Raw genomic sequence first — 55203 nt, 5'->3', positions numbered from 1 at the left:
CTCGGAGACGTGCAGGGTGATCGAGAACAGGCCGTGGCGGGAACGTCGGAAGGTGGCCACTCACTCGTCCTTCTGCAGCGTCGCCCACAGCCCGTAGCCGTGCATGGCCTCGACGTCGCGCTCCATCGCCTCGCGGGAGCCGGAGCTCACCACCGCGCGCCCCTTGGAGTGCACGTCCATCATCAGCGCCTCCGCCTTGGCCTCGGAGTAGCCGAAGTGGGTGCGGAACACGTAGGTGACGTAGGACATCAGGTTCACCGGGTCGTTCCAGACCAGCGTGACCCACGGGGTGTCCGGGGTGGTGAGGAGGTCGGTCTCCGGACGCTCCAGCTCGGTGGGAGCGGTCGCGACCACGGACAGCACGACAGGCACCCCGGCAGTCTAGGCGGGCTCCGGATGGCTAGATTCGCTGCATGGTGAGCACAGCGCTGCTGACGGACCACTACGAGCTGACGATGCTGCAGGCGGCCCTGTCCGACGGGACGGGCGAGCGCGCCTGCACCTTCGAGGTCTTCGGCCGACGCCTGCCCGAGGGGCGCCGGTACGGGGTGGTGGCCGGCACCGGCCGCGTCCTGGACGCCGTGCGCGACTTCACCTTCGACCCCGAGCTGCTCGACGGCCTGCGGGGGGTGCTGGACGAGCGGACCCTGGACTGGCTGGCCGGGTACCGCTTCGGCGGCTCGATCGAGGGGTACGCCGAGGGCGAGCTGTGGTTCCCCGGCTCCCCGATCCTCACGGTCACGGGCACCTTCGCCGAGGCGGTCGTGCTGGAGACGGTCGTCCTGTCGATCCTCAACCACGACTGCGCGATCGCCGCGGCCGCCTCCCGGATGGCCCAGGCCGCCGGCGAGCGGCCCCTCATCGAGATGGGCTCGCGGCGCACCCACGAGCAGGCCGCGGTCGCGGCCTCCCGCGCGGCCTACCTGGCCGGGTTCACCTCGACGTCGAACCTGCAGGCCGGGGCGTCCTACGGCATCCCCACCTCGGGCACGTCGGCGCACGCGTTCACGCTGCTGCACGACACCGAGGCCGAGGCGTTCGCCGCGCAGGTCGCCGCGCTCGGCGTCGGCACGACGCTGCTGGTCGACACCTACGACATCACCGCGGGCATCGCCACGGCCGTGGAGGTCGCCGGGCCGGGCCTGGGCGCGGTCCGCATCGACTCCGGCGACCTCGCGGTCCTGGCGGTGCAGGCCCGCGAGCAGCTGGACTCCCTGGGGGCCACCTCGACGCGCATCGTCGTCTCCGGCGACCTCGACGAGTTCGCCCTGGCCGCCCTGCGCTCGGCCCCCGTCGACGGGTACGGCGTGGGGACCTCGCTGGTGACGGGCTCGGGGGCCCCCACGGCCGGGCTGGTCTACAAGCTCGTCGAGGTGGAGGGCCGGCCGGTGGCGAAGCGGTCGACGTCGAAGGTCACCCAGGGCGGCCGGAAGGTCGCGGTCCGCCGGCACCGGCCCACCGGCACCGCCACCGAGGAGGTCCTGGGGGTCGGGTTCACCCCCGAGCGCGAGCCGAACGACCGCCCGCTGCAGGTGCCGCTGGTGCGCGACGGCGTGCGCGTCGAGGGGCTGCCGGACCTGGCCACGTCCCGCGAGCACCTGCGCCGGGCGCTGGTGACGCTGCCGTGGGACGGGCTGGCGCTGTCCAAGGGCGACCCGGCCGTCCCGACGACGGTGCTGGGCCCGCAGCGGGCGGGGGTGCGCCCGTGAGCCGCCGCGCGCTGGTGGTCGTGGACGTGCAGCGCGACTTCTGCCCCGGCGGGTCGCTGGCGGTCGCCGGCGGGGACGAGGTGGCCCGCGCGATCAGCGCGCTGCTGGCGACGGACACCTCGACCGGCCGGGGCATCGCCTACGACCACGTCGTGGCCACCCAGGACTTCCACGTCGACCCCGGCGACCACTTCTCCGACACCCCGGACTTCGTGGACAGCTGGCCGGTGCACTGCCGCGCCGGGACGAGCGGGGCGCTGCTGCACGACGACCTGGACACCTCCCGGGTGGAGGCGGTGTTCCGCAAGGGCCAGTACGCGGCGGCCTACTCGGGGTTCGAGGGCGTCAGCACCCACCTGGACCCCGAGGGCGGGGAGGTCGTCACCGGCCTCGCGGACTGGCTGCGCGGCCGGGGGGTCGAGCAGGTCCACGTCGTCGGGATCGCCACCGACCACTGCGTGCGGGCGACGGCGCTGGACGCGGCGCGGGCCGGGTTCCGCACGACCGTCCTGCTGGGGCTGACGGCGGGGATCTCCGCGGACGGCGTCGAGCGGGCCCTGGCGCAGATGCGCGAGGACGGGGTCACCCTCGTGGGTGACCCCGTCCTGGGGTGAGTCGGCTCGGGCCGGGTCAGCGCCGCTTCACCACGACGGTGCGGGCGAGCTTGTCGTGCAGGGCCTGCCGCCGCTGGTCCCAGCACGGCCAGAGGAAGTCGATGAGGTACCACAGGCCGACGATGGAGCCGAGCATGTCGCTGCCGATCCAGCGCACGACGGCCTGGCCGAAGGTCGGCAGCCCGGGACGCTGCCAGTCCCGCACGCGCAGGCGGCAGATCGCCTTGCCCGGCGTCGCGCCGTAGAAGCGGATCGTCAGGATCGTGTAGACGGCGCTCACCACCACGGTGATGAGGGTCAGCTCCCGCTGGGCGGCCAGGTAGGTCGTGTTCCGGGCCACGTCCGAGAAGGCGGTGAGCCACCCCGTGCCGCCGGTCAGCATGTCCTGCGTGACCGGTTCGACGATCGCGTTCATCGTGCGCAGCGGCGCCCAGCCCGCCAGCGAGGCGATGACCGTGACGAGCAGCGCGTCGATGACACGGGCCACCAGGCGCAGTCCCAGGTTCCCCAGCGCCTGCCCGTCGGGCGTCGCGATGGCCCGCACCCCCGGGGCCGGGTACTGCGACGGCGGGTACTGCGGGTGGGCGTGCTGCTGCGGCGCGTACGGCTGCTGGTGGGGCTGCTGCGCGTGCGGCTGGTGGACGGGGGCCTGGGCGTGGACGTGCTCGGTCCACTGCGCCCCGTCCCACCAGCGCAGCTGGGACCGGGAGGGGTCGGACGGGTCCGGGTACCACCCGGCGGGCGTGCTCATGGGTGTCAGGGTGCCAGTTCCTCGAGGGGCCGGTGCTCAGGCGACGCCGAACTCGGAGGCGTCGATGCCCACGGCCTGGCAGATCTCCCGGACGGCCCGCTGCTCGGTCGGGTCGAAGTCGCCGTCCGCGCCGCCGATGACGACACCGACCTGGACGACCGCGCGCGCCTGCTCGGGCTTGCTGCGCAGCTTCCCGACGGCCTGCAGCGCCTCGATCTTGCCGAAGTCGTAGTCGGCGGTGAGCTTGCCGCACCACTTGTCGAAGGACTCGCGCAGGTCACCGGCGTTGAAGACCGACAGCACGTCGTTGCTGGCGATGAACGCGGCGGTCTTCTGCCGCTCCTCCGGCTCGATGCTGCCGTCGGCGGCGGCGATGAGCGCGCACGTGGCCATCGAGGCCTCGGCGAAGTCCTTGCTCTTGAACTGACCGACCTTCGTCTTCAGCTGGTCGCCCGCCAGCAGGCCCTTGCTCTTGAGGTTGTCCAGGAATCCCATACCCGGCCAACGGGCGTGCGGGGCAGCGGGTTCCTCAGCTGAAGCGGCGCACGATCTCGGAGTTGCGGTCGGCCAGCAGCTGGCGCAGCGTCCGCCGGACGAACAGCGCGTCGGCGACCCGGCCCAGGACCCCGTAGGGGGACCGCCACGACATCCGGTCGGTCATGATCGTCATCTGCGGGCCCTCGGGGACGTACGAGTGCTCGTGCCGGAACTGCGCGAACGCCCCGGCGGACATCTCGTCGACGAACCGGTGGGGCCGGTCCAGCTCGACGATGTGCGAGGTGTGGGTGACGGGGAACCCCAGGATCCGCAGCCGCCAGCGCACCTTCTCGCCGAGCTCGATGCGGCCCGTCGTCCGGCCCGCGCCCTCGACCGCGCGGACCCCGAACCGCTTGCCCGCGACCCGCTCGACGTCGAGGTCGAGCGACATGTCGAAGACCTCCTCCACGGGGGCGCGGACCATGGTCCGCTGGACGATCTCCGGCATCCCAGCAACCTAGACCATGGCCAGGAGGTGGTCCCGGCGGCGCCGCAGCACGTCCACCGACGCCGACGCCGACGGCGGGCCGGGGACGGCCGCGCGCAGCTTGGAGTACACCGAGGCGTGCGGCAGGGCGCGGCCGGCCGCGACCCGCCCGACGAGGGAGTGGATCTCCTTGCGCAGCAGCGCGGCCGTGTGCCAGGCCGCGTCCTCCTGCTCCGGTTCGGCCTCGCCGGTCGCGTCCTGGTCGGCGGGCTCGACCGGCCGGGCCGTGCGCTTGCGGATCTCGGCGTCGCGCTGGGACAGCAGCGCCGCGGTCTGCTCCGGCGACAGCAGCCCGGGCAGCCCGAGGAAGTCCTGCTCCTCGACGCTGACGGCCGGCAGCTGGCCGCCGGTGACGGCCTTGCCGCCGTGCAGGACGTGCGCGAACTCGGCCTGCGCCTCCAGCGCCTCGTACTCCTGCTTCTCCCCCGGCTCCCGCTCGGGCGCCGGCAGCAGGTCCAGCCCGCCCTCGTCGACCTCGTCGGAGGACACCGGCGCCGGCGGCGGGATGACGTGGTTGCGGTCGGTCTCCATCTCCGCGGCCAGCGCCAGCAGCGGGCGCACGGCGGGCAGGAACACCGTGGCCGACTCCCCCGGCGCCCGGGACCGCACGACGCGCCCGACGGCCTGGGCGAAGAACAGCGGGGTCCGGTACGACGTCATCCAGGCCAGGCACGCCGCGCGGGGCACGTCGACGCCCTCGGAGATCATGCGGACGCAGACGACGAACCGCTGGTCGCTCCCGGCGAACTCGGAGATCTTCTGCGACGCCTTGGGGTCGTCGGACAGGATCAGCGCGGGCTTCTCCCCCGTGACCCGCTGGACGATCTTGGCGTAGGCGCGGGCGTCGTCCTGGTCGGAGGCCAGCACGAGGCCGGCGGCGTCGTGCATGCCGTGCTCGCGCAGGTGGTTCAGCCGCTCGTCCATCGCGGCGATGACGTGCGGGACCCAGTCCCCGCGCGGGTCCAGCGCGGTCTTCCAGGCCAGCGACTCCACCGACTTCGTCGTGGCGTCGGACAGGGAGGCCGCGACCACCTCCCCGGCGGAGTTCCGCCACCGCGAGACGCCGGTGTAGGCGGCGAAGACGACGGGCCGGACGACGCCGTCGGCGAGGGCGTCCTTGTAGCCGTAGGTGTAGTCGGCGACGGACTTCAGGCCGCCCTCGGACTCCACCGAGTCGTCCTCGACGTAGGAGACGAACGGGATCCGCTCGTCGGCCTTGGTGCGGAACGGCGTCCCCGTCAGCGACAGCCGGCGGCGGGCGTCGCCGAAGGCCTCGAAGACCGCCTCGCCCCAGGACAGGCCGTCCCCGGCGTGGTGGATCTCGTCCATGACCACCAGGGACTTCTTCGCGGTGGCGCGGGCGCGGTGCAGCATCGGGTGCCCGGCGACCTGGGCGTACGTCGTGACGTAGCCCTTCATGTCCGGCCGGACGGGCCCGACGGCGTTGGTCATCGTGGGGTCCAGCTCGATCCCGGCGCGGTGGGCGGCCTCGGCCCACTGGGTGCGCAGGTGGTCGGTGGGCGCCACGACGACGACGCGGTCGACGCGCCGGGTGTCCAGCAACCGGCGGGCCAGCGCGAGGGCGAACGTCGTCTTCCCCGCGCCCGGGGTCGCGGTGACGAGGTAGTCGGCGGGTTCCTCCCGCCCGGGGTCGAAGTACCGCTCCAGCGCGGCGTTCTGCCACGCCCGCAGCGGCCGGGCCGCGGGGACGCCGGGAGCGTCGACCACGGGGCCGGGGGTGGTGTCGGCCAGGGCCAGCTGGGGTTCGTGTTCGGTCGTGCTCATGGGTCCGTCCACCGTAGACGACGACCGCGCGTGCTCCGGCGTGGCGACTCGCCGGGCGTTCAGCCCTTGCCGTCGCCCTTGCCGCCGCCGGACAGGCTCTCGTAGATCTCCTTGCAGGTCGGGCAGACCGGGAACCGCTTGGGGTCGCGGCCGGGGACCCACACCTTGCCGCAGAGCGCGATCACGGGGTCGCCCGACAGGGCCGACTCCATGATCTTCTCCTTCTTCACGTAGTGCGCGAAGCGCTCGTGGTCGCCGGGGGACGCCTCCTCCTGGACCTGCTCCTCGCGGTCCAGGACCGCCGTGCGCGAGGGGGCCGTGGGCGCCTGCGGCTGGGGCTGGGTGCGGAACGGGTCGTCGGTCGGCGAGCTCATGCGGCGATGGTACGACGGGCGCGCCGGGCGCCTAGTTCATCGAGACGTCGCTGGGGAAGCTCGCGACGAGGGCGAGGTCGCCGCCCTGGCGGCGCAGGACGTCGCCCCACAGGTCCTGCGGGGCGTCGCTGAAGGCGTCGCGGGCCTCGGCGGGCAGCACGAACCAGGCCCCCTCGGCGATCTCCCCCTCGAGCTGGGCCGCGCTCCAGCCCGCGTAGCCGGCGAAGATCCGCAGGCCCGACAGCTCCGCGACGATCGACTCCGGCGGGGTGTCGAGGTCGACCAGCCCCACCGACCCGAGCCCGACGGACCCGAAGACGCGCCGCACGCCCTGCGGGTCGGGCCGGTCCCCCGGGACGGCGACCAGGCCCAGGGCGGAGTCCAGCGCCACCGGCCCGCCCTGGAACAGCTTGCCGGGGGCGGTGGCGAACCGCTGCCAGCCGGGCAGCACCGCGGCGACGTCGACGTCCAGCGGGCGGTTGACGACGACCCCGAGGGCCCCGTCGTCGTCGTGGTTGAGCACCAGGACCACCGACCGGGCGAAGTTGGGGTCGCTCAGCGAGGGGGTCGCCAGCAGGAGACGACCGGTCAGGCTCGCGGTCTCGCTCGTCACCTCCTCATCATGACGCGCCGTCGACGCCCGGGCGAGGGAACGGGCGGGCCAGCGGCACCGGGTCGCGCGTGGCGCGCGCGTACTGCGCCGGCCACGGCACCTCCCGCGCCGCGTGCAGGGCGACGGCGGCGCGCTGCGGCCAGCGCGGGTCGGCCAGCAGCGGCCGGGCCAGCAGGACGGCGTCGGCCTCGCCGCTGACCAGGACCTGCTCGGCCTGGGCGGGTTCGAGGATGAGCCCGACGGCCGCGACGGGCACGCCCGCCTCGCGCCGGACGCGGCCCGCGTTCGGCACCTGGTAGCCGGGGCCGACGGGGATCTCCTGGCGCGGGTCGTTGCCCCCGGAGCTGGCGTCGACGAGGTCGGCGCCGTGGGCGGCGAGCTCGCGGGCCAGCGCGATCGACTGCTCCACGTCCCAGCCGCCCTCGACCCAGTCGGAGGTGCTGATCCGCACGAGGACCGGCTTGTCGGCCGGCCAGACGGCGCGGACGGCGTCGAGGACCTCCAGCAGCAGCCGGACGCGGTTCTCGAAGGAGCCGCCGTGGGCGTCGGTGCGCTGGTTGGACAGCGGCGAGAGGAACTGGTGCAGCAGGTAGCCGTGGGCGGCGTGCAGCTCGACGACGTCGAACCCGGCGGCGTCGGCGCGGCGGGCGGCCTCGGCGAAGGCGCGCACGACCGCGGCGATCCCCTCGGCGTCGAGCTCGCGCGGGACGGCGAGGTCGCCGTGCGGCAGCGCGCTGGGGCCGACGGTCTCCCAGCCGCCCTCGGCGGCCGGGACGGTCCCGGAGCGCTCGTCCCAGGGCCGGTGGGTGCTGGCCTTGCGGCCGGCGTGGGCGAGCTGGACGCCGGCGGCCGCGCCCTGGCCGTGCACGAAGTCGACGACCCGGGCCCAGGCGCGGGCCTGCTCGTCGTTCCACAGCCCGGCGTCGTACGGGCTGATCCGGCCCTCGGGCAGGACGGCGGCGGCCTCGGTGAGGACCAGCCCGGCGCCACCGACGGCGAGGCCGCCGAGGTGGACGAGGTGCCAGTCGTTCGGGACACCGGGGGCGGCGACGGGGTCGCAGGAGTACTGGCACATGGGCGAGACCCACACGCGGTTGGGCAGCGTGGTGCCGCGCAGGGTGATCGGGGTGAAGAGTCGACTCACCCCGGGGACGCTACCCCGTCGCCTTCTTGAGAACGATTCTCTACAGTGGGTGGGGTGAACACCTGGCTGCTGGTCCCCGCCGAGGAGGTCGGGCTGCTCGCGCGGCTGCGGCCCGCCGTCCGCGGCACCACCCACGGGGTGCTCGTCGCCCTCGACCGCACCCCGCCCGTGCCCGGCGCCCAGCTCGGGCTCGCGCACGACGGCGTCCTGCGCTGGTTCGGCGGCGGCCTCACCGCCGCCGAGGTCGCCGTCCTCGTCGAGCACGTCCGGCACGGGCGGTTCGCCGCGCTCGGCCCGGCGCTCGCCCACCGCCGGCTGGCGGCGTCACCGTCCTGACCGGACGGCCCTCAGGACCGGTGGCGGCGCTTGTCCTCGTACATGTGCCGGTCGGCGCGGGCCAGGACCTCCGCCGTCGACTCCGACAGGTCGTCGGCCACCAGCCCCACGCTGCACCGCACGGACACGCGCGACCCGTCGGGCAGGTCCACCAGGACCCCCGACACCGCCTCGCGCAGCCGCTGCTCCAGCGCCCGCGGGTCGACCTCGGCGGAGGTGTCCACCAGGACGATGAACTCGTCACCGCCGAAGCGGGCCACGGTGTCGCCCGCCCGCGAGACCCCCGCCAGCCGCTCCGCGATCCGCACCAGCGCCCGGTCCCCCACGAGGTGGCCGTGCTCGTCGTTCAGCTGCTTGAGGTCGTCGACGTCGCAGAACGCGACGAGCGGCGCGTCCCCGGACCGGCGGGCCCGGGACCGCGCCAGCTCCCAGCGGTCCTCCAGCAGCCCCCGGTTCGGCAGGCCCGTGAGGCGGTCGTGGGTGGCGCGGTGGGTGAGGTCGCGGGCCCGCTCGACGTGCTGGGTCACGTCCCAGCACGACAGGGTCAGCGCGTCCGCGCCCCGGCCCGCGGGGCCGATGAGCACCTCGACCGTGACGACGCCGCCGTCGCCGGACAGGAAGCGCCACTCGTGCGCGGTCCGGTCCCCGCCGGCACCGCGGTCCAGCGCGGCGAGCACGTCGGGCAGGTCGTCGGGGTGGACGAGCCCGGCCACCGGCCGCGGGGCCGTCGGCACCGCGAACAGGTCGGCCGCCGCCCGGTTGAGCCACGTCGCGCGCCACCCGGGAGCGCCGTCCCCGGTCGCGCGCTCGACCAGCACGGTCGCCAGCGGCGAGTCCTCCACGAGGCGCCGGTAGTCGGCGTCCTGCACTGCGTTTCCCCCCCGCCGTCCCGGCACGGTCGGCCGGTGTCACCAGACGGTACGAGGTGCGAGCACGACCTCCCCCCCGAGTTCCGGAATGTCGCTGACACGGCGGACACGTTGCGACACAGCGTGTCCGGGTGTGACTCAGCGAGACGGGATTCCGGTCGGGGTGGCCGTCGCGCACGCCTGCAGCAGCGGTCGGCTCGCCCGCGCCGCCAGCAGCACGAGCACCGCCGCGCCCACCGCGGCCCCGGCGAACCACAGCACCCCCACCGGCGCCGACTGCAGCAGGGCGATCACCGGCGAGACGATGAGCAGCGACAGCGCCGCCGCCCCGCCCATCGTCACCACCAGCGGGACCCACGTCTCCCGCGCCCGCGCCGCGTGCAGGACCGCGACGTCCGTCCCGGCCAGGTGCAGCATCCGGTACCGCGACCGGGAGTCCAGCACCCGCGACGCCTGCGTGACCCCCGTCGAGACGGCCGCCAGGACGGCGCAGATCACCAGCGTGACCGACGTGCCCGTCCCGATGTCCGTCATCAGCGCGTCCTGCGGCCCCTGCCGCATCCCCGGGGTCACGCTCAGGCAGCCCGCGACGAACGTCACCAGCGAGATGCCCCCCACGCTGCGCCACACCGACTTCGGGTCCTCCGTCATCCGCCGCGCCGCCAGCAGCGTCGGGACGGTGCGGGCCCGGGCGCCGAGCACCCGCCCCAGCACCGAGACGAACAGCGGCCCCACGAGGTTGAACACCGCGAACGCGCCCCCCAGCAGCCCCACCAGGACCAGCGCCGCGAAGGCCGCCCCCTGGCCGAACAGGACGCTGCTGGCGTTGAACGCGACCACGAAGCCCCCGCCGAGCAGCAGGACCGGCAGCACCCGGGCCCAGCTCAGGCCCTTCTGCGGCAGGCGCTGCGCCACCCCCAGCGGGGTGATCGCGACCCGCCGCAGGCTGACCGCCGACGACACCAGCGCCACCAGCAGCACCGAGAGCGCGACGGCCAGCACGGGCCCGGCCCCCAGCCGCAGCTCGGCCACGTCGAAGGTGCGGCCCTGGAAGCGCAGCTGCGCGACCAGCGGCAGCGCCGCCAGGTCCAGCACGATCCCGGCCACCGCCCCGGCCAGGGCCTGCGCCCCGGCGTCCAGGAGCGCGATCGCCCCGATCTGCCCGCTCGTGGCCCCCGCCAGCCGCAGCCGCGCCAGCCGCTCGTCGCGGCGCGCGACGGTCAGCCGGGCCGCCGCCGCCCCCAGGGTCGCCGTCGGCACCACCAGCAGCGCCACGGCGATCCACGACAGGAACCGGTACGTGCCCTCCTCGTCCCCGGCCCCCGGCGCCGCGGCCCGCGCGTCGAAGGCCTGCACCCCGCCGGCCACCGTGAGCACCACCCACGTCGTGACGGCGAACGCGGTGACGGCCAGGACCGTCGGGAGCCTGGTCTCGGCGTGGGTGTGCCGGGCCAGCGACCACCAGATCCGCGTCGTCGCGCTCACCGGGCCACCTCCACGGGGGCGGTGAACTCCGACACGACCCGGCCGTCGCGCATGGCCAGCGTCCGGTCGCACCAGCGCGCGACCCCCGCGTCGTGGGTGACGACCACGAGCGCCGCCCCGTTCTCCCGGGCCACCGACGTCAGCAGGTCCAGCACCTCCCGGCCGGTGGCCTGGTCCAGCGCCCCGGTGGGCTCGTCGGCGAAGACGACCTCGGGGCGCCCCACGAGGGCCCGCGCGATGGCGACGCGCTGCGCCTGCCCGCCCGACAGCTCCCCCGGGCGGCGCTCCATCCCGGCCAGGCCCAGGCGGCGCAGCAGCCCGCCCGCCCGCTCCACCGCGGCGGCGCGACCGAGCCCGCCGAGCATCAGGGGCAGCGCGGCGTTCTCCTCGGCGGGCAGCTCGGACAGGAGCTGACCGGACTGGAAGACGAAGCCGAAGCGGTCGCGGCGCAGCTTGGTCCGGGTGGCGTCGCCCATCGCGACGAGGTCGTCACCGGCGAGGGCGACCGTCCCGGAGGTGGGCCGGACGATCCCGGCCAGGACGTGCAGCAGGGTCGTCTTGCCGGAACCGGAGGGGCCCATGACGGCGACGGACTCACCGGCGCGCACGGTGACGTCGACGCCGTCGAGCGCGCGGGTCGATCCGTAGGTCATGACGAGGTCGCGGGCGTGGAGGAGGTCCATGTCCCGAGCGTCCCGCGCGGCCCGCCGGCCCCGCGTCGGAGCGGGGACGGAACCGCGGGCCCGGGGGTCCGCCCCCGGGCCTACGCCCGCGGGAGAGGGCCGGGGACGACGAAGGCCGCCCCGGTGGACCGGGACGGCCTGCGTCGTGGTGGTGGAGATGGCGGGAATCGAACCCGCGTCCGTCAGCGTGGTACCAGGGCTTCTCCGGGTGCATCCTGTTCAGCGGTCTGCTCGGCCCCGATGCTCATACAGGCATGTCATCGCCGGGCCCAGCCGCGTTGGTTGTCCCCCTCGCGTACGCGACCTCCGCGAGGGGTGAGCTCCCTAGTCGATGCCAGGACCCGGGGCGGGAGCGCACCCGGGCTGACAGAGTCGCGCTCGCTCAGGCGGCGAGGGCGAACTCGGTGCGCTTGGAATCGGCACCTATTGGTTTGCATGGATCGTTGACGAGATGACCATGCATCCTCGACCCGCTTCCCCTGGCTCGACGACCAACGTCGAAACCTGTCATCCCCGTGTTGAGTTGTGCGTCCAGCTTACCCTGCAACGCGGCCCCCGTCGTCCGCATTCCCGGGCCGGCCGCCGGCCGGGCCTCACCAGGAGCCGCCCCCGCCCCCGCCGGCGCCGCCCCCGGTGTACGTCGGGCCGCTCGAGGAGCCCGTCGACGAGGGCGGCGCGGCGCTGAGCGCGTCGGACGTGCTCGCCGAGAACCCGCCCATCGTCCCGGCGAACAGCGCGACGTTGAACGTCGAGCCGTCCACCGCCCGCCCCGAGTACCACGGCGGTGCGGGGACCGGGGCGTGCAGCGACCGGGCCCCCGCGGCCCACGCCCCCGTCGCGTCCAGCGCCACCGCGTACGGGACGAGCCGGGTGAAGCGCTCCGGGGCCGCCGACCGCGTCAGGGTCGTGGCGAACTCCCCCGCCCGGCCGCGGACGTGCGCGCCCGCGGCGGTCAGCGGGTCCGCCGTGACCAGCCCCACCACGGTCAGGACCAGCCCCACCACCGCGACGGCGACCCCCACGAGGGCCCAGGACGTCCACAGCGCGAGCAGGACCGTCGCGACCGCCCCGGCCAGCGCGACCAGCAGGCCCGCACCGGCGCGCCGCAGCGCGAGCCGCGCCGGGCGCGCGGAGAACAGCCCGCGGGCCACGGCGTCGTCCTCCAGCGCCTCCCGGGTCAGCTGCGTCCCCGTCCGGGCCGTGGTCCGCACCGTCGACAGGGACGTGCGGGAGCCGCCGGCGAACACCGTCGCCAGCAGCCGCTGCTCGGCCGGGCGCAGCGGGTCGCGCGCCTCGAGCCGGTGCAGGGACCAGTCGTCGCCGTCCCCGACCTCCTCGATGGACAGGTGCCCGCGCTGGGCGAGGTCGAGCAGGGTGGCGACGACGTCGACGTCGCGCGCGCCGCGGTGCACGACGGCCCCCACCACCCCCGGGGGCAGCTGCGTCACGTCGACCGGCGCGCCCGGCGCGGCCGGGTCGCGGCGCCGGCGCAGCCCCAGCATCGCCAGCGCCCCGGCGAGCAGGACGGCCGCCGACGCGCCCAGCGTCGCGGGGGTCGCGGCGAAGGCCCGCGCGGGGCTGAAGGTGTCGAGCAGGATCGGCGGGGCGGGGTCCAGCGCGCCCGCGGGCACGGTGGCCGAGACCGTCACCCCCTCCTCCTCGCCGAGGCCGGTCTCGACGAACGCGGTGGTGCCCGGGGCCGTCGCAGCGGCCGTCGTGCCGCAGGGGCGGGTGCTGCCCTCCCCGCCGGCGGTGCACCGGGCCTCCAGCAGCGGGGCGGGGGCGCTCAGCGACACCTCGACGCGGTCGATCGGCACCTGCCAGCCGGTGCCCACGGCGTCCCAGGCGATCCGGGCCGAGCCGTCGGGCCGGGCGTCGGCGACGGCCGGGACGGTGTACGTCAGCACGTACGTCTGCTCGCCCCGCACGTCCTCGGAGTCGGGGTCGCCGATCCGCACGTCGAGGAAGTCGCCGTCGGTCTCGGTCCCGACCTGCGTGGGGGCGCCGCTGGGGCTCTCGACCCGCAGGTCCCGCACGGGGTAGCTGCGGTCGTGCGTCCGGTCGTGGCGGGCGCGGACGGGGACGACCCGTTCCAGGCCGTGGTGCCCGTCGTCGCCGAAGTCGTAGACGATCTCCTCGCGCACCCGCAGCGAGCCGTCGCGCTCGACGGTCAGGCCGGCGGTGACGGAGACGACGCGTTCGCCGTCGGCGGCGGCGGCCGGGAGGGCCAGCGGGCCGACGAGGACGACGGCCGCGGCGAGGGAGCCGAGCAGGACGCTGCGCATGCCCCGATCACAGCCGGTGATCGGGGTGCGCGCATCAGCAGATCGTCGTCAGCGGTTCCGACGCTGGGACATGGCGCGCTCGGCCTCGCGCTTGTCCTGCTTCTCGCGCAGGGTGTGCCGCTTGTCGTAGTTCTTCTTCCCGCGGGCCAGGCCGATCTCGACCTTGACCCGGCCGTCGACGAAGTACAGCGCCAGCGGCACGATCGTCAGGCCCGACTCGCGGACCTTGCCGGCCCACCGGTCGATCTCGGCGCGGTGCAGCAGCAGCTTGCGCTTGCGCCGCGGCGTGTGGTTCGTCCAGGTGCCCTGGACGTACTCGGGGATGTGCACGCCCTCCAGCCACATCTCCCCGCGGTCGATGTGGGCGAACCCGTCCACGAGGGAGGCCCGGCCCATCCGCAGCGCCTTGACCTCGGTGCCCATGAGGCTGATGCCGGCCTCGTAGGTGTCATCGATGAAGTAGTCGTGGCGCGCCTTGCGGTTGCTGGCGATGTTCTTCCGCCCGGTTTCGCGCGGCACGTCGTCCCTCCTCGGGTGGTGGCTGAGCCTTCCAGTCTAGGTGCCGGGGACCGGCGCCCGCACGGCGGTTCTCAGACCCTCAGCCACCGGCGGAGGCTGAACAGGGAGGCGATGACCGCGAACACGACCCCGACGCCGACGATGATCGGCGCCGTCTGCGTCAGCACGTCCCCGGTGTCGATGAGCCGGGTCGTGAACCCGGGCCGGTTCTGCAGCCGGGACACCCCGAAGTTCACCATCGCCCACAGCGCGGTCGAGGCCAGCACCCCGCCCAGCAGGCTGGCGACGACGCCCTCGAGGACGAACGGCAGCTGGATCAGCGCGCGCGAGGCCCCCACGAGCCGCATGATCGTCGTCTCGCGGCGACGGCTGAACGCGGTGAGGCGGATCGTGGTGGAGACCAGCATCATCGAGCACAGCAGCATCAGCGCGGCCAGGCCGAGCGCGATGTTCGTGGCGACGTTCAGCACCGTGAACAGCGGCTGCAGGATGGCCTGCTGGTCGGGGACGTCCTCGACGCCGGGCGAGGAGAGGTAGTCGGCGCTGACGTCGAGGTACCCCTCGGGGTCGACGAGCCGGACCCGGAAGGACTCCGGCAGCTGGTCGGCGGTGATGTTGTCGGTGATGGAGGTGTTCGTCGTCTCCTTGAAGTTCTCGAACGCCTCCTGCTTGGACTCGTAGAACACCCGGTCCACGCGCGGGTCGGCCTGCAGCTGCGCCTGCAGGGCGGCGCGCTGGTCGTCGGTGACCGCCCCGGCGGGGCAGCGGTCCACCGGGGAGTCGTCCCCGCACAGGAAGATCGAGACCTGCACCCGGTCGTACCACTCCCCCTTGAGGATCCCCACCTGCTTCTGCACGAGCAGGCCGGTTCCGAAGAAGAACAACGACACCATGGTCACCAGGACCACCGCGATCGTCATCGTGAAGTTGCGCCGCAGCCCGGCGCCCATCTCGGACAGGACGAACCCGAGGCGCATCAGCGGCCCGATCCGTAGACGCCGCGGTCCTCGTCGCGCACGACGCGGCCGTCGCGCAGCTCGACGACCCGCTTGCGCATCTGGTCGACGATGTCGTCGTCGTGCGTGGCCATGAGAATGGTGGTCCCCGTGCGGTTGATGCGGTCGAGCAGCTTCATGATCCCGACGCTGGTCTCCGGGTCGAGGTTGCCGGTGGGCTCGTCGGCGAGCAGGATCGCGGGCCGGTTGACGAACGCGCGGGCGATCGCCACCCGCTGCTGCTCACCGCCGGACAGCTCGTGCGGGCGGCGCTTCTCCTTGCCGCCCAGCCCGACCAGCCCCAGGGTCTCCGGGACGGTCTGGGCGATGACGTGCCGGGGCTTGCCGAGGACCTGCAGCGCGAACGCGACGTTCTCGAAGACCGTCTTGTCGGCCAGCAGCCGGAAGTCCTGGAAGACCACGCCGATCTGGCGGCGCAGCTGCGGGACCTTCCAGGACCGCAGGCGCCCCACGTCGCGGCCGTTGACCTGGACCGACCCGCTGCTCGCCCTCTCCTCCTTCAGCACCAGCCGCAGGAAGGTCGACTTGCCCGACCCGGACGGCCCGACGAGGAAGACGAAGTCGCCCTTGTCGATCTGGAGGGTCACCTCGGCGAGCGCGGGGCGGTGCCCCTCGCCGTAGAGCTTGCTGACGTGCTCGAAGGTGATCATCACTCACACCCTAAGGTCTGTGGCTGAGCGTGAGCGCCCAGCCGGTCGGTCAGCCCTCGCGCTGCTTGCGCCACCGGATGCCCGCGTCGAGGAAGCTGTCGATCTCCCCGTCGAAGACGCCGTCGGTGTTGCCGACCTCGAAGTTCGTGCGCAGGTCCTTGACCATCTTGTAGGGCTGCAGGACGTAGGAACGCATCTGGTTCCCCCACGACCCGGAGTCCTCGCCCTTGAGCGCGTCGAGCTCGGCCTGCCGGTCCTGACGGGCCTTCTCCAGCAGCTTGGCCTGCAGGACGCGCATCGCGGCGGCCTTGTTCTGCAGCTGCGACTTCTCGTTCTGGCAGGTCACCACGATCCCGGTCGGCAGGTGGGTCAGGCGCACCGCGGAGTCGGTCGTGTTGACCGACTGCCCGCCCGGGCCCGAGGACCGGTACACGTCGACGCGGACGTCGTTCTCGGGGATCTCGATGTGGTCGGTCTCGGCCACCACGGGCAGCACCTCGACCCCGGCGAACGACGTCTGCCGGCGGCCCTGGTTGTCGAACGGCGAGATCCGCACCAGGCGGTGGGTGCCCTGCTCGACGCTGAGGGTGCCGTACGCGTAGGGCGCGGCGACCTTGAAGGTCGCGGACTTGATGCCGGCCTCCTCGGCGTAGGAGGTGTCGTAGACCTCGCTCTTGTACCCGCGGCGCTCGGCCCAGCGCAGGTACATCCGCATGAGCATCTGCGCGAAGTCGGCCGCGTCGACGCCCCCGGCCTCGGCGCGGATCGTGACCAGCGCCTCGCGCGGGTCGTACTCCCCCGACAGCAGGGTGCGGACCTCCAGCTCGGCCAGGGCCTTGCGGATCCCGGTGAGCTCCTCCTCGGCCTCGGCCAGGGAGTCGGCGTCGCCCTCGGACTCGGCGAGCTCCACGAGCACCTCGAGGTCGTCGATGCGCCCGCCCATCTTCTCGATGCGCTCCAGCTCGGCCTGCACGTACGACAGGCGGCTCGTCACGCCCTGCGCGCTCTCGGGGTCGTCCCACAGGTCCGGCGCGGCGGCCTGGTCGTTGAGGTCGGCCAGTTCCGTGCGCAGCCCCTCCAGGTCCGACACCTCCCGGATCGACGCGTACGTCGTGCGGAGGGCGGAGATCTCGGCGGGGAAGTCGGTGGCCACGACCGACGAGTCTACGTCCGTGACCGGGCCGGCGGGTCGGGCGGCTGCGCGGGCCGGGGTCCGGGCGGCGGTTCAGGCCGGGCGGGTGAAGGCCGCCGCGCCCAGCTCCCGCTCCCCGCCGGTCACCGCCCGCAGCACCCGGTCGGCCACCTCCTGCGGCGCCAGCCCCGCCGGCAGCCGCGGCGCCGTCCCGGCCACCGGCCGCGTCGCCAGTCCCGTCTCGGTGTGCGGGGGCCGCACGTCCAGGACCCGGAACCGCTCCTCGCGGGCCAGGGCCCGCACGAACGCCGACAGCGCCGCCTTCGCCGCCGAGTAGGCCGCCATCCCCGGCTGCGGCCGCTCGGCCACCACGGCGCTGACCACCACCGCGAACGGGTCCCGCCCGGCCCGCAGGTGCGGCACCGCGGCCCGCAGCAACCGGATCGGGCCGATCGCGTCGGCCAGGAACAGCTCGTCGAGCAGGTCGTCGTCGGCCTCGGTCGCCGGCCCGAAGGCCACCACCCCCGCCGCGTGGACCAGGCCGTCCAGACCACCCAGGTGCGCGACCGCCTCCTCCACGAGCCGCTCCGGCTCCCCCGGCAGGCGCAGGTCCGCGGCGACCGCCCGGGTGCCGGGCACCTCCCGCGGCGCGCGGCTGCTGACGACGACCCGCGCCCCGGCGCGCAGCAGCCCCTCGACCAGGGGCGTGCCCAGCCCACCGCCCGCGCCCGTCACCAGCACCCTGGCCCCTTCGAGGTTCACGCCGTCACGCTGGCACGGTCACCGCAGGTCGGCGACCGCGGACGAGCGGGCCACCACCTGCACCCGCGCGAACCGGGCCGGCACGAACGCCGTGAACGGCGGGGCGGTGACCAGCACCAGCTCCACCCGCGCCGTGCGCCCGTCCGCCGTCCCCGTCCCCGCGCCCACCACGACCCCCGCCAGGTCGGCGTGCGCGCGCAGGTGGTCACGGGCGCTCGCGCGGACGGAGGCGTCGGTCAGCAGGACGTCGCCGTGCGCGTAGTAGCGGTCCTCGTCCAGGGCGTCGGCGGCGTCGCGGGCGCAGGCGTCGGCCAGGGCGTACAGCCGCTTGCGCTGCAGGTGCACCGCGGAGGCCGACACCACGACGAGGACGAGGACGACCGCCAGCAGCCCGAAGGCGAGGGACAGCAGCGCGATGCGGCCCTCGTCGCCCCCGGCGCGGTCCCCCGGCCCGCTCACGGGGCGAACCGGTCGACGACGGCGACGCGGCGCACGCTGACCGGCACCTCCAGCGGCACGACGCCGCCGAGGAACGCCGGCACCAGCGGCAGGGCGACGTCGACCCGGACGGTCGCGGCCACCTCGCCCTCGGGGGTGCGGCACGGGTCGGCCGAGCAGCGGACCTGCAGGTCCGCCGCGGTCGGCGGCAGGCCCTGGTCGGTGACGGCGAGCGCGACGGCCTCCCGCACCCCGCCGTCGGCGGCGCCGGTGGCGACGAGCCGGGCGGCCTGCCCGGCCCCCGACTCCGCGGCGAAGGTCGCCGCCTGGACGCGGCCGAGGGTGAGGACGAGGTAGGCGACGGGGACGAGCAGCAGGACCCCGACGGCGAGGAACTCGACGGCGGCGCTGCCCTCGTCGCCCCGCGCGCCGGCCCCACCGGTCACGACGCCTCCACCAGCGCGTGCCCGCGGACGGCGAGGGCGCGCGGGCCCAGGAACCCCAGCACCGGCAGCGGGGCCACCACCTCCACCTCCACGGCGGGACGGCCCGCGATCCGCGTGCGGCGCGCGGTCACCTCCCGCGCGAACCGGGGCGAGAGGGAACCGCTCAGCAGGTCCCGGGTGCGGGCGGCGCCGTCGGCGGTGGAGTGCCCGCGCAGCGCCGCGAACCGGGCGCCCTCCCCCGCGCAGTCCGCGGCCGTCGCCCGCACGTGCTGCACGACGGCGAGCTGGACGACCGCGGCGAAGAGCAGGCAGAGCAGACCGGCGACGGCGGCGAACTCCGCGACGGCCGACCCCTCGTCGCGCCGCGAGGTCACGCACGGGGTCACGCACGGGGTCACGCACGGGGTCACAACTGCCCGACGACCGCGTCCATGGCCGCGGTGAACAGGGCCGCGAGCCGGGGGCCGGCGACGGCCCACAGGCCGACGACCAGGCCGGCGGTCATGATGGTGACCAGGACCCAGCCGGGCACGTCGCCGCGGTCGTCGTCGGTCAGGGCGTCGGTCAGGGCGTCGGTCAGGGCGTCCAGGTGGTCCTTCAGGGCGTGCAGCACGGTCTTCTCCTGCGGGTTCGGGTTTCTCGGGTTCTCTGGGTTTCTCTGGGTTTCTGGGACTCGGGGTTCCCCGGGTCCGGGGTTCCCCGGGGTCTCAGCGCGCCAGGTCCAGCTGGGCCAGGCCGGGGTAGACGGCGAAGACCACGACGGTGGGCAGGATCCCGAAGACGACGGGAACCATCATCCGGACCTCCTGCCGCCCGCCGGTCTCCACCAGCCGCCGGTGCTCGGCGTCGCGCGCGTCGGCGACCTGGGCGCGCAGGACGTCGGCGAGCGGGCTGCCGGCCTCCACCGCGACGCAGATCGCGTCGACGAACCGGCTGAACGGCGGCACCTGCCAGCGACCGGCGAGGTCGGCCAGCGCGTCCAGCAGCGGCGTGCCGGTGCGGACGCGGCCCAGCGCCCCGCGCAGCCCGGCGCACAGCGGGCCGTGCCCGGCGGCGACCCGTTCGAGGGCGGCGGCGACGTTCTCCCCCGCCGCGACCGACAGCGCGAGCAGTTCGGCGACGGCGGGCAGGTCCGCGACGAGCTCGGCGCGGCGGCGGCGCACGGCGCGGGCCAGCAACTCGTCGCGGGCCAGGGCGCCACCGGCGGCCCCCACGACCATGGCCGCGACGACCGCCACCGGGTTCGCCTCCGCCCCGGCCCACACCGCGGCCAGCGCCGCCGTCGTCGCCGCGCAGGCCCACAGGACCTGCTGGGCGCGGTACCCGGGGAGGTCGACCGCCGTGTGCGGGGTCAGGACGGTGAGGCGTGCGGTCACGACGCGACCGGAACCCGGGCGGTCCCCCACCAGGGCCACCAGGCCCCGCAGCAGGTCCCGCGACCGGGTGCGCCGCGGCGCGAGGTAGGGCACGACCCGCGCGGCCAGGGACGGTTCGCGGCGCCACGGGACACCGGCCACCACCAGGGCCGCGCCGAGGCCGGCGAGCAACCCCGCCCACACCCCGGCGTTCACGACAGCACCCGCCGCGGTTCGGGCAACCGCCCCAGCCGCAGCATCACCCGGTAGGAACCGGCCGACACCGCCGCCCCGACGGCCAGGACCAGCGCGCCGGTGGTGTCGCCGTACGCGGCGAGGGTCCCGGGCCGGGTGGCCAGCAGCCCCAGCACGATCCACGGCGCGGCGACGGCCAGCCGCGCGGCCGAGACCGTCCAGCTCTGCCGGGCCCGCAGTTCCCCGCGGGTCCGGACGTCCTCGCGCAGGTACCCCGACAACGTCCGCAACGTCGCGCCGAGGTCGCTGCCGCCGACCTGGCGGGTCATCCGCAGGGTCGCCGCGAGGCGGTCGAACACGGGATCGGCCAATTCGGCGCGGAGCCGGTCGAGCTCGGTCTCGAACGCCCCGCTGGCGCGGTGCGCGGCGGCGAACCGGGCGAACGCGGGACGGAACCGCTCCGGGCCGCGCACCGCGAGGGAACACACCGCGTCCGGCAGCGCGGCCCCGGCGCGGACCGCGGCGGCGAGCGCGTCGACTGCGTCGGGCCACTGCGCGGCGGCGTCCTGGCGCCGGCGCGCGACGCGCCCGCGGGCCAGTTCCACCGGCGCCCACGCCGCGGCGCAGGCCGCACCCAGCCCCAGGACGGGCAACCCGGTCAGCGCCGCGACCACGAACCCCGCGACCAGCCCGGCGAGGACGAGGGCGGCCACGAACACCGGCGACGGCACGTCGGCCCAGCCCGCGGCGTCGAGCAGGGTCCGCAGCCGCCGCCGGGGACGGCGGGTCCGGGCCGGGCGTCCCCAGCAGGACCACCACAGGCAGAAACCCCCCACCCCGACCAGCGCGCCGACCGCGACGCCGGTCACCGCGCCCCGCCGAGGAGTTCGGCGAGGTCGAAACCCACGCGGGCGAAACGTTCCCGGTGCGGCGGCCAGCCCGAACCGCGCACCAGCCGCCCGTCGCGGGTCCCGAACACCTCCGCGGTCTCCACGACCCCGCCCTCGCTGCGGCCGGTGACCGCGACGACCTCGCGCACCCGGCGGCGGCCGCCGGTGTCGAGCTCGGCGTGCACGACGAGGTCGAGGCTGGAGGCCACGGCCGGGACGACGAAACCGCTGGTGACGTTCTCCCCGGCCAGCAGCGGCAGCGTGCACATCTTCGCGACCGCGTCGGCCGCGGAGTTCGCGTGGACGGTCGCGGCGCCGGGCAGGCCGGAGTTCAGCGCGATGAGCAGGTCCAGGCTCTCGGCCTGCCGCACCTCGCCGACCACGAGGCGGTCGGGCCGCATCCGCAGCGCCTCCTTCACCAGGCGCCGCAACGGGATCTCCCCGCGCCCCTCCAGGTTCGGCTGACGGCACTGCATGGCGACGACGTCGCGGTTGTGCAGCTGGAGCCCGAACGAGGGATACCACGGTATGTCGCAAGACGGCCCCCGCCGGTGGTGGAACACCGACGAGGGCCTTGATCCCACCCCTGCAGCAACAGGAACAGGACCCGACATGAATACTCGCACGCCCGCCACCGCTCCCGAAGGCACCGGGCTCCGTCCGGAGCAGTGCCAGCACGACGACACCGCGGAGTGGCGTCGCGGCTACAAGGACGCCATCGCCGACCTGCGCGGCCTCGGCATTGAGATCCCGTCCTTCCTCCCGCCCAGCGCCGCCGCCTCGGGCACCTGCCCGACCTGGTGCACCGTCGACCACAGCCCGCACGGCCTGAACTCGGACATGACGGTCCACTCCGTGACGCTGCTCAACCAGACCGACGCCCGCTTCCACGACGACTACCGCCTCGTGCAGGTCTGGTGGCATCAGTCGGATGAACGCGGCGGCATCCACTGCCGCCCGCACGTCTTCCTCGACCTCGACGTCATCGAGGCGGAAATGACCGCCAAGGAGGCGCGGGCGTTCGCGGCGACGCTGACCCGGGCCCGCAAGCAGCCGGAGATGGTGACCGCCTTGGAGGCCGCCGCCAGCATCGTCGAGTCCGCTGGTCGTGCCCGATGAGCGCCGTTGAGGCACCGGTTGCCGCACGCGCGGCAGAAGCTGCCGTCGCCCACCGGTCCCGCTGGGCGACCTTCGCCCTCGTCTGCGCCGTCGTGGGTGCCCTGGTGGGGCTGTGGATGCTGCAGCAGGCCGTCACCATGAGAACGGCGTGGGCGCCGGCGGCGCTGCTGGTCGTGGTGAACGCCTGGATCGGCTACCTCGGGTGGCGTTGGCGCCGGTAGGGCTGGACGCGCTGCGGCAACGACTGCCCCAATGAGGCAGTCGTTGCCGCACACGACACGCCCGGCTGCGCGACACGCCCGACGACTTCCGGTCGTTTTTGTTGCCACGAGCTGCACCGAATGGCACTGAACTCGACCGTTCTCAACGCTTAGGGCACACCGGCGCACGCCAGCGCACACATCCGCACCCCCGAAACCCCTGTTGCACAAAGCGACGCCTCCAAGGACGGGACGAGCAGGAATCGCATTGATTGACGGGAGTGATTCGACCCCGGAACCATCTTGTGCCGGCTTTTGACACGACCCGCCTGTGCTCGAATAGACATGTCGTACCGAAACCCCCCTGGTGGGGGCAGACAGGAGAAAGCAGTGACCGAGATCCGATTCGCCGGCAAGCGATGCGCCGAGCTCCGCCGCGGAATGCGGATGCGCCGCGAGGAACTCGCCTACCGCATCAACCGCAGCAACTGGTCCGTCATCGAGTACGAACTCGAGCGCAAGCAGCCGCCGCTCGCCGTGGCCGCCACCATCGCCGACGTCATGGGCGTCCCCCTCGACGAGCTCCTCGTCCGCGACCGCGCGGCCACGGCCACCGAGGCCATCGCCTGATGAACCGCGACGCCTGGATCGCCCAGTTCGTCGCCCAGGCGCCCGAGCTCACCGATGAGCAGAGGGCCAAGCTCGCCGTCCTCACCCGGCCAGTCAGCCGGCGCAACGCTGCCTGACGACCGCACGACGCACCGCTCGACGGTCCGGTTCTTGCGTAACTCCACAGTGAAGACGGTGCGATACGCCACCCGCAACACATGACCTCGGGTAGAGGTGGCGACACCAACGGCGAGCCCACAAAACGCCCCAGGTCAGGGGAAGAGGCGCCAGGAACGGCACCGCTAGCGAACTACCCAAGGCCGGCCACCACACCGACCTGCCCCCCGAACTTGCAAGACAGTCCCCCCGGAACCCCCAGTGTCCATCCCTGGACCCGCGGGCCATCGCAGAAGCGGAAACCGCCATGCCTCACAAACACCGAACGGCGCCCCCCGCCAGGAGCGCCGCCCGAACCACCACGAACCCCACCACCGAAGTTCCCCTCCAGAGTAAGGGGTTAGACCACGCCGCCGCCATGCAGCGCGTGGATGGATCCCTCGTCGTCTACGTCACCGTCTCTGAGACTGCCACCGGCCGCATCAGCCGCCGCGTGTTCCTCAGCCTCGACGCAGCCGAGAACGCCGTCCTCCGAGCCTGGGACCGCGGACACCCCGCCGAGGTCGTCATCGGCACCCTGACCGCCCTCAGTGTAGGAGGCGATCTTTAGTGATCGAACTGGAGCGCGTTCCCATCGACAAGCTCTCCTGGTGGCTGGCCGGCGAGGAGCACGGCTACCTTGCCGGCGCGCGAGTCGCCGAGGACGAGTTCTTCGCACCCATCGAGCAGGCCGCACGCGACAGCGTCCGTCGCTACGCCACCAACCCCCCGCGCGACGAGCTCGAAGAACTGCGCGGAAACCCCGACCACGCCCAGGCCATCCGCGAATACTGGGAACTCACCGGACTCCGCATCCGCCAGCCGCAACCCACGCCTCTCACCATGCGCGACCGGGAAGCACTCATCCAACGGTGCCGAGCCAGCTGGGGACTGCCCACCGTAGAGGCGGTGGCCGCATGAACCGTAACGCTGTAGCGGATGTAACGGTCAAATCGGAGAGCGCAGGAGCGCAGCTCCTCAACGACGTCGACACCTTCCTCCGCCGCTTCGTCGCCTACCCCAGCGACCACGCACGACGAGCACACGTCCTTTGGGTAGCCCACGCGCACCTCATGGGCGCATGGGAATCCACCCCCCGCATCGGCTTCCTCTCCAAAGAGCCAGGCAGCGGAAAGACCCGCGCGCTGGAAGTCACCGAGCTTCTCGTCCCCCGCCCCATCCACGCAGTCAATGCCACCCCGGCGGCGCTATTTCGCAAGGTGTCAGACAAGGAAGGCGCCCCCACGATCCTGTACGACGAGATCGACACCGTCTTCGGCCCCAAGGCCAAGGACAACGAAGAGATCCGCGGCATGCTCAACGCCGGCCACCGCCAGGGGGCGACCTCCCTGCGCTGCGTCGTCAAGGGCAAGTCCGTCGAGGTCGAGGAGATGCCCGCCTACTGCGCGGTCGCTCTCTCCGGCCTGGGTGACCTCCCCGACACGATCATGACGAGGTCGGTGGTGGTGCGGATGCGCCGCCGCTCCCCCGACGAGCGCGTGGAGCCTTTCCGCTACCGCGTGCACGCCCCCGAGGGACACCACCTGCGGGACCGCCTCACCGACTGGGCACGGGCCGTAGAGCCTCAGGTGACCGACGCCTGGCCCGAGATGCCCGAGGGCATCCAAGACCGCGCAGCGGACGTCTGGGAGCCCCTGCTGGCTGTAGCGGATGCGGCCGGCGGCCACTGGCCCGTGGACGCCCGGGTTGCGGCCACCACGATGCACGGAGAGATGGGCGAGCGAGCCCAGACCATCGGCATCACCCTCCTCATCGACATCAAGGCCATCTTCGACCGCCTCGGCGAGCAGTCGATCTTCAGCGACGTCCTCCTCGACGAGCTGCATCACATCGAGCTGTCCGGCTGGGACGACTTCTTCGGCAAGCCCTTGGACTTCCGCACCCTGTCCAAGCACCTCAAGGGCTACGGCGTCAGCCCCACCGCCATCCGCAAGGGAGAGGACGTCCGACGCGGCTACAAGCGTGAAGCGCTGGTCGACGCCTGGTCCCGCTACCTCCCGGCGTCCTCCGATAAGTCCGCTACAAGCGCTACACCGCTACAGGCGCCCCCTCCCGCGCCCGTGCCCACGCCCCCGACGCTCGCCTTCGACGAGCACGACCAGTGGAAGCCCACCCCCGGCGTGTGGGCAGACGGCACCCCCATCCCGGAGGAGCCCCTCGAGTACGAGGAGTGGGGCGCCGCGTGATCCGCCCCGACGCCCTCCGAGCCTTCTGGACGCTCTCCAAGGCCCTCGACGACGTCGACGGTCGCGTCCCGTGCCGGGGTCGCACCGAGGACCTGTACGCCGACGACCACCGCGCACGCCGGCAAGCCGCGGCCCTCTGCGCCGACTGCCCCGTCCTCGCCCAGTGCGGCGCCTTCGCGGACGCCAACGGCGAGAGGTTCGGCATCTGGGCCGGCGTTGACCGCACCCCCACCCAACCCGCCCGGAGGAGGACCGCATGACCTACCGGCCTCCTGAGGCTTACGTCCATGGCGTCGGGGCCCCCGCTGTCATCGTCCCTGGCCGCGTCGCCGCCTGGCTCGAGCAGCACGCCGGCCTTCAGAGGATCCGCATCGACGTCCGCGGCGCCGACCCCGAGGTCGACGCCGTCCTCGCCGCCCTCCGCCTCGCGGCTCTCACCTGGCGCGGTACCGCCTGCGGAACGACTCAGGGGAACACCGAGGAACAAGCCCCACTGTCTGCAGACATGAGCACCAGCACCGCCGCCGCCCGCCTCGGCATCACCGAACGCGGCGTCCGCCTCGCCATCACCCGAGGCCGACTCACCGCCCACCAGGTCGACGGCCGCTGGCACATCACCCCCGAAAACCTCGCCCACTACCTCGCCGCCCGCGCGGCCGCCTGAAAGGACACCCGCTCATGGCCCGCACCCCGGAACAGATCAACGCCCGAGCCGCCACCCTCCGCGACAACTACTCCAAGACCATCGCCGCCATCGACAACGACACCAGCCTCTCCGACCTCGGCAAGCAGCAGCGCCTGGCCGAGACGTACCTCGACACCCGCAAGGAACTGACCGCACTCCGGCGAGAGCTCGAAGGCGAAGTCACCGCCAAGCGCAACAGCCTCGAGCAGCAGCTGTTCGGCCTCCCCGCCCCCTCCAGCGCGGACAGGATCCTCAGCTGGCGCGACGCCGAAGACCGAGCATCCACCCTCGACACCGTCGAGCACGCCGAAGCCCTCATGCAGCGCGCACTGCGAGGCTCCGACCGCATCCTCGCCAACGCCGTCGCCGGCAAGGCCTGGTCCATCGCCGGTGGCATCCAGACCGAAGCCGCACGCGAGTGGGGCATCCGAGTCCTCGACCCCTGGCTCGCCACCCGCCCCGAAGCCGAAGACCTCCTCCGCGACCTCCTCGACATCACCGACGTCAGCAACAGCACCAAGGTCGCCACCAACTTCGCGTTCAACATCGCCAAGCCGCGCCTCCTCGCCACCACCAGCGACGTCCAGCTCATGCAGCTCGCCGAAGGCGTCACCACCCCATGAACCACGGAGCGGGCGGTGGTCGACCTCCTAGGGCCGCCCGCTCCGTGCCCGTCCCGTCATCGCCTGTGGATTCGAAGCTCGGGGGGATACGAGACCGGACAGTCCGCGACTGTCCTGCTCGCACCCCAACGAGGCACCCCCCACGTCAGAGAGGAAGGACATGACCCGACCCAACGGCTCCACCCGTAGATGGCGGACGCTCCGAGCCAGCGTCCTACGCAGCAACCCGATGTGCGCCATCTGCTACCTGCGACCAGCGGACTGCGTGGACCACATCGTCCCGCTCAACCTCGGCGGTGCCCGCTATGAGCTGTCCAACCTGAGGCCCAGCTGCACTCCTTGCAACGCCGCGAGAGGCGACGGGACACGGACACGCAGCACCACCGTCAACGAGCCCCTCAGGACGAGCGAGGACTGGCTCAACCCGCTGCGGACGTCCAGACGGTGGTGAGGGGTGGGATAGGTGCCCTAGTGATCTTGAACGCGGACAGTCGCGGACTGTCCATTTTCTCTCCCCGCCATTTTTCACCGATGATCATGGAATGGAGGGCCTCCTCATGGCCCAGCTGAACCGCTCGCACCGCCGAGCGCAGCCCCGTCCGCCCAGCATCAACCTGCGCGCCGACCTGACCCCCCTGCCGCTGTGCTTGCAGTGCGACGCGCGGGCCGAGATCGAGGTGGACCCGGCCTCGGGTGGCCTGTCCAGGCAGGTCACGCACGAGTACGGCTGCCAGGAGTTCGCGGCTCTGGAGCGGAAGGAGGCTCGCCGTGGCTGAGGTGAACATCCGCATGGCTCTGCAGGGTCGGGAGAAGGTCCGCGACGACCTGCAGGGCACCGGCAAGGACCTCCAGGTGCTGTCGTCGAGGGCATCCCGAATGGGTGACGTACTTGGTGGGGCGCTGTCCAGGGTCGGTGGCATGGCGTCCGGGGTCATGAAGTCGGTGACGACGGCCTCGGTGGCGATCGGGGCTGCCGGCCTGGCGATGGGCGTGAAGACGGCCGCCGGGGTGGAGCAGTCGCAGATCGCGTTCACCACAATGCTGGGCAGCGCGCAGAAGGCGCAGTCCTTCCTGGGTGACCTGTCCAAGTTCGCGGCCAAGACGCCGTTCGACCTGCCGGGGCTGACACAGTCGGCGAGCTTCCTAGTGTCGGCCGGGATCGACGCCTCGAAGGTCATCCCGATCATGACGAGCCTGGGTAACGCCACGAGCGGCATGGGGACGGGCGCTGAGGGCATCCAGCGCGCCACCGTGGCCCTGCAGCAGATGAACGCCGCGGGCCGCATCACCGGCGAGGACCTCAACCAGCTGCGCGACGCCGGGGTGCCGGTCTTCGACCTGCTGTCGGCCGCGACGGGGAAGTCCGTCGAGCAGGTCGCGGCGCTGGCCCAGGCCGGGAAGCTCGGCCGGACGGAGCTGACGCAGCTGATGGATGCCCTGGTCACCGGGAAGGGCCTGGAGCGGTTCAACGGCCTGATGGACAAGCAGTCGCAGTCCCTGACCGGCCTGTGGTCCTCCTTCCAGGACACCGTCAACATGGGTCTGGCCGGGGCGGTGCAGCCGCTGATTCCGCTGCTGAAGGACGGCGTCACCTGGGCCACTCGGATGGCGACGAGTGCGATGCCGCCGCTGACGGCGGCCCTGGCGACCGCGGCCGGCGGGATCCGGCAGTTCATCGACGGCTTCCAGCAGACCGGGCCCGCGACGAACGGTGTCCGCCAGCTCGGGGACCAGGCCCGAGACGCCTTCAACGCCGTCTGGGGCTTCCTCTCCGGCATCGACTGGGCCGGGACCTGGGCCACCATCTCCACCGCCGTCAGTGGCGTCCGATCGGCGCTGAGCGGAATCGACTTCTCCGCCCTCGGGGGCGGGCTGAAGGCGTTCGGGTCGGAGATGACCAACGGCGGCGCCGGTGCGACGGTGCTGGCCGGGGGCGCTCAGATCTTGGGCGGTGCGCTGCAGTTCCTCGCCGACCACATGGACACCATCGTCAAGTACATGCCGGCCATCGCGGCCGGGTTCGCCGCGTGGAAGCTGATGCAGCAGGCGCAGATCCTCATCACCCTCGGTGGGATGCCGGTGCGGATCGCCGAGCTCGGGGTGATGGCCGCCCACGCCCGGGCCAACGCCGCCCTGGCCGCGCAGATGCGCATCGCCAACGGGGTCGCGCAGGTCGGCTACCTGACCCGGGTGAAGGACTTCGCCCTCAAGGTCAAGGACCTGGCCGTCATCACCGCCCTGGCTGTCCGGTACGCGGCCTGGCAGGTCGTCATCGCCACCGTGACCGCGGTGCAGTGGCTGTTCAACGCCGCCGCCACCGCCGGCGGGGTCGCCGTCCGCTTCCTCCTCGGCCCGGTCGGTCTAGTCATCACCGCCATCGGCCTGCTGGTTGGCGGGCTGATCCTGGCGTACAAGAAGTCGGACACGTTCCGCGGCATCGTCGACGGTCTGTGGGCGAAGCTGAAGGAAGGCGGAGCCTGGGTTCGGGACAACCTCGTCCCGATCTTAAAGACGGGTCTGGTGCTGGCCGTTGAGGGGCTGCGGACCGGGTTCAACAAGGTGAAGGACGCGATCGGCGGGTTCGTCGACAAGATCAAGTCGGCGTGGGACTGGGTGAAGAAGCTCGCCGACCGCATCTCCGACTCTGCCCTCGGGCAGGCCATCAGTGGCATCTCCGGCGCCGTCGGGTCCGTCTTCGGCGGCGGGCGAGCTTCCGGCGGCCCCGTCACCGCCGGCACGACGTACCTGGTCGGTGAGCGCGGTCCTGAGCTGTTCACCGCGGGCGCCTCGGGGTACGTCAGCGACCACCGGACGACGCTGGCGACGCTGGCGACGCTGCAGACCGCCACGGTCCAGCCGGCGCCGGTGTCGCTGGAGAAGGGGGACTACAGCTTCCGGGAGGAGGAGATGGAGGCGCTGAGGGGTCCGAGTCGGCCGCTGGAGATCCCTGTGATCCTCGACGGCCGGGAGATCGCCCGGGCTGTCTACCGCGACATGAACAACAGGATGGCGAGGGCATGAACCCTGCGATGGGCAGCTTCGAGCAGGTGGTGCTGGGCCGCAAGCCTGCGCCTCCGGTCCCGCGGGCGACGTCCGGGAACGTGACCCGCTCCGACTCCACCGGGGTGTGGGTCACGGCGCAGGGCGGGGACCAGAACCACCCTTCCGGGCCGTGCCGCGGTGCTGTCCGTCCGGTCCTAGCCCAGGGCGGGGCGACCACCTACGAGCCCCTGCCGATCGGCACCCGCGTCCTGTACGTGTCCGGCGACGACGGGCCGTGGGTCATCGCGTGGGAGGCGTCGTGAGCCGCCATGAGGGGCGGGAGCGGCGGGAGCGGCGGGACGTCGCTGACGAGGACTGCGCTCGCGCCGCGGAGCTCCTCGCCGACTACGGCCGCCTCGTCGGCCCGGCCGGCGGGCAGATGCCGCCCGTCGTCCGCGACACGGTGAACGCGGCCGTCGCCGAGGACCGCGCCGCCGAGCTCATCCTGGCGATGGCGCAGATCATCGACGGCACCTGGCCCGGCGTCCTCGCTCGCGACGACGTCCAGGCCACCCTGCGGCTCACCGCCATCAGCTGCCGCGAGCAGCTCGGACCGAACCTGGACACGCCGGCCGGATGAGGTCAGGCCAGCGGTTCTGACGAGAGCCCCCGCACCCCTTCACCAGGGTGCGGGGGCTCCTCTGCGTGTCAGATCACCAGCGGAAGCCGGCGTGTGCGGCTTCCACGCCCAGCACAACGATGGAGGAAGACAGAACGGTGACAGCGGCGACGCGGATACGGGCCTTGATGCTCATGGTGATCTCCTTGGGGTTGAGGGGACGGTCAGTTGATGCGGAGGCCCGCGTGCGCGGCTTCGATGCCGAGCAGCACGAAGGACGACGACAGGGCGCCGACCAGCGCGAAGCGGAGACGGATGCGCTTGCTCATCAGTTCCACTTCCTGGTCGCCTCGGCGGCAGCGGCGGCCCAGATCAGTACGCCGGATGACAGTGCGGTGATCGCGGCGGCTCGGATGCGATTCTTGAGGTTCATCAAGACCACTTCCGATGGGCTTCGGCTGCGGTGGCCATGAGCAGGATGACGCCGGGCGTCATCACCGACGCGACGGCCAGGCGGATGCGGTCCTTGCGGCTCATCGCGGGCTCACCTCCACTTCAGGACGGCTTCGGCGGCGGCTGCGCTCCAGATGACGACTCCAGAGGACAGTGCTGCTGCGACGGCGAGGCGGACGCGGTTACGGCGAGTCATGACGAGGTCACTTCCACTTGATGCCGGCCTCGGCCGCGGCTGCGACCCAGACCAGCGTGCTCGAGGACAGGACCGCGACGGCGGCCAGGCGCAGACGGTTCTTCACGAGGGGTCCTCCCGACGTTGGGTGGTGCGTGCACAGCAGACGCTAGGACGACGTAGCGTGATCGTTCAGCCAAACGGGTGAAGTGGCTGGACTGCTGCCGGTGGTCGGCGCATGTCGCTTAGTCTGCTTGGCGGCCCGCCTAGCTCGCCGGCCAGGCGAGCACGACTACCGCTGTCAGCAGCGCGTCCGTGTCCGAGCACGGCGATGCCCCCGACACAGGGTGGCGCCGGGGGCATCAGGTACATCTCTCAGTGTGAACTCAACCCGCTAACATATCTCGCCCGCATCTCTGCAATGACGTGGTCGGCGCGTCGTGCGGCCCTTTTGCGGCTCTGGCGAACGTTGAAGATGGCCCCCCAGATCGCGCCACCCCAAGAAAATACGATGTCCAGCATGAACTGCAATCCGGCAAGCTGCCCGCTGCCGACAGTGACAACGCGGAGAGCGTCGGAAACACCCGCCGCGAGACCGCCAAGAAGGAAGCCGACGAGAATGCCGGCGAACGCCGCGCCGACGAGGCGCATAGAGCTCGGCTCGTCATTGACGGTGATCGGCCAGCCTGTCGGCGCAGGCTCCCACGAGGCATCGGGTGTCCAGTCGCTGTCGGGAAGCCACCCGCTGGGAGCTGGTGGCCATGAAGGCAGAGGATTGAAACGCACGGCCGAACCTTAGAGGTCACGCAGGTGCGCATGTGCCTCCAGCTGTGCAAGTTCACCGGAATAGGGGACCAAGCGTTGAAGACGTGATCTGTCCATGACTGTGCGTGAATCGACGAGTCGCTAGCGGCTTGATCCCACCCTTCTCAGTTCGCTGCACTCACGGCTGTCCGTAGCAGTTTTCGCCGACGACGAGTGTGCGCCATCAGAGCATCCTGCCTGAGTTAGGTATTGGTGGTGCGCCTATGAACTCGACGTACCTGAGGTGCAGAGGATGAAAGTCGTTATGCCACTCCGCAGTAGCTAACCTCACTCGATCGTCCATGCGGAGTATTGAATCGACGCTAGGTCATGCCTTCAAGTTCCGAGGAATGACTGCGTCGTCACGCACTAAAGACCAGTTCTGGTCGGCGACGCATATAGCGTCAAGCGCAGCTTGCCGTCGGGCAGGGTCCATCGGATTTCCTAGCCAAGCGTCGACCGCCTCGCGCGTGGATGCTATGCCCTGTAGCACTTCCGACTCTTTTGAGAACCCGTCATGAGGCAGTCTCCAGATTGCTTCAAAGGTCGAGAAGAGGCCGAGAATGAGGAACTGGGCTGTAACGAGGCACAAGATGACAACGTTGGGGTCGTCCAGGGGGATCCCCGCGCCGTCCTTCAGTTCGTAGGCAACGCCAGAGCCAAACAGGCCGAGGAATACGAAGTGTGCGATTGCGCGCGGACCACCACTGGGCAGGATTGCCGCAACTGCGAGTGCTACGACAAGGAGAGCAACTAGGTAGGAGAGGGTCGCGGCCACTGCCGTCGATAGCGGCGATGCATCCTGATTGCTCCACTCGGCAATCGGAATGTTAGTTACTGCGTCAGCTGCCGTTTGTGCCTCGACCGATATGCGATTAGCCCACCAGGCGAGCACGGCATTAAGCAGGACGACGATAATGCCGTTTGCTCTTCGCCACCGAGCATCTGACCTCGCTTCTTGCCGCGAGAAGTTAGGTAGAGTGTTAGGTTGATTAAGGATCGCCCCGCACGCCACTAAGACAATGCAACTCGCCACGACAAGCGCGACAACCAATGCAAATACCAACAATCCAGACATCTGGCTCCTCAAGTCAGTGCATCTCAAGCAGTTCCGCGGGATCGCAGCAGCATCCGTCCCGCGGGTGTGATGGCTACTTCCAGCGGCAGCACCCCGTCCCGCCACCAGGCGGCCTCCAGCAGCCCCTCGCGGTTCAGCCGTCGGTATGCCTCCGCGACGGCGACCGCGTCCGGTTCCTCCAGGACCACGCCGTCGCGGGCGAGCTCGAGGACCTGACGGTCGAGGCCGGTGAGTCGCATCACCCCAGGATGAGGGGCAGCATCCATCAGTGACGAGTGATTCGGCGAAGAACTCATGAGGAGCCTCTCGGCAGCTTCCAGCCTTATCTGAACGCCGATCACGGCCCAGCAGAACCCGACGGCCCACCGGACGACGATGGAGGGCTCTCGCGAAACATCAATCGCAACGCAATGCCAAAGACTAGTATGACCACGCCAGCAGTCAGAGCCAATGTTGCCCATGCAGACAAAAGGACAGGGCCGGTCACCGCATCGGGGTTACCCAGGGATTCTTCGTAGTTTTCGACCGCACGCTGATTGAACCGGTACAAGTAAGAGGCGCTGAACAGAAGCCCAGTTGGGCCAACCAAGGCGGCACCTACAATGAGCAACCATTTCGACATCCGAATGCAGATCCATCGAAGCCGATCCTTCGGAAGGTCATTCTCCGCAACTTGAATGACCAGTCGATCGATGACCCTTTTAAGCTCGGCGCGTTGCTGGCTATCGCTAGGCTCGGTTAACTGCGATCGCCATTCGAGGTAAGTCCCTAGCCGTGTGCGCCGACTGCGCTGCTCCAGGCGCAGGGCAAGCCAGGCGATGGCTGCACCGATGAGGCCGACAGCGCTGATGATGGCTTCCATGGAGCGCATCTTCCTGGAGCCAGTGCGCTTTCGCAGGCACTATTCGATCTTCTGTCGCCCGATGCGCCCGGAGTCCGGGCGGTCACAAGCACTTCCTTCAACCGCACGACGTCACCGACGGTCTACTCCTCCAGCGAGGACCGCAGCAGCGCCCTGCCGGTGGGCGTCACCTCGACCATGAGCGGCAGGGCATCGTCGCCCCACCAGTCCGCGTCGAGCAGGCCGTACTGCTGCAGGTGCCGGTAGCAGCGGCCGATGGTTTCGGCACTGTCCGGCTCGTCCAGGACATGCCCGACGGCCGCGGCCTCCAGGATCCGCCGCTCGAGCCCCGTCAACCTCACCTCCCCAGGATGCGGCACGCCGGACAGGCGGGCGCGGGCTCGTTTCAGGTGACCGGTCGATCGGATCAAGCTAGACAGCGCGGAACGCATGCTGGTCGTCCCAGTGCCGCCTTGCCGCGACCCACGCCCCACGCATGGGCTGGACGTCCGGGTCGACGGCCCCGCAGAAGACGCAGTAGCCGCGCCAGGGACCGTCGATGTCGTCTCCGTCGTCTCCGTCGCCGACGTAGACCGCCCCGACGAAGTCACCGGGCAGGCTCGACGAGCGGTCCGGGTGGCGGCCGACGGGGATGCGCATCCGTCGATGATGCCCAGCCGTGGGATGGCAGTGGGGCAGGGCTCGCAGGGGGCGCAGTTTGAGTAGCCGATGAAGATCGGCCGTACCCGCAGCGTCTGCCATGGGTACGGCCCACTCTCATCAGACGTCAGCGGCGCCCAGGGCACTCGTCGTCGCTGCCGCCGTCGCACTTGCCATCAGGCCCGAGGATCCCGCCGTCGAGGGCGCAGGTGCGTTCCTGCGCTTCCTTGAGATCTTGCTCATCCGTCGTGTGATCCGACATGTGGCCTCCTGTTGTCGCCTGATCCTGTCCACAAGATCATCGGCGTCTATGGGACCGAGTTGAGCTCGACCATGAGGTCTCGACCTGGCGTAGTGAGGCTGACAGCCTGCCGCTGTGACCGACGACCGAGACGACGCGCTGCGGTCGCTGACCGAGCAAGTCGCACGCCTCACCGAGCAGGTATCGGCGCTTGTCGAGCACTTGCGACCCACGGACGAGACAGCCGTCTCCGCGCACTCCGCCTCACGGACGTGGTCCCTTGCCGAGGCCGCTGACCGGCTGGGAGTGACCTCATCTCAGCTACGCACCGATGTCAGGCAGCGGAGGGTGCCGTACCTGCGGGTCGGCAAGAGCTACCGCTTCACCGACGAGCAGCTCCGGGAGATCACACAGGTCTGGACGGTGCCGGTCGTCCCGGATGCCCCCAACCCCTGGGGCCGCAAGCGGCGACCGCAGCATGAAGAAGCGCGCCGATGGGCGCACCACCACGGTGAACCGATGCCGCCCTACGTACCACCGAAGCAGACCCACCGGAAGGAACGCCCCACCCCGAGACCCTCGCCCCAAGACGCGCGGTTGCCGCCTGAGCCCACTGTGCGGATCGCCTGTCCCGGGGTGGGGGCTGTCGTCCCATTGATGCGCAGCTCCACCATCAATGTGCCGCTGGTGTCCTGCCCCGGCTGCGCCCTCGACAGCCTCCTGGCCAAGCAGCCTGCAGGCACCTTGCCGGGGACAGGGATGGTGGGTCGCCACGCCAAGCACGTCCCGGCCGACGGGCCGGAGGCTCACCTTCCCCTGTACGCCCGGGAGCGAGGGGCGCCCCCTGTTGAAGGAGGGAACGCCCGACGATCGCGGGCGCCGGCCGAACCACAGGTCCGCGGGCAGGCCAAGGCCGGGAAGGTCACCATCCGCTGCCCAGGCAGCGGCAAGTCCATCCAGCTCGACAAGCCCACCCCGCCCCGCTGCCCATCGTGCAAACGGGACGACCTCCAGGTGCCCCGGTTCACGCCGTCGAAGTCGTTCGGGCTGGTCCCCGCCCACGGCAAGGTCGTCCCCGCCGACAGCAAGGAAGCGGCCCTGCCGAGGTGGGGGTAGGGGCTGATCCCCAACCGACCAGCGCCCAGCAAGAAGCCCCTGCACCCGGGATGGGTGCAGGGGCTTCTTGACGCCTTACAAGATCATACGAGGGCGTGCATCACACGGCGGCTGGAGCTGAAGGTACTCATGTCCAAGCGCAACGTCACCAAGGCACCGCTTATCGACTGGACACGGGCATCAGCACTGTTGCCGTCCCCGTCGTAGGCCAGCACGGGGTCGCCTTCGCGCACAACACCCTCTACGTACTCGCAGAGCGTCTCAGTCGTCGACTCATCCGACACGTCGTTGAAGTCGACCCACACCTCGACTAGCTCGCTCATCTCGCCACCTCCTTCTGAAGCCATCGGTAGCACTGCTGTGCAGCTTAAGCGCCCGGAGCCCGCCCTGCTAGACCGCGGTCTAGCAGGTCACACTGTCGCCAGCAGGTCTTCACATGTGCGCACCGGACCCATGACAGTCAGTAGCGCTTGCAGCTTCGCATACCAAGAGTGATCAGGCAACGCCACATCGTAGTGACATGCAGCACCTGTCTTCCTGTGGATCAGCCCAACACTGGGCAGATCGTCGGCCCACACGAAGCGGCATGAAGGGTGAGGCACCTTGTTCCTGACTCGACTCAAGAGAGCGGCCGGATCATCCGTGACCATGCCCCAAAAAGAGAGGTCAAGGGGCTTCTGCTTCGCAATGAGGATCTTGACACTCCTCTCGAGATCATCAAGCTTCATCTCGCCGCCCCGAACGAGTAGCAGGCGCCTGACCGAAGTAGATGAGGCCGGGAAGAGGTGAGGCCCTGGCTGGTAGGACACCGATGCAGCGTAGCCGCCTTAGGTGCTCTAGGTAGCGAAATGGTCACCAGGAGCATCCATCCATCAGTGGCTCACGAACCGCGGTGCCGTCCTCCACTGCATGTCGACGGTGTCGGGCGAGAACGACCGCGCGCCGCGCCCAGGTGACAGGAGACGGATGCTCAGGAACGCGACCACCAAGGACCGCTGCTGGTCGATGTCCAGGGCCTCCCACCGCTCCCGGAGATGCTCGGCCTCGCCGTCCAAGAGAAGCCCTACGGCGGGCGTTCGCGTCGAGGACGTCAAGAGGTCCGTGAGCTGCCCGTTCAGGGCCTCCAGGCGGCTCCTCAGCCTGTTACTGCCGGCGGTGAGTTGCTGCGCGTCGATGCCGCCCGCGGCGTAGGCCTCGGCGAGACCGTCAAGGCGCGTCCGGAGCCCTCGCTGCTCGTCTTGAAGGGCGGTGAGTTGCTGGCGGCTGTCGTCGCTGTCCGCCTCACCGAGGAGGTCGGAGATGTCCGGCTGCGCGAAGCGGGTGAGTAGGACGTCCCGGACGAGGTCGTCGATGGGATCCGCTGCCCGGACGACGTGCCGGCGGGTTCGGCACTGGTAGAGCCTGACGTTCGCCTTCGTCCCTCTGGCCTGCTTGAGGCCCTGGATGGTCGCTCCGCAGGTTCCGCAGACGGCGATGGAGGTCAGGAGGTAGCGGGCTGGTGCTCCGGGCTGCTGCCGGGCCGGGTCGGCCAGGACTGCACCCACCGCTCGGAAGGTGTCCTCGTCGAAGACCGGCGGCCAGGTACCGGGGCCGATGACCTCGCCGCGGTGGACGCGCAGGCCGGCGTGGCGGGGGTTCTGCAGGAGCCGCCGCAGTTGGGTCGGGTGGAAGTCGTTCCCGGCCGTGGTGCGGATGCCGCGGGCACTGAAGTCGCGGGTGACCGTCCTGAGCCCCTCCCCCGCCAGGACGCGGTCGGCAGCCTCTCGTAGGGCCTCAGCCTCTGCTTCGACGAGCTGGGCACCGTCGCCGGTGTAGCCGAACGCTCGCCGCCCGATGAACGGCTGGCCTGCGGCTGCTCGTTGGTCGTTGGCGTCTCTCTGCCGGCGTCCCTTGCGTTCGACCTCGGCGCGGGCGACGGCTCCCCGAATGCGGGCGAACAGGCGCCCCCCGTCGGTGGCGAGGTCCACTTCTCGGTCGACGCTGGCCAGCGCGAGGTCGTGGCGGTCTGCGAGGTCCATGAACTGCTCGAGTTCGACGGGGCGGCGCGTGAGGCGGTCGAGGTCGTAGACGACGACGGCGTTGCAGTCGCCGGCTCCGAGCGCGTGGAGCATCTGCTGGTAGGCGGGGCGGACGACGTCGGCCTTGCTGGCGGAGACGCTGTTGTCGGCGTAGACGTTGACGACGTCCCATCCGAGTTCCTCGGCCCGGCTGCGGCACAGAGCTTCCTGGCGGGTGACGGCGAGTCCGTCGCCGGTGCGGTCGAGGCTCTGCCGGACGTAGATGGCCGCTCGTCGTGTCTTCGCTTGACGCCCCATGTACGTAGGGTACTATTCCACGTTAGGTAGCTCGAACACCTCCTCGCAGGTGATGATGCGCTGGTTCGCCGGAACCGCCCCGAGCAGGCAGTTCAGCAGGGTCGTCTTCCCGGCCTGGGTCGCCCCGGACACCAGCAGGTTCAGCCCCGAGGCGACGGCCGCGGCGAGGAACCGCGCGGCCTCGGCGGTGAGCGACCCCAGGCCCACGAGGTCGTCGAGGTGGCGGGCACGGGCGACGAACCGCCGGACGTTCACCGCCCAGTGGGTCCGGGTGACGTCCGGGATGACGACGTGCACCCGGGAACCGTCGGGCAGGCTGGCGTCGACGAACGGGCTGGACAGGTCCACCCGGCGGCCGGTGCTGGCGAGCATCCGCTCGACGAGTTCGGCGACGGTGTCCTCGTCGAGGATCGTGGTGGTGAGCTCGGCGACCCCGCCGCGCGCGACGAACACCTTCCCGGGTTCGTTGATCCAGATCTCCTCGACCTCGGGGTCGTCGAAGTACCGTTGCAGCGGACCGTGACCGGAGACGGCGGCGACGACCTCGCGGACGGTGCCGGCGCGGTCGGCCAGGCCCGGCAGGGACCCGTCGAGGGAACGCAGGTCGTAGTCCAGCACGACGGCGTCGACCAGCGACCGCAGTTCCGCGGCGTCCCCGCGGAAGCTCCCCGCGGCGATGCGGCGGCGGACCTGGGTCCGCACCTCGTCCTCGACCAGCTTCACGGCGTCCACCGCGCACCTCCCCCGAACTCGTCGGCGGCGACCGTACGGGAACGGGCGCCTCGGCGTCCGGGTGATGTGGACAACTCCCCGGCCGGTCCCGGGTGTGGACGACGCCCGTCCTGCGCCGGGCGCCCGTGCCACGATCCGGCGGTGCCGTTCCGGATGACCGTGCTGGGGGTCGACGTCGAGATCGAGGTCGCGCCGGGAACCACCCTGTCGGCCGTCCGCGCCCGGTGCGAGGAGGTCACCGGTCCCTGGCCGGCGGACTGGGGTTCGGCGTGGGAGCTCGACGGGGAACCCCTGGCCGGCGCGGTCGTCGGGATGCCCCCGCTGCTGGCCGGGACCGTCCTGCCGCCCACCCCGGGGCCGGACCCGGTGCCGGTCGGCGGGCTGGAACTGTCCGTCGTGGCCGGCCCGCGGGTCGGTGCCCGGTTCCACCTGCCGCCGGGGAGCCACGTCCTGGGCCGGAAGGGCGCGGTGGCGGTGGCCGATCCGTCGGTGTCCCGCGCGCACGCCCGGTTCGACGTGGGCCCCGGCGGGTCGACGGTGCGCGACCTCGGCTCGCTCAACGGGACCGCGCTGCTGCGCGCGGGTGGGCGGACGGCCGTCCGCGGCCCGGTGGACCTGCCGCCGGGGACCCTCGTCGCGGTCGGCGACACCGTCCTGCGCACCGGCCCGGTTCCCGTCGCGGCCGCGGTCGTGCGCCCCGACGCCGACGGGCACCTGCTGCTGAACCGCCCGCCGCGCCTGCTGGGCACCGCGCCGCCGCAGCGGTGGGACTGGCCCGTCCCCGAACCCGCCCCGCCGGCCCCGGGGCTGCCGGTGCTCGCCCTGGTGGTCCCGCTCGCGGTGGCCGGGGTGCTCGCGGTGCTCTGGTCGCCGTTCTCGCTGCTGCTGGGCCTGGCCTCCCCCGTGGTCGCCGGCGGGCAGTGGTGGACGCAGCGCCGGCGGCACCGGGACCTGCTGCGGCAGCGGTCGGCGGACCTGACCGCGCGGCGGGCCCGGACCGGCGCGGAGGTCGGGCGGGCCCTGCGGCGCGAGCACGCGACGCGGTCGGACCGGCACCCGGACGCGGCGACGCTGCTGGCGGCGGCGCGGCGGCCCGGCGACCGGCTGTTCGCCCGCTCCCCCGGCGACCCGGACCACCTCACCGTGCGGGTGGGGCTCGGCGACCGGCCCGCGACCGGCTCGGCCGTCGACGGGGCGGACGACGGGGCGGTCGAGGGTGAGGGGGCGCCGTCCACGCTGCTGCGCGACGTCCCCGTCGTCGTCGACCTGCGCGAGGGCCCGGTGGGGCTGTGCGGCCCGGGCCCGGACGTCGCCGGGTGCGCCCGCTGGCTGCTCGCGCAGCTCGCCGCGCACCAGTCGCCCTCGGAGGTCCTGCTCGTCACCGGCCCCGACGCGGAGTGGGCCGGCTGGCTGCCGCACCACCGGCCCGCCGTGGACGGCGACGTCCTGGCCGGGCCGGTGGCCCACGTCCGGGCCCGGCGGGGGCGGCGCGAGCGTCCCGGCGGGGAGCCGGACGTGGTCGTCCTGCTGGACCCGGTGGGCTGGTGGCGGGAGGACCCGCGGCTGGCCGAGGTGCTCACCGACGGGCCCGCACTGGGGGTGCACACCCTCTGCCTGGGCGCGCTCGTGGCCGACCTGCCCACCGAGTGCCGCACGGTCGTCGACCTCGCCGCCGGTGAGGTCCGGTCCGCGCAGGGGGGAGTGCCGGTGCGGGCCGACCTCGTCGAGGAGCGGTGGGCGGAGGCGTTCGCCCGCGCCCTCGCCCCGTTGCGGGACGCGGCGGGCGGGACGGCGGGCGCCGTGCCCGGCGACGTGCGGCTGCTGGACCTGGTGGGGCCGTGCGCGCCGGAGGACCTGCGCGAGCGCTGGCGCACCCCCGTCGCGGGGCTGCCGGCGGTGCTGGGGGCCGACGCGCACGGCCCGGTCGGGGTGGACCTGGTGGCCGACGGCCCGCACGCGCTGCTGGCGGGGACGACGGGGTCGGGCAAGTCGGTGCTGCTGGCGACGCTGGTGACGTCCCTGGCCCTGGCGGTCCCGCCGGAGGGTCTGCAGTTCGTGCTGGTCGACTACAAGGGCGGCGCCGCGTTCGGGGAGTGCGTGCGGCTGCCGCACGTGGCCGGGCTGGTGACCGACCTGGACGACCGGCTCGCGGGCCGGGTGCTGCGCAGCCTGCGCGCGGAGGTGTCCCGCCGCGAGCGGGTGCTCGCGGCGGCGGGCGCGGCGGACGTGCGGGACCTGCCGCCGGGGACGCTGCCGCGGCTCGTCGTGGTCGTCGACGAGTTCCGGGTGCTGGTGCAGGAGGTCCCGGAGTTCGTCGAGGGTCTGGTGCGGCTGGCGTCGGTGGGACGGTCGCTGGGCGTGCACCTGGTCCTGGCGACCCAGCGGCCCGCGGGGGTGGTCTCCCCGGAGGTCCGGGCCAACACCGACCTGCGGATCGCGCTGCGGGTGCAGGAACGCGCCGACGCCGAGGACGTGGTCGGGGACCCGCGGCCGGCAGGGTTCTCGGTGCCGGGGCGGGCCGTGCTGCGGCGCGGCGGGTGCCAGGGTCCCGCGCTGGAGTTCCAGACGGCGCGGACCCGGGGCGCGGGGGCCGTGGACGGTCCGCGGGTGCGGCCGGTGGGGGCCGACCCCGACCGCGGGGAGGTCGACGACCTGCCCGCGCTGGTGGACGCGGTGCGGGCGGCGGCGCGGGAGCGCCCGCTCCCGGCGGTCCCGTGGCTGCCGCCCCTGCCGGACGTGGTGCCCGCCGCGGCCTGCCGGGCGCAGCGGGGGCTGGCCTGGGGGCTGCTCGACGTCCCGGACCGGCAGCGCCGCGAGGTCGCCGTCTGGGACCTCGACGCCGGGCAGCACCTGCTGGTCGCCGGGGGTGTGCGCAGCGGGCGGACGACCCTGCTGCGCCGGCTGGTCGTCGAGGCTGGTCACCGCGGCGGCGGGGAGGTCCACGTGCTGGACGCCGGGGGCGGGCTGCGGGACCTGGCCGGGACGGGGACCACCGGGTCGGTGGTGGCGCTCGCGGAGGTGTGGCGCGCCGGGCGGCTCGTGGAGCGGCTGCAGGCCGAGGTGGACCGCCGCCGGTCGGTGGGCCGGTGGTCCGGGCCCGTGGTCCTGGTGGTCGACGGCTGGGAGGCGTGGTCGGCGGCGCTGACGGCGGCGGACCCGGCGGTCGGTGCCGACGGGCTGCTGCGCCTGCTGCGGGAGGGGTCGGGGGTGGGGGTGCGGGTCGTCGTGGCCGGGGACCGGCAGGCCCTGACGGGTGCGGTCGCGGGGGCCGTCGGGTCGGTGGTCCTGCTGCGCACGGCCGACCGGGCCGACGCGGCGCTGGTCGGGCTGCGCCCGGCGGACCTGCCGCGGGCGGCCCCTGCCGGGCGCGGGGTGCTGGTGGTGGACGGGTGCGGGCAGGAGGTGCAGGTGGCGCTGCCGGGCGTGCCGGCGGCCGGGACGCCGGGGGGCGCGCGGCTGGGTGTGGCGGCGCTGCCCGCGCGCGTCGACGTCGACGTGGAGGTCGCGGGCTCCGACCTCGAGGCGGGGGGCGAGGGGCTGCTGCTGGGGCGCGGCGGTGACGGCGGCGGGCCGGTGCGGGTGGACCCCTCCCCGGTGCTGCTGGTGTGCGGCCCGGCGGGCAGCGGGCGCACGCAGGCGCTGCGGACGCTGGCCGCGGGGGTCGCCGACCCCGTCTGGGCGCGCGCGGCGGACGCGGGCGCTCTCGCGGCGGCGCTGGCGGCGGGCCGCCTGGTGCTGGTCGACGACGTGTCCCGGCCGTTGCCGGCCGGGGTGGAGGACCTGCTGGTGGACGTCCTGCGCGGGGGTGGCCCGTCGCGGCTGGTGGTGGCCGGGGACGGCGCGGAGATCGCCGGGGGGTTCCGCGGGCTGGGGGCGCTGGCGCGGGCGGCGGCGCGGACGGCGGTGCTGCTCGGCCGTGACGGGCGGGTCCCAGCGGAGGTCCTGGCGCGCCGGCCGGTGGTGGCGCCGGGTCCGGGCCCGGGCGCGGGGTTCGTCGTGCGCGACGGGGTGTGGACGAGCGTGCGGGTCGGGGTGCCGGGACCCGCGGTTACGGTGGAGCGGTGACCCTCCCCCCGACCTCCACCGGACCCTCGACCGGGTCCTCCACCGCGACGCTGCGGGCGGCGACCGCGGCCGACGCGCCCGTGATCGCCGAGCTGGTGCGCGAGCTGGCGGAGTACGAGCGGGAGCCGCAGGCGGCGACGGCGGGGGCCGAGGACTTCGCCCGGGCGCTGGAGCCGGGCACGGGCATCGGGTGCGTGCTGGCCGAGGTGGCGGCCGACGGCGCCCCGGGCGGCGTCGAGGTCGCGGGGATGGCGTTGTGGTACACGACGTTCTCGACGTGGCAGGGCCGGCAGGGGATGTGGCTGGAGGACCTGTTCGTCCGCCCGGCGCACCGGCGGGCGGGGATCGGGTCGGCGTTCTTCGGTGAGCTGGGGCGGATCTGCGCGCAGCGGGGCTTCGGCCGGCTGGAGTTCTCGGTCCTGGACTGGAACACCCCGGCCCACGCCTTCTACCGTGCGCTGGGGGCCCTCCCGCAGGACGGGTGGACGGTCTGGCGGGTCGACGGGGAGCGGCTCGCCGCGCTGCCGGGGACGACCTCGTCGTGACCAGCAGTGTTCGCCCGTATACGTTGAGCTTCGGTGCTCCCTGTTCCCCACGGCCCCGAGAGGATGAAGCCACGTGACGACGCCCACGACCGGCGACCCGACCGGCGACCCGGCCGCGGAGCCCTCCACCGACCTGGTGGAGCTGCGGGTCCCCGCCGACCCGGCCTACCTGACCGTCGTCCGGACGGCCAGCGCCGGGCTCGCGGCCCGGCTCGACCTCACCCTCGACGAGATCGAGGACCTGCGGATCGCGGTCGACGAGGCCTGCACCCTGCTGCTGGGGCCCTCCCCCTCCGCCGACGAGCTGGTCGCGACGTTCCGCCTGGGCGACGGCACCCTGGAGGTCGAGGTGCGCGGCCCGGCCCGGGAGCTGCCCGAGCGGTCCAGCTTCGCGTGGGCCGTCCTGGAGGCCCTGGTCGGCGAGGTGTTCACCGGGACCTCCGCCACCGGCGCCTGGATCGTCCTGCGGCACAGCAAGACCACGGGAGCACCGACGACGCTGGTCGCGGGCGTCGGGTGAACCGGACGTCGCGCCGCCCCCCGGCGCGTGACCTGCCGGTGGCGCGCGGCGGTGACCACGACGCACCCGACCACGACGAACCCGAGGACGACGGCCCCGAGGACGACGGCCCCGACCGCGAGGACGACCACGGCGGGCCCCCGCAGGTCCCCGGGCCGCTGAGCGCGCGCGACGCCGAGGACGCTCCCCTGCTGGCGCGGATGGCGGCGCTGGGTCCCGGCGACCCGGAGCGGGCGCGGCTGCGCGAGGAGCTCACCCGCCGGCACCTGCCGCTGGCCGAGCACCTCGCCAACCGCTTCCTGGGCCGGGGCGAACCGCAGGACGACCTCGTCCAGGTCGCGACCATCGGCCTGCTCAAGGCGCTGGACCGCTTCGACCCCGCCCGCGGCGTCCCGTTCGGCGCGTACGCCGTGCCCACGATGCTGGGGGAGATCAAGCGGCACTTCCGCGACCGGGGCTGGGCGATGCGCGTGCCCCGCCGGGTCCAGGAGGCCGGCCGGCAGCTGGCCGACGCCCGCGAGGCCCTGACCCAGGAGCTCGGCCGCGCGCCGACCGTCGCCGAGCTGGCGCAGCGGACGGGGCGGGAGACCGACGACGTCGTGGAGGTGCTGGAGTCGGCGAACGCCTACTCCACCCTCCCCCTGGACACCGGGTCGCCCACGTCCCCGGCCCTGGCGCTCGGCTCCGACGACGAGGCCCTCGGCAACGTCGAGAACCGCGAGGCGCTGCGGCCGCTGCTGGCGGCGCTGCCCGCGCGCGAGCGCCGCATCCTCGCGCTGCGCTTCGTCCGCGGGTTGTCGCAGGCGCAGATCGCCGCCGAGGTCGGGATCTCCCAGATGCACGTGTCCCGCCTGCTGAGCCGCACCCTGGCGCAGCTGCGCGAGGACCTCGGCGACGTCGACGGCGGGTAGGCCCCCGCGCGGCCCGCGCTACCGCCCGACCTGCGCCGAGACCGACGGCAGGAACAGCCCGACGCCCACCGCGACGGCCGGCAGGACCAGGACCAGCCCGAGCAGCGGCGACCCGCCGTTGAAGGCCGGCAGCCCGGCGGCGACCTGCAGCACCTGCCACACGACCAGCGGGGACCGGGACCAGGCGGCCAGGGCCAGCAGCCCGCGGGCGCAGAACGTGATCGCCGCGGCGAACCCCACGGCCAGCACCACGACCGAAATCACCGCGGCGGGAGCCCGGGACCCCTCGACGACCAGGCCGTGCACGAGGTAGGCCGCACCGGCCAGCAGCAGCAGCGCCTCGAAGCCGACGAGGGCGGCGATGACGGTGACCAGTGGCGTGCGCGGGGATCCTGGCGCAGCCTTGGGAGTCGGGGCGGACGGCACGAGGAGCACGGTACGACGGGTCCTCGTCCACTCGCCCGGTGTCCCCCGTCCGGGGGCCATCACCCGGCGTGTCCGACCCGGCGCGCCGTGAGATCGGGATGACGGGGAGGAGTCCAGCGTGTTACGCCCGTGTGACGTACTCGACAGCCGTCATCGCCGATCGACCTGGTTGAACCCCTTGTGAAAGGACGCACGAAGTGTGACCCTGGATTCCGACGCGATCCCCGACACACGTCGTCACCTGGGCAGTTGCAGGTGATCGACCACGTGTCCCGGCACCGCCGGCGTTGCCGGTGCTCAGGGATCCCGCGTGTCCATCTCGTTGCGGCGGGGTAGCCACGCGTGTCCTGACACCGACCTCACGCTAGAAGGAGTGGAACACCCATGGACTGGCGCCACACCGCCGCCTGCCTCGACGAAGACCCCGAACTCTTCTTCCCCATCGGCAACACCGGCCCCGCGATCCTCCAGATCGAGGAGGCCAAGGCCGTCTGCCGCCGCTGCGACGTCGTCGACTCCTGCCTGAAGTGGGCGCTGGAGACCGGCCAGGACGCCGGCGTGTGGGGCGGGATGAGCGAGGACGAGCGTCGTGCGCTGAAGCGCCGCGCCGCCCGCGCCCGCCGCGCGAGCTGACCCGGCACCGCACCGGAACGCCAGGGAGGCCCCCGACCGCACGGTCGGGGGCCTCCCTGCGCCTCAGTTGCGGACGCTGCCGATCTGCGCGGCGTCCCGCCGGACCCGCAGGTCCAGCCGGACCTCGGTCCCGCCGGCCTCGCTGGCCCCGAACTCCATGCGCCCGCGCAGCTCCCCCGCGACCAGCGACCGCACGATCTGGGTCCCGAGCCCGGAGCTGCCGACCTGGAAGTCCTCCGGCAGCCCCACGCCGTCGTCGCTGACGACGACCTCGAGCCGGTCGTCGGCCGTGTGCTCCACCTTCACCACGACCGTGCCGGCCTTGTCGGACCCGAACCCGTGCTCGACGGCGTTGGTGACGAGCTCGGTCAGCACCAGCGCCAGGGCCGTCGCGTCCTCCTGGCGCAGTTCCCCGAAGCGGCCCTCGCGGACGGTCCGGACCCGCTCGGCGTTCTCCATCGCGACCTCGGCGGCCATCATCAGGCAGCGGTCGAGGACCTGGTCGAAGTCGACGTTCTCGTCGATCCCCTGCGACAGCGTCTCGTGCACGGTGGCGATGGTCGAGACGCGGCGCATCGCCTCCTGCAACGCCGAGCGCCCCTCCTCGGAGTGGATCCGGCGGGCCTGCAGGCGCAGCAGCGCCGCCACCGTCTGCAGGTTGTTCTTGACCCGGTGGTGCACCTCCCGGATCGTCGCGTCCTTCGTCATCAGCTCGCGCTCGCGACGGCGCAGCTCGGACACGTCGCGCACCAGCAGCAGCGCGGCGATGCGGTTCGTGGCCCCGTTCTCCCTGCGGGTCAACGGGATGGCGCGCATCGACAGCGTCGCCGCCTCCGTCTCCAGGTCCGTCCGCCACGGCGCCCGGCCGGTCACCACCAGCGGCAGGGACTCGTCGACCGGCAGGTGGGAGGCCGCCAGGGAGCTGGAGATCTCCGCGAGGTTCGCCCCCACGAGCTCCCCGATCAGGCCCGCGCGGTGGAACGCCGACAGGGCGTTCGGGCTGGCGTACGTGACGACCCCGTCGGCGTCCAGCCGCAGCATCCCGTCCCCCACGCGCGGCGCGCCGCGCCGCGGGCCGGTCGGCGCGGCCGTCTGCGGGAAGTCACCGGCCGCGATCATCCGGGTCAGGTCGTCGGCGCACTTGACGTAGTTCAGCTCCAGCCGGCTCGGCGTGCGCGACGTCGCGAGGTTCGTGTGCCGGGCCAGGACGCCCAGGACGACGCCCTCGCGCACCACCGGGATCGTCTCCTCGCGCACGGGGACGTCGTCGTCCCACTCGGGGTCGCGCCCCCGCAGGCTGCGGGCCTCGTCGAACGTGGTGTCGACCTGCGGACGGCGACCGCGTTCCAGCAGCGCGCCCACGACGTCGTCGTAGTGCACGGTCGGCCCCGTCGTCGGGCGGCAGTGCGCCACGGCCACGAAGTGCTGCCGATCCGCGGTCGGGACCCACAGGACGAGGTCGGCGAACGAGAGGTCGGAGATGAGCTGCCAGTCGCCGACGAGCAACCGCAACCACTCCGCCTCGGCGCCGTCGATCGCGGTCCGGGAGTGCAGCAGGTCCGACATGGTGGGCACCCGACGAGCCTACGGCCCACCCCCGGACCCCCGGGCGATCACCCCGCCCGCAGCACCGTCCGCAGCGCCCGCAGCCCGACCGACAGCGCCGCGAGGTCACCGGAGCCCGGTTCGCCCTCCAGGTCGGTCATCGTCTGCTGCGCCCGCCGGACCGCCGGGGCGTGCGCGGTCTCCCACGCCCGCACGGCCTCCGCCGCGTCCAGCGGCTCACCGGCGGGGACCTCGGCCACGACCGCGGCGGTGAAGTCCCGCACGGCCGCGTACAGGTCGTCGCGCAGGGCCGCGCGGGCCAGCGACTGCCAGCGGTCGGTCCGCGGCAGCGCGGAGATCCCGCTCAGCACGGACTCGATGGAGTAGCGGTGCGACAGCTCGTACCAGACGGCGGTGATCTCCTCGACCTGCCGGCCCGTCGCGTCGGCCACCTCCACGACGTCCAGCAGCGGGAACAGGGACAGCAGGGTCACCGTGCGCAGGGCCTCCCCGGCCGGGACGCCGCGGTCGGTGAACCAGGCCGCCTCGGCCCGCAGCACGGCCGCGTCGTCGCCGCGGACCAGCCCCTCGTCCGCGCCGTCGGCCACCTCGGCGAACCGGGGGGCCAGGCGGGCCACCGCCGGGGCGAACCGGGCGATCTCGGCGGGCACGTCGATGCCCTCGGGCCGGGTGTGCAGCAGCCACCGCACCGACCGGTCCAGCAGCCGCTGGTGCTCCTGGCGCAGCCGCGCCTGCGCGAACGCCTCGACCCGCCCGTCGAGGGCCTCCACGGCCGCGGCGCGCTCGGGCAGCCCGAAGACCTGGGAGGCGACGACGAACGCGCGCACCACGTCGGCCGGGTCGCTGCCGGTCTCCTCCGCCGCGCGGAAGGCGAACGTCAGGCCGCCGGTCCCCACGACGTGGTTCACCAGCACCGTCGTCGCGATCTCGCGGCGCAGCGGGTGGTCGGCGAGGTGGTCGCCGAACCGTTCCCCCAGCTCGGCGGGGAAGTACCCGCGCAGCGTCTGCGCCACCCAGGCCTCGTCCGGCATCGAGCTGGCCAGGACCGCGCGACCCAGGCTGATCTTGGCGTGCGCGAGGAGGACCGACAGCTCCGGCATCGTCAGCCCGCCGCCGTCGCGCGCGCGCCGGTCCAGCTCGGCCGTGGACGGCAGCGCCTCCAGCCGCCGGTCGACGTCCCCGGCGCGGACCAGCGCGTCCAGCAGCCGCCGGTGCGCGGGCAGCAGACCCGGCGCGAAGCTCCCCTCGACGCTCAGGACGACGTTCTGGTCGTAGTTGTCCCGCAGGACCAGCCGCCCGACCTCCTCGGTCATCCGCAGCAGCGTCTGGTCGCGGTCGGAGGGGTCCAGCTGGCCCTGCGTCACGAGGTGGTCGAGCAGGATCTTGATGTTGACCTCGTGGTCGCTGCAGTCCACCCCCGCGGAGTTGTCGATGGCGTCGGTGTTGAGCTTCACGCCCGCCCCGGAGTTCCCCGCCACGGCGGCCTCGATGCGCCCGCGCTGGGTCAGGCCCAGGTTCCCGCCCTCGCCGACGACCTTGACCCGCAGGTCCCGGCCGTCGATGCGGATGGCGTCGTTGGCCTTGTCCCCGACGTCGGCGTGCGACTCGGTCGAAGCCTTCACGTACGTCCCGATGCCCCCGTTCCAGAACAGGTCCACCGGCGCGGCCAGGACCGCCTTGAGCAGGTCCACCGGCGACAGCGACCGGGTCGAGGGGTCCAGGCCGAGGCGCTCGGCGACCTGCGGGCTGACCGGGACCGACTTCGCCGTCCGCGGGTACACGCCCCCGCCGGCGGAGATCAGCGAGGCGTCGTAGTCGGCCCACGACGAGCGCGGCAGGGCGAACAACCGGGCCCGCTCGGCGTGCGAGGCGGCCGGGTCGGGGTCGGGGTCGAGGAACACGTGCCGGTGGTCGAACGCCGCGACGAGCCGGATCTGCTGCGACAGCAGCATCCCGTTGCCGAACACGTCACCGCTCATGTCCCCGACGCCGACGACGGTGAACGGTTCGGACTGGGTGTCGTGCCCGAGCTCGCGGAAGTGCCGCCGCACGCTCTCCCACGCCCCGCGCGCGGTGATGCCCATCGCCTTGTGGTCGTAGCCGACCGACCCGCCCGAGGCGAACGCGTCACCGAGCCAGAAGCCCCGCGACACGGCGATCTCGTTGGCGATGTCGGAGAACGACGCCGTCCCCTTGTCCGCGGCCACCACCAGGTAGGAGTCGTCGCCGTCGTAGCGGACGACGTCGGCCGGCGGCACCGTCGTGCGCACCGACCGCCCGTCGGGCCCCTCGACGGTGCGCAGGTCGTCGGTGACGTCGAGCAGGCCGGAGATGAACGTCCGGTACGAGGCGATCCCCTCGGCCCACCAGGCGTCCCGGTCCACCGACGGGTCCGGCAGCCGCTTGGCGACGAAACCGCCCTTGGCGCCGGTGGGGACGATGACGGCGTTCTTCACGATCTGCGCCTTCACCAGGCCCAGCACCTCGGTGCGGAAGTCCTCGCGCCGGTCCGACCAGCGCAACCCGCCGCGGGCGACCTCCCCGAACCGCAGGTGCACCCCCTCCACGCGCGGGGAGTACACCCACACCTCGGCGTGCGGGGCGGGTTCGGGCATCCCCGCCACCAGGCGCGGCGCCAGCTTGAACGACAGGTACGGGTGCGGCCGCCCGTCCGGGCCGCGCTGGTAGGCGTTGGTCCGCACGACGGCCTGCACCACCGACAGCAGCGCCCGCAGGATGCGGTCGGCGTCCAGGCTCGCGACGCCGTCCAGCGCGCCGCGGGTCTCCTCCTGCAGCGCGTCGACGAGCTCGGCGCGCTCGTCCTCGTGCCCGGGCCGGGTCGGGGCGAACCGCGCCTCGAACAGCCGCACCACGAGCCGGGTGATGCCGACGTCGTTCAGCAGGCAGTTCGCGACGTAGTCCAGCGAGTACGCCAGCCCGACCTGCCGCAGGTAGCGCACCAGCGCGCGGACGACGGCGACCTGGTTCCAGGTCAGCTGCCCGGCCAGGACGAGCCGGGCCAGGGTGTCGCTCTCGGCCCGCCCCGCCCACGCCGCCGCGAAGGCCTCGGTGAACCGGGTGCGCGCCGCCGCCGGGTCGGCGTCCAGCTGCCACACGTCGACGGGCAGCCGCAGCCCCACGTCGTCCACCCAGACCCGGCGGCCGTCCTCGCGGGTCAGCAGGTGGGGCCGCTCGTCGGTGACCTCCACGCCGAGGTCGGTCATCACCGGCAGCACCGCGCTGAGGGTGACGGGGCTGGTCCGGTAGCTCGTCAGGCGCCACGAGCGCGGCTGCTCGGGGTCCTCGCGCAGGTGCAGGGCGGGCTGGTCGCCGTGCCCGCCGGCCAGCAGGTCCTCGGCCCGCTCGAGGTCGGCGACGGCGAGGTCGGCCGGGACGGAGGCGCGGTAGCCGTCGGGGATGCCCGCGGCCCACCGGCGGACCAGGGCGGCCCCGGCGTCGCCGGACCGCTGGCGGGCGGCGTCCAGGACGTCGTCCTCCCACGACCGCGCGGCCCGGGCCACGTCGGCCTCCAGCTGCGACACGTCGACGTCGCTGAGCTCCTCGCCGGCGCGGGCCCGGACCACGACGTGCAGCCGGGCCAGCACCGACTCCGAGACCCGCAGCGTGTGCTCGACCGACCCGCCGTCGAAGGCGTCGAGCAGCAGCTGCTCGATGCGCGCCCCGATCCGCGTCGTGTACCGGTCGCGCGGCAGGTACACCAGGCACGACATGAAGCGGCGGTAGTCGTCGCGGCGCAGGAACAGGCGCGTGCGGCGACGCTCCTGCAGCCGCAGCACCGCCAGCGCCGTCACGAGGACGGAGTCGACGTCGGCCTGCAGCAGCTCGTCGCGCGGGAACGTCTCCAGGATGCTCAGCAGGTCCTTCGCCGAGTGGCCGCTGGAGCCGAAACCGGCCCGCTGCAGGACCTCGGTGACCTTCTCGGCCACCACCGGGACCCGCTTGACGGAGTCGGTGTACGCGACGGAGGTGAACAACCCGAGGAAGCGCAGCTCCCCCGTCACGTTCCCCCGGGCGTCGAACTTCTTCACCCCGACGTAGTCGAGGAACGCCGGCCGGTGGACGGTCGCCTGCGCGTTGGCCTTCGTGACCACCAGCACCTGCGGCTCGGTGGCCTTGTCCCGCACCGGCCCGGACAGCTTGCGCTCGCGCCCCGCGCGGCGGCCCGGGCGGTCGGCGAGCACGCCGAGCCCGGTCTCGGGCCGCGCCACCAGGACCATCTCCTCGGCGCCGCCCTCGCCCCGGGTCTGCAGGTCGTACTCGCGGTACCCGAGGAACGTGAACCGGTCGTCGGCCATCCACCGCAGGAAGCGCTCGGCGGTGCGCAGCTCCGCCTCGGGGATGCCCCTGGGCGGGTCGATCTGCAACGCGTCGGCGGTCTGCAACGCCTTGGCGCGCATGGGCTGCCAGCCGTTCACGGCGGCGCGGACGTCGTCCAGGACGCCGCGCAGCCGCGCCAGCAGCTCCTCGTCGTCCCCGGCGGCGGAGTCGACCTCGATGCGGATCCACGACTCCGCCGGTTCCGACGGCGGTGCGGTGCCGACGTCGTGCAGGTCCTCCAGCCGGCCCTCGGCCGAGCGGCGCGCCGCCAGCCGCGGGTGCACCAGCAGGTGGATGCCGCGCCCGGCGCGGGTCAGGGCCGCGGTGAGGCTGTCCACCAGGAACGGCATGTCGTCGGTGACGACCTCCAGGGTCGCCCGGCCCTCCCCCGCGCCGGAGGCGACGCCGTCGACCAGGCGCGCCAGCGTCGTCCCCGGCCGGCGCTGCGCGCCGCAGCGCACGTGCGAGGCGACGGCGGCGAGCAGCTCGGCGGGGTCGCGCTCGGCGAGGTCCTCGGGGGCGGTGTGCGCGTAGTAGTCCAGCAGCAGCCGCTCGACGGCCGTCCCGGACCGCAGCGCGTCGGGGATCCCCTCCCCCCAGGCCTCGTCACGAGTGGTCGACGCGGCTCGCACGAGCTCGCGGACGGTGCCGGCGGGGGCCGAGGTGGAGGTGGGCATCACTGCTCCGGGTCGCGGGTGGGTGCGCCCGACCACCCTAGTGGCGATCACCGTCGCCGCGCAGGAGGACCAGCGGCCCGGCACCTAGAGTGGCCCCGTGCCCGTCCAGTTCTCCGAGCGCGCCCAGCTGCCCGCCGCCCCGGCCACCGTCTTCGGCGTCCTCGTCGACCCCGAGTTCCTGCGCGCCCGCGCGCGACGGTCGCAGGCCGTCGACCACACCGAGGCGGTGACGGCCGAGGGGGACGTGACGGTGGTGTCCAGCTCCCGGACCGTCCGCACCGACGTCCTGCCCGCGGCGGCCGCCCGGTTCCTCGGCACGACGGCCGTCGTCGAGCAGGTCGAGCGGTGGGAGCCGGCCACCGCCGACGGCGGCCGGCGGGGCCGGCTCACGCTGACCGTCCGCTCCGCCCCGGTCGAGCTGGTCGCCACGACGGTCCTGGCCCCCGACGGCGCCGGGACGCAGCACACGCTGGAGGGTTCCCTGACCGTGCGCGTCCCCCTGCTGGGCGCCCAGGTCGAGCGGGCCGCCCTGCCCGGGCTGCTCCAGCTCATCCGATCCGAGGTCGACCTCGCGCGGGAGTGGTCCTCCCGCTGAGGGTCAGGGCCCGGCGACGAGCAGGAGCGGCAGCTCCCCCGCGTCGTACCAGAGCAGGTCGTGCCCCTCGCACGCCTCCACGGTGAACCGGGCGTCCTCGTCCCCGGCGTCGGCCGCCGGCAGCGCGGCGACGGCCGCGCGGACGTCGTCCTCCGCCTCGGCGTCGTCGACGTGGATGCTCGCCAGGTCCGACGACCGCAGCGGCACGGTCAGCCGCACCTGCGACCGCTCGGGTGCGGACCACGCGCCCCGCTCGACCTGCACCGCGGCGTCGGGCACGTCGAGCGCCAGCACGACGCGCCGGGGGGCCTCCTGCGCGGTGAGCAGCCGCACCGACTGCTCGGCCGCGTCGGTCATGGCGACGTACTCCAGCTCCTCCTCGAGGTCACGGGGATCGGCGTCGGCGTAGTAGTCGCGCAGCGTCGGGGTGACGGCGTGGACGGTGACGGGTGCGGGCGCGAACTCGCCGGAGTCGGCGAGGCGCGCCAGGGCGGTCAGGGTCGTCGGCCAGTACACCCGCACCGCTCAGCCCTCGCGGTCCGTCGAGGGGGCCGGGTCCGCGCCGTCGGGGTCGTCGGCGTCGTCCCAGTCCTCGTCGAACACGATGCCGTCGAGCTCGTCGAGGCGCTCGGCGGCGTCGGTCTCGCCGTCGCTGTCGGCCTCGGCGGCCTTGACCAGCCACTCGCGCGCTTCGGCGGTGCGGCCCACGGACAGGAGCGCGTCGGCGTAGGCGTACCAGAGGCGGGCGCGCCAGGGGGCCCGGCTGTTGGTCCGCAGCTGCGAGACCTGCAGGGACACGACCGCCGCCTCGTGCTGGCCGAGGTCGTGCCGCGCCCCGGCGGCCACGATGAGCATCTCGACCTTGGCGGGGGTGTCGAGCCCGCCGACCTCCGGGGAGGAGGCCAGGTCCAGGGCACGCTCGGGACGCCCGAGGCCCCGTTCGCAGTCGGCCATCAGCGGCAGGTAGCTGTCGTCGCCCGTCATCCGGCGGACGGTGCGCAGCTCGGCCAGCGCCTCCCGGAAGTGACCGGCCTTGTAGGCCGCGATGCCGGCGGCCTCGCGGACGGCGGCGATCCGCCCACCCCGCTTCTGCGCAGCCAGGGCGTGCTGCCACGCCGCTTCGGCGTCGACGTCCACGAGCCGTCCGCTGGCCACGAGGTGGCGGGCGACGAGGTCGGCGTTCTCCCCCGTCAGGCCCTGCAGGGCGCGGCGGACGTCGGGAGCCAGTTCCTTGCCGGTGATGTCGTCCGGGATGCGCGGGCCGGACGGACGCGCCGGGCGGGTGTCCCGGCCCCGGTCCGGACCGGCGGACCGGAGCGGACCGCGCTCGTCGCGACGGGGACGACCACCGGCAGCCCCCTGAGGACGGTCCCGGACGGGGCGTTCGGGACGCGACCCGCCCCGGGAGTCCGCGCGCTGCGGACGGTCCTCGCGGGGTCGGTCGCCGCGGGGCCGGTCGTCGCGGGGCCGGTCGCGGAACGAGCGGTCCGGGCGCGAGCCACCACGAGCGGCACCGCCCTGGCCCCGGTCGTCGCGGCGGTCGGGGCGACCCGCCCCACGGGCGTCGTCGCGCTGCGGACGGCCCTGACGCGGGCGGTCCCCGCCCGAGGACGGGCGGCCGTCGCGGCGGGACTCACCCTGGCGGTCGTCGCGGGGACGGCTCGTGCGCGGTCCCCGGTCCTCCCACGGACGGTCGTCACGACGCGGCCGGTCGTCGCGGTAGTCGTCGCGGTAGCTGCGCGCCGGGCGCGCTTGGTCCCCAGCGGCGGGTCGACCGGTACGCGGCCGGTCGTCGCGGTAGCTGCGAGCCGGGCGCGCTTCGTCCCGCGCACCGCCACGCTCGGGACGGTCATCGCGGTACGAGCGCTCCCCTCGCTCCGCGCCGCCGCGGACGGCCCGACCAGGACGCTGGGAGTCGCCGGCCGCGGAGGCGCCACGAGGCCGATCACGCTCGTAGCGGTTCCCGCCCGCGGGGCGGCCGCCGGCGGCCGGACCGTCGGTGCGACGAGGACGGTCGGGGCGGGAGTTCGCGGAGTCGCGACCGGCACCCGTCGGACGTCGGTCGCCGTTGCCGCGACCCCGTGCACCTGGTTCTGCCATGTCCATCTCCCACCCGCCGCGCTGAGCGCGGTTGTCCTCGTCACTGTTCACGTTGAGCTCGATCTACGAGCGGTCCAGCGTCTCACGAATGAGCCCGGACATGCGTGGAGGGGAGCAGCCCTCACGGGCTGCTCCCC

63 protein-coding genes, 1 other RNA gene and 2 pseudogenes (1 of these 66 only partly in view) are annotated in these 55203 nt (G+C 73.2%); 24 read left to right on the top strand and 42 right to left on the bottom strand.

From position 1 onward, the window contains the following. Together ACRYM6_RS08140 and clpS are read right to left on the bottom strand one after the other, a co-directional pair. Positions 1-60: the beginning of a DUF2017 domain-containing protein gene (locus tag ACRYM6_RS08140; protein ID WP_432542352.1), read on the bottom strand. 537 nt of this gene lie to the left of the window's left edge; only the first 60 of its 597 coding nucleotides appear in the window; it begins with the start codon at positions 58-60; its stop codon lies beyond the left edge, outside the window. Beyond that, complete coding sequence (gene clpS, locus ACRYM6_RS08135) at positions 61-372, bottom strand: ATP-dependent Clp protease adapter ClpS (RefSeq protein WP_432542351.1); 312 nt, start codon at positions 370-372, stop codon at positions 61-63. 41 nt (positions 373-413) lie between these two features. Between clpS and ACRYM6_RS08130 the strand changes: the two genes are divergently transcribed. Next, on the top strand, positions 414-1709 hold the full coding sequence (locus ACRYM6_RS08130; protein WP_432542350.1) for a nicotinate phosphoribosyltransferase: 1296 nt from the start codon (positions 414-416) through the stop codon (positions 1707-1709). Further along, complete coding sequence (locus tag ACRYM6_RS08125; RefSeq protein ID WP_432542349.1) at positions 1706-2323, top strand: nicotinamidase; 618 nt, start codon at positions 1706-1708, stop codon at positions 2321-2323. Before ACRYM6_RS08130 ends, ACRYM6_RS08125 begins: the two co-directional genes overlap by 4 nt. A 16-nt stretch (positions 2324-2339) precedes the next feature. Here the strand turns inward: ACRYM6_RS08125 and ACRYM6_RS08120 are convergent, their stop codons facing one another. Genes ACRYM6_RS08120 through ACRYM6_RS08090 form a run of 7 tightly spaced genes read right to left on the bottom strand, consistent with a single transcriptional unit; the run spans position 2340 to position 8014 of the window. Beyond that, positions 2340-3074, bottom strand: coding sequence for an RDD family protein (locus ACRYM6_RS08120; RefSeq protein WP_432542348.1), 735 nt, complete (start codon positions 3072-3074; stop codon positions 2340-2342). Between the two features lie 36 nt (positions 3075-3110). After that, positions 3111-3569: a tellurite resistance TerB family protein gene (locus ACRYM6_RS08115; RefSeq protein WP_432542347.1), complete on the bottom strand. Its 459-nt coding sequence runs from the start codon at positions 3567-3569 to the stop codon at positions 3111-3113. Between the two features lie 34 nt (positions 3570-3603). Further along, on the bottom strand, positions 3604-4059 hold the full coding sequence (locus ACRYM6_RS08110; protein WP_432542346.1) for an SRPBCC family protein: 456 nt from the start codon (positions 4057-4059) through the stop codon (positions 3604-3606). Between the two features lie 9 nt (positions 4060-4068). Continuing rightward, entirely contained in the window at positions 4069-5883 is a 1815-nt protein-coding gene (locus ACRYM6_RS08105; RefSeq protein WP_432542345.1) for a DEAD/DEAH box helicase, read from the bottom strand. 59 nt (positions 5884-5942) lie between these two features. Further along, a complete protein-coding gene (locus tag ACRYM6_RS08100) occupies positions 5943-6257 on the bottom strand; it encodes a DUF3039 domain-containing protein (RefSeq protein ID WP_432542344.1) in 315 nt (104 codons plus the stop codon). A gap of 31 nt (positions 6258-6288) precedes the next feature. Continuing rightward, complete coding sequence (locus ACRYM6_RS08095; RefSeq protein WP_432542343.1) at positions 6289-6870, bottom strand: YqgE/AlgH family protein; 582 nt, start codon at positions 6868-6870, stop codon at positions 6289-6291. Positions 6871-6877: 7 nt separating this feature from the next. Beyond that, the gene (locus ACRYM6_RS08090; protein ID WP_432542342.1) at positions 6878-8014 is read right to left on the bottom strand and encodes an NADH:flavin oxidoreductase/NADH oxidase; all 1137 of its coding nucleotides are present in this window, start codon (positions 8012-8014) and stop codon (positions 6878-6880) included. 54 nt (positions 8015-8068) lie between these two features. On the opposite strand from ACRYM6_RS08090, the gene ACRYM6_RS08085 reads away from it, so the two are divergent. After that, a complete protein-coding gene (locus ACRYM6_RS08085) occupies positions 8069-8350 on the top strand; it encodes a hypothetical protein (RefSeq protein ID WP_432542341.1) in 282 nt (93 codons plus the stop codon). Positions 8351-8361: 11 nt separating this feature from the next. On the opposite strand, the gene ACRYM6_RS08080 is transcribed toward ACRYM6_RS08085, so the two are convergent. The 17 genes and pseudogenes from ACRYM6_RS08080 to ACRYM6_RS08000 all read right to left on the bottom strand — a co-directional run. Then, positions 8362-9219 carry a GGDEF domain-containing protein gene (locus ACRYM6_RS08080; RefSeq protein ID WP_432542340.1) on the bottom strand — a complete coding sequence of 286 codons (858 nt, stop codon included), beginning with the start codon at positions 9217-9219 and terminating at the stop codon, positions 8362-8364. Between the two features lie 138 nt (positions 9220-9357). Continuing rightward, positions 9358-10704, bottom strand: a complete 1347-nt coding sequence (locus ACRYM6_RS08075) for an ABC transporter permease family protein (RefSeq protein ID WP_432542339.1) — start codon at positions 10702-10704, stop codon at positions 9358-9360. Beyond that, positions 10701-11387, bottom strand: a complete 687-nt coding sequence (locus tag ACRYM6_RS08070; RefSeq protein ID WP_432542338.1) for an ABC transporter ATP-binding protein — start codon at positions 11385-11387, stop codon at positions 10701-10703. Before ACRYM6_RS08070 ends, ACRYM6_RS08075 begins: the two co-directional genes overlap by 4 nt. A gap of 149 nt (positions 11388-11536) precedes the next feature. Continuing rightward, positions 11537-11902: a transfer-messenger RNA gene (gene ssrA / locus ACRYM6_RS08065) on the bottom strand. 78 nt (positions 11903-11980) lie between these two features. Then, entirely contained in the window at positions 11981-13672 is a 1692-nt protein-coding gene (locus ACRYM6_RS08060; RefSeq protein ID WP_432542337.1) for a DUF2207 domain-containing protein, read from the bottom strand. Between the two features lie 48 nt (positions 13673-13720). After that, a complete protein-coding gene (gene smpB / locus ACRYM6_RS08055) occupies positions 13721-14191 on the bottom strand; it encodes an SsrA-binding protein SmpB (protein WP_432542336.1) in 471 nt (156 codons plus the stop codon). Between the two features lie 71 nt (positions 14192-14262). Further along, positions 14263-15168: a permease-like cell division protein FtsX gene (ftsX, locus tag ACRYM6_RS08050; RefSeq protein ID WP_432542335.1), complete on the bottom strand. Its 906-nt coding sequence runs from the start codon at positions 15166-15168 to the stop codon at positions 14263-14265. Continuing rightward, on the bottom strand, positions 15168-15857 hold the full coding sequence (gene ftsE / locus ACRYM6_RS08045) for a cell division ATP-binding protein FtsE (RefSeq protein WP_432542334.1): 690 nt from the start codon (positions 15855-15857) through the stop codon (positions 15168-15170). Before ftsE ends, ftsX begins: the two co-directional genes overlap by 1 nt. A gap of 49 nt (positions 15858-15906) precedes the next feature. After that, a complete protein-coding gene (gene prfB / locus ACRYM6_RS08040; protein WP_432542333.1) occupies positions 15907-17010 on the bottom strand; it encodes a peptide chain release factor 2 in 1104 nt (367 codons plus the stop codon). Positions 17011-17082: 72 nt separating this feature from the next. Beyond that, positions 17083-17751 (bottom strand): SDR family NAD(P)-dependent oxidoreductase, encoded by a 669-nt coding sequence (locus ACRYM6_RS08035; protein ID WP_432542332.1) that lies wholly within the window; start codon positions 17749-17751, stop codon positions 17083-17085. Positions 17752-17769: 18 nt separating this feature from the next. Continuing rightward, entirely contained in the window at positions 17770-18210 is a 441-nt protein-coding gene (locus ACRYM6_RS08030; protein WP_432542331.1) for a pilus assembly protein TadG-related protein, read from the bottom strand. Then, complete coding sequence (locus ACRYM6_RS08025) at positions 18207-18635, bottom strand: pilus assembly protein (RefSeq protein ID WP_432542330.1); 429 nt, start codon at positions 18633-18635, stop codon at positions 18207-18209. The genes ACRYM6_RS08030 and ACRYM6_RS08025 overlap by 4 nt, the downstream gene beginning before the upstream one ends. Further along, positions 18632-19009: a TadE family protein gene (locus tag ACRYM6_RS08020; RefSeq protein WP_432542329.1), complete on the bottom strand. Its 378-nt coding sequence runs from the start codon at positions 19007-19009 to the stop codon at positions 18632-18634. The genes ACRYM6_RS08025 and ACRYM6_RS08020 overlap by 4 nt, the downstream gene beginning before the upstream one ends. A gap of 32 nt (positions 19010-19041) precedes the next feature. Next, positions 19042-19236: a hypothetical protein gene (locus ACRYM6_RS08015; RefSeq protein ID WP_432542418.1), complete on the bottom strand. Its 195-nt coding sequence runs from the start codon at positions 19234-19236 to the stop codon at positions 19042-19044. 106 nt (positions 19237-19342) lie between these two features. Beyond that, positions 19343-20206, bottom strand: coding sequence for a type II secretion system F family protein (locus ACRYM6_RS08010; protein ID WP_432542328.1), 864 nt, complete (start codon positions 20204-20206; stop codon positions 19343-19345). After that, positions 20203-21054 (bottom strand): type II secretion system F family protein, encoded by an 852-nt coding sequence (locus ACRYM6_RS08005; protein WP_432542327.1) that lies wholly within the window; start codon positions 21052-21054, stop codon positions 20203-20205. The genes ACRYM6_RS08010 and ACRYM6_RS08005 overlap by 4 nt, the downstream gene beginning before the upstream one ends. Further along, positions 21051-21572 (bottom strand): annotated as a pseudogene (locus ACRYM6_RS08000) (ATPase, T2SS/T4P/T4SS family); the annotation flags it as partial. The gene ACRYM6_RS08005 and the pseudogene ACRYM6_RS08000, both read right to left, overlap by 4 nt. 115 nt (positions 21573-21687) lie before the next feature. On the opposite strand from ACRYM6_RS08000, the gene ACRYM6_RS07995 reads away from it, so the two are divergent. The 14 genes from ACRYM6_RS07995 to ACRYM6_RS07930 all read left to right on the top strand — a co-directional run bounded on the left by ACRYM6_RS07995 (position 21688) and on the right by ACRYM6_RS07930 (position 30296). Next, positions 21688-22194 carry a DUF6907 domain-containing protein gene (locus ACRYM6_RS07995; protein ID WP_432542326.1) on the top strand — a complete coding sequence of 169 codons (507 nt, stop codon included), beginning with the start codon at positions 21688-21690 and terminating at the stop codon, positions 22192-22194. Further along, entirely contained in the window at positions 22191-22415 is a 225-nt protein-coding gene (locus ACRYM6_RS07990; protein ID WP_432542325.1) for a hypothetical protein, read from the top strand. The genes ACRYM6_RS07995 and ACRYM6_RS07990 overlap by 4 nt, the downstream gene beginning before the upstream one ends. Before the next feature lie 369 nt (positions 22416-22784). Further along, complete coding sequence (locus tag ACRYM6_RS07985) at positions 22785-23024, top strand: hypothetical protein (RefSeq protein WP_432542324.1); 240 nt, start codon at positions 22785-22787, stop codon at positions 23022-23024. Positions 23025-23547: 523 nt separating this feature from the next. Further along, positions 23548-23730: a hypothetical protein gene (locus ACRYM6_RS07980; protein WP_432542323.1), complete on the top strand. Its 183-nt coding sequence runs from the start codon at positions 23548-23550 to the stop codon at positions 23728-23730. Beyond that, positions 23730-24080, top strand: a complete 351-nt coding sequence (locus ACRYM6_RS07975) for a hypothetical protein (RefSeq protein WP_432542322.1) — start codon at positions 23730-23732, stop codon at positions 24078-24080. Before ACRYM6_RS07980 ends, ACRYM6_RS07975 begins: the two co-directional genes overlap by 1 nt. Further along, positions 24077-25366 carry a DUF3631 domain-containing protein gene (locus tag ACRYM6_RS07970; protein ID WP_432542321.1) on the top strand — a complete coding sequence of 430 codons (1290 nt, stop codon included), beginning with the start codon at positions 24077-24079 and terminating at the stop codon, positions 25364-25366. The genes ACRYM6_RS07975 and ACRYM6_RS07970 overlap by 4 nt, the downstream gene beginning before the upstream one ends. Next, positions 25363-25626, top strand: coding sequence for a WhiB family transcriptional regulator (locus ACRYM6_RS07965; protein ID WP_432542320.1), 264 nt, complete (start codon positions 25363-25365; stop codon positions 25624-25626). The genes ACRYM6_RS07970 and ACRYM6_RS07965 overlap by 4 nt, the downstream gene beginning before the upstream one ends. Further along, on the top strand, positions 25623-26030 hold the full coding sequence (locus ACRYM6_RS07960) for a helix-turn-helix domain-containing protein (protein ID WP_432542319.1): 408 nt from the start codon (positions 25623-25625) through the stop codon (positions 26028-26030). Before ACRYM6_RS07965 ends, ACRYM6_RS07960 begins: the two co-directional genes overlap by 4 nt. 14 nt (positions 26031-26044) lie before the next feature. Beyond that, on the top strand, positions 26045-26674 hold the full coding sequence (locus ACRYM6_RS07955) for a hypothetical protein (RefSeq protein WP_432542318.1): 630 nt from the start codon (positions 26045-26047) through the stop codon (positions 26672-26674). A 160-nt stretch (positions 26675-26834) separates the two neighbouring features. After that, complete coding sequence (locus ACRYM6_RS07950) at positions 26835-27125, top strand: HNH endonuclease (RefSeq protein WP_432542317.1); 291 nt, start codon at positions 26835-26837, stop codon at positions 27123-27125. Positions 27126-27216: 91 nt separating this feature from the next. Further along, the gene (locus ACRYM6_RS07945) at positions 27217-27450 is read left to right on the top strand and encodes a hypothetical protein (protein WP_432542316.1); all 234 of its coding nucleotides are present in this window, start codon (positions 27217-27219) and stop codon (positions 27448-27450) included. Further along, positions 27443-29695, top strand: coding sequence for a tape measure protein (locus tag ACRYM6_RS07940; protein ID WP_432542315.1), 2253 nt, complete (start codon positions 27443-27445; stop codon positions 29693-29695). The genes ACRYM6_RS07945 and ACRYM6_RS07940 overlap by 8 nt, the downstream gene beginning before the upstream one ends. Further along, the gene (locus ACRYM6_RS07935) at positions 29692-29979 is read left to right on the top strand and encodes a hypothetical protein (protein WP_432542314.1); all 288 of its coding nucleotides are present in this window, start codon (positions 29692-29694) and stop codon (positions 29977-29979) included. Before ACRYM6_RS07940 ends, ACRYM6_RS07935 begins: the two co-directional genes overlap by 4 nt. After that, positions 29976-30296 (top strand): hypothetical protein, encoded by a 321-nt coding sequence (locus ACRYM6_RS07930; RefSeq protein ID WP_432542313.1) that lies wholly within the window; start codon positions 29976-29978, stop codon positions 30294-30296. The genes ACRYM6_RS07935 and ACRYM6_RS07930 overlap by 4 nt, the downstream gene beginning before the upstream one ends. 982 nt (positions 30297-31278) lie before the next feature. Here the strand turns inward: ACRYM6_RS07930 and ACRYM6_RS07925 are convergent. The 7 genes from ACRYM6_RS07925 to ACRYM6_RS07895 form a co-directional block, all read right to left on the bottom strand. After that, the gene (locus ACRYM6_RS07925; RefSeq protein WP_432542312.1) at positions 31279-31689 is read right to left on the bottom strand and encodes a hypothetical protein; all 411 of its coding nucleotides are present in this window, start codon (positions 31687-31689) and stop codon (positions 31279-31281) included. Between the two features lie 346 nt (positions 31690-32035). Next, positions 32036-32785, bottom strand: a complete 750-nt coding sequence (locus ACRYM6_RS07920) for a hypothetical protein (RefSeq protein WP_432542311.1) — start codon at positions 32783-32785, stop codon at positions 32036-32038. Between the two features lie 23 nt (positions 32786-32808). Beyond that, positions 32809-33024, bottom strand: a complete 216-nt coding sequence (locus tag ACRYM6_RS07915) for a hypothetical protein (protein WP_432542310.1) — start codon at positions 33022-33024, stop codon at positions 32809-32811. A gap of 98 nt (positions 33025-33122) precedes the next feature. After that, positions 33123-33647 (bottom strand): hypothetical protein, encoded by a 525-nt coding sequence (locus ACRYM6_RS07910; RefSeq protein ID WP_432542309.1) that lies wholly within the window; start codon positions 33645-33647, stop codon positions 33123-33125. A 122-nt stretch (positions 33648-33769) separates the two neighbouring features. Continuing rightward, positions 33770-33988: a hypothetical protein gene (locus ACRYM6_RS07905; RefSeq protein WP_432542308.1), complete on the bottom strand. Its 219-nt coding sequence runs from the start codon at positions 33986-33988 to the stop codon at positions 33770-33772. A gap of 70 nt (positions 33989-34058) precedes the next feature. After that, positions 34059-34286 (bottom strand): hypothetical protein, encoded by a 228-nt coding sequence (locus ACRYM6_RS07900; RefSeq protein WP_432542307.1) that lies wholly within the window; start codon positions 34284-34286, stop codon positions 34059-34061. Between the two features lie 127 nt (positions 34287-34413). After that, complete coding sequence (locus ACRYM6_RS07895; RefSeq protein ID WP_432542306.1) at positions 34414-34548, bottom strand: hypothetical protein; 135 nt, start codon at positions 34546-34548, stop codon at positions 34414-34416. A gap of 114 nt (positions 34549-34662) precedes the next feature. Between ACRYM6_RS07895 and ACRYM6_RS07890 the strand changes: the two genes are divergently transcribed. After that, positions 34663-35643, top strand: a complete 981-nt coding sequence (locus tag ACRYM6_RS07890; protein ID WP_432542305.1) for a MerR family transcriptional regulator — start codon at positions 34663-34665, stop codon at positions 35641-35643. An 83-nt stretch (positions 35644-35726) separates the two neighbouring features. Here the strand turns inward: ACRYM6_RS07890 and ACRYM6_RS07885 are convergent, their stop codons facing one another. The 4 genes and pseudogenes from ACRYM6_RS07885 to ACRYM6_RS07870 all read right to left on the bottom strand — a co-directional run. Continuing rightward, positions 35727-35966: a hypothetical protein gene (locus ACRYM6_RS07885; protein ID WP_432542304.1), complete on the bottom strand. Its 240-nt coding sequence runs from the start codon at positions 35964-35966 to the stop codon at positions 35727-35729. Positions 35967-36053: 87 nt separating this feature from the next. Next, complete coding sequence (locus tag ACRYM6_RS07880) at positions 36054-36452, bottom strand: hypothetical protein (protein WP_432542303.1); 399 nt, start codon at positions 36450-36452, stop codon at positions 36054-36056. A gap of 63 nt (positions 36453-36515) precedes the next feature. After that, a complete protein-coding gene (locus tag ACRYM6_RS07875) occupies positions 36516-37958 on the bottom strand; it encodes a recombinase family protein (protein WP_432542302.1) in 1443 nt (480 codons plus the stop codon). Positions 37959-37985: 27 nt separating this feature from the next. Beyond that, a pseudogene (locus ACRYM6_RS07870) lies at positions 37986-38690 on the bottom strand (ATPase, T2SS/T4P/T4SS family); the annotation flags it as partial. Between the two features lie 141 nt (positions 38691-38831). Here ACRYM6_RS07870 and ACRYM6_RS07865 point away from each other — a divergent pair. The 4 genes from ACRYM6_RS07865 (at position 38832) to ACRYM6_RS07850 (ending at position 44731) form a co-directional block, all read left to right on the top strand. Then, positions 38832-42755: an FtsK/SpoIIIE domain-containing protein gene (locus ACRYM6_RS07865; protein ID WP_432542301.1), complete on the top strand. Its 3924-nt coding sequence runs from the start codon at positions 38832-38834 to the stop codon at positions 42753-42755. After that, complete coding sequence (locus ACRYM6_RS07860; protein WP_432542300.1) at positions 42752-43300, top strand: GNAT family N-acetyltransferase; 549 nt, start codon at positions 42752-42754, stop codon at positions 43298-43300. The genes ACRYM6_RS07865 and ACRYM6_RS07860 overlap by 4 nt, the downstream gene beginning before the upstream one ends. A gap of 73 nt (positions 43301-43373) precedes the next feature. After that, positions 43374-43820, top strand: coding sequence for an ATP-binding protein (locus ACRYM6_RS07855; protein WP_432542299.1), 447 nt, complete (start codon positions 43374-43376; stop codon positions 43818-43820). Further along, complete coding sequence (locus ACRYM6_RS07850) at positions 43817-44731, top strand: SigB/SigF/SigG family RNA polymerase sigma factor (RefSeq protein ID WP_432542298.1); 915 nt, start codon at positions 43817-43819, stop codon at positions 44729-44731. The genes ACRYM6_RS07855 and ACRYM6_RS07850 overlap by 4 nt, the downstream gene beginning before the upstream one ends. 18 nt (positions 44732-44749) lie before the next feature. Here ACRYM6_RS07850 and ACRYM6_RS07845 read toward each other — a convergent pair whose 3' ends face one another. Further along, entirely contained in the window at positions 44750-45157 is a 408-nt protein-coding gene (locus tag ACRYM6_RS07845) for a hypothetical protein (RefSeq protein ID WP_432542297.1), read from the bottom strand. Between the two features lie 384 nt (positions 45158-45541). Between ACRYM6_RS07845 and ACRYM6_RS07840 the strand changes: the two genes are divergently transcribed. After that, positions 45542-45790, top strand: a complete 249-nt coding sequence (locus tag ACRYM6_RS07840) for a WhiB family transcriptional regulator (protein ID WP_106211318.1) — start codon at positions 45542-45544, stop codon at positions 45788-45790. 63 nt (positions 45791-45853) lie between these two features. On the opposite strand, the gene ACRYM6_RS07835 is transcribed toward ACRYM6_RS07840, so the two are convergent. Further along, positions 45854-47356: a sensor histidine kinase gene (locus ACRYM6_RS07835; protein WP_432542417.1), complete on the bottom strand. Its 1503-nt coding sequence runs from the start codon at positions 47354-47356 to the stop codon at positions 45854-45856. Positions 47357-47403: 47 nt separating this feature from the next. Next, positions 47404-52371, bottom strand: coding sequence for an NAD-glutamate dehydrogenase (locus ACRYM6_RS07830; protein ID WP_432542296.1), 4968 nt, complete (start codon positions 52369-52371; stop codon positions 47404-47406). Positions 52372-52468: 97 nt separating this feature from the next. Here ACRYM6_RS07830 and ACRYM6_RS07825 point away from each other — a divergent pair, with 97 nt between their 5' ends. After that, on the top strand, positions 52469-52966 hold the full coding sequence (locus tag ACRYM6_RS07825; protein ID WP_432542295.1) for a DUF2505 domain-containing protein: 498 nt from the start codon (positions 52469-52471) through the stop codon (positions 52964-52966). 3 nt (positions 52967-52969) lie between these two features. On the opposite strand, the gene ACRYM6_RS07820 is transcribed toward ACRYM6_RS07825, so the two are convergent. Continuing rightward, complete coding sequence (locus ACRYM6_RS07820) at positions 52970-53482, bottom strand: DUF6912 family protein (RefSeq protein ID WP_432542293.1); 513 nt, start codon at positions 53480-53482, stop codon at positions 52970-52972. A gap of 9 nt (positions 53483-53491) precedes the next feature. Next, positions 53492-54103: a hypothetical protein gene (locus ACRYM6_RS07815; protein WP_432542292.1), complete on the bottom strand. Its 612-nt coding sequence runs from the start codon at positions 54101-54103 to the stop codon at positions 53492-53494. Between the last annotated feature and the right edge of the window lie 1100 nt (positions 54104-55203).

This window comes from Kineococcus rugosus, assembly GCF_050871975.1.
In the GTDB taxonomy this organism is placed as follows: Bacteria; Actinomycetota; Actinomycetes; order Actinomycetales; family Kineococcaceae; genus Kineococcus.
This window is presented reverse-complemented; position numbering and strand designations above follow the sequence as displayed.

Bases quoted from the DNA above. Each gene is read 5' to 3' on its own strand.
- ACRYM6_RS07945 (WP_432542316.1), top strand. From the start codon at position 27,217: ATGGAGGGCCTCCTCATGGCCCAGCTGAACCGCTCGCACCGCCGAGCG.
- ACRYM6_RS07970 (WP_432542321.1), top strand. From the start codon at position 24,077: ATGAACCGTAACGCTGTAGCGGATGTAACGGTCAAATCGGAGAGCGCA.
- ACRYM6_RS07935 (WP_432542314.1), top strand. From the start codon at position 29,692: ATGAACCCTGCGATGGGCAGCTTCGAGCAGGTGGTGCTGGGCCGCAAG.
- ACRYM6_RS07895 (WP_432542306.1), bottom strand. From the start codon at position 34,548: ATGTCGGATCACACGACGGATGAGCAAGATCTCAAGGAAGCGCAGGAA.
- ACRYM6_RS07900 (WP_432542307.1), bottom strand. From the start codon at position 34,286: ATGCGCATCCCCGTCGGCCGCCACCCGGACCGCTCGTCGAGCCTGCCC.
- ACRYM6_RS08070 (WP_432542338.1), bottom strand. From the start codon at position 11,387: ATGGACCTCCTCCACGCCCGCGACCTCGTCATGACCTACGGATCGACC.
- ACRYM6_RS08060 (WP_432542337.1), bottom strand. From the start codon at position 13,672: ATGCGCAGCGTCCTGCTCGGCTCCCTCGCCGCGGCCGTCGTCCTCGTC.
- ACRYM6_RS07910 (WP_432542309.1), bottom strand. From the start codon at position 33,647: ATGGAAGCCATCATCAGCGCTGTCGGCCTCATCGGTGCAGCCATCGCC.
- ACRYM6_RS08115 (WP_432542347.1), bottom strand. From the start codon at position 3,569: ATGGGATTCCTGGACAACCTCAAGAGCAAGGGCCTGCTGGCGGGCGAC.
- ACRYM6_RS08130 (WP_432542350.1), top strand. From the start codon at position 414: ATGGTGAGCACAGCGCTGCTGACGGACCACTACGAGCTGACGATGCTG.
- ACRYM6_RS07840 (WP_106211318.1), top strand. From the start codon at position 45,542: ATGGACTGGCGCCACACCGCCGCCTGCCTCGACGAAGACCCCGAACTC.
- ACRYM6_RS07885 (WP_432542304.1), bottom strand. From the start codon at position 35,966: ATGAGCGAGCTAGTCGAGGTGTGGGTCGACTTCAACGACGTGTCGGAT.
- ACRYM6_RS08100 (WP_432542344.1), bottom strand. From the start codon at position 6,257: ATGAGCTCGCCGACCGACGACCCGTTCCGCACCCAGCCCCAGCCGCAG.
- ACRYM6_RS08120 (WP_432542348.1), bottom strand. From the start codon at position 3,074: ATGAGCACGCCCGCCGGGTGGTACCCGGACCCGTCCGACCCCTCCCGG.
- ACRYM6_RS08105 (WP_432542345.1), bottom strand. From the start codon at position 5,883: ATGAGCACGACCGAACACGAACCCCAGCTGGCCCTGGCCGACACCACC.
- ACRYM6_RS07920 (WP_432542311.1), bottom strand. From the start codon at position 32,785: ATGTCTGGATTGTTGGTATTTGCATTGGTTGTCGCGCTTGTCGTGGCG.
- ftsX (WP_432542335.1), bottom strand. From the start codon at position 15,168: ATGCGCCTCGGGTTCGTCCTGTCCGAGATGGGCGCCGGGCTGCGGCGC.
- ACRYM6_RS07990 (WP_432542325.1), top strand. From the start codon at position 22,191: ATGAGCGCCGTTGAGGCACCGGTTGCCGCACGCGCGGCAGAAGCTGCC.
- ACRYM6_RS07915 (WP_432542310.1), bottom strand. From the start codon at position 33,024: ATGCGACTCACCGGCCTCGACCGTCAGGTCCTCGAGCTCGCCCGCGAC.
- ftsE (WP_432542334.1), bottom strand. From the start codon at position 15,857: ATGATCACCTTCGAGCACGTCAGCAAGCTCTACGGCGAGGGGCACCGC.
- ACRYM6_RS07960 (WP_432542319.1), top strand. From the start codon at position 25,623: ATGACCTACCGGCCTCCTGAGGCTTACGTCCATGGCGTCGGGGCCCCC.
- ACRYM6_RS07950 (WP_432542317.1), top strand. From the start codon at position 26,835: ATGACCCGACCCAACGGCTCCACCCGTAGATGGCGGACGCTCCGAGCC.
- ACRYM6_RS08110 (WP_432542346.1), bottom strand. From the start codon at position 4,059: ATGCCGGAGATCGTCCAGCGGACCATGGTCCGCGCCCCCGTGGAGGAG.
- ACRYM6_RS07835 (WP_432542417.1), bottom strand. From the start codon at position 47,356: ATGTCGGACCTGCTGCACTCCCGGACCGCGATCGACGGCGCCGAGGCG.
- ACRYM6_RS07830 (WP_432542296.1), bottom strand. From the start codon at position 52,371: ATGCCCACCTCCACCTCGGCCCCCGCCGGCACCGTCCGCGAGCTCGTG.
- ACRYM6_RS07875 (WP_432542302.1), bottom strand. From the start codon at position 37,958: ATGGGGCGTCAAGCGAAGACACGACGAGCGGCCATCTACGTCCGGCAG.
- ACRYM6_RS07955 (WP_432542318.1), top strand. From the start codon at position 26,045: ATGGCCCGCACCCCGGAACAGATCAACGCCCGAGCCGCCACCCTCCGC.
- ACRYM6_RS07995 (WP_432542326.1), top strand. From the start codon at position 21,688: ATGAATACTCGCACGCCCGCCACCGCTCCCGAAGGCACCGGGCTCCGT.